Here is a 57,363-nt window from a genome sequence, read left to right on the forward strand (position 1 = left end):
GGCGACAGCCGATGGTCAAACTAATCTATGCAATCAAAAAGTGACCACGTCAGGAAAGAGTAGATTGGTCTTTCTTTTTTGGCTCCTTGCCGTTACCGACAGGTATTCTCCAGCCATAACGCTGGCTTGAAATATACCTGTCCCTGCTGAACCCATATCTATCTCATCCCGTTTCTTTAACTCATACTAAGTCCCAAGCTTTCTCTTCCCACGCTCCCGCGGGGGGACGGGAGATGCTAGCGCAGATCTCCCTTTCCATTCCCTCTGCGCTTTAACGCGTCACCCCATCCGTCCTCTTTCCGTCATTATTCTCGGAATATTCACGGCGGCTCGTAATGAGTCTCACGTATGTTCTCAGGCACGAAAAACAATGCCGAGAATAATGACTTCAATGCGAGGTTGGGGCGGGAAAATGTGAGCTTCTGAATCCACGCTGGGTCAATTAATTGTAAAGCGACACACCTTCAGGCTCTAATCTGTTCTTGCGTAATTTTTCTGATGAACCAATTTTTTCCTTTACTGTGTTGAAAGAAATTGAGTCTTGTGTGTTTTTCTGCTTTTTTACCCGTACAGTGTTTACTTATAGATACTGCTTTACTGTTTGATTGAACAAATTGTATCAACAGGTGTTAACAGTGGGGGGATAATGTGTTGGATAAAAATTTCATAAATCGATTACTATATATTGCTGCTATGCAGTGTTTGTTTTTTTGGGGAACGGTATTGCTGCATTGGATAGGTATTGCATGTGAACCTGACGGTTTTACTGTATCGCCATTTTGGCCATTAACTGGCTGGATTTTTATTTGCTATTGGTTTTTTGGAATTAGACCAACTGTTGCGATTGTAGCAGCCAACCTTGCAGTGTCATATTGGGCGTTGAATGATGTTGCTGGTGCAATCCTTTTTGGAATCATTAACTCCGTATCGCCTATTCTTTCCGTATTTATTTTACAGCGTATCCACTCCACAAAGAAGCTGGTTTTTACACTCAATACCTTGCTGTTGTTTATAACACTCGGAGCAGTGCTAACAGCCGGTGTTCAGGCAACGCTTGGTCTTCTTGCCAATATTTTTTGTGAGATTGTTGCTGTTCCTCATATTGAATTTTTTGAAACCTGGTTTCTTTCGGCATTATCAGGGATGGTCATTTTTGCGCCGATTTTCAAAAGAGTTTTTGATTTTGTGAGTGGTAGGGTTCAATTAACAGTCAGAACTGAGTTTCTGTTGTTATTGGCTGCAGATTTTTTTGCACGTTCTGTTTTGTTCAGCGGGGTAGTGCTTCCCAATAGCAGTTCATATCCGTTGACGTTTTTATTGATGCCTATTGCCTTTTGGGCAGGTTTACGGCTGACTTTTTCTGAACTGACAGTGTATGTTGTCGCGTTTTCTCTTGTTTCAATTTTAGGGACTACCTACTCTTTGGGGCCATTTAGTGGATTTGCTCCCCTTACCTCTCTTTTGCTTGTGCAGGTCTACGCCGTTACTCAGGCCGTTATGATGTACATTATCCATACGATTCTTGATGAACGTAAAAAGGAACATCAAAAATTGGAGCAGGTGCAGGATGCTACTATTATGACTCTTGCTTCACTAACGGAAACCCGTGACTCCGAAACCGGCTCTCATATTTTGCGGACAAAATCGTATGTTCGGGAGCTGACAGAAGAGTTACGAAGGCAGAATCTATTTACAGAAACCATCACCCAGTCTTTCATTGATGATATTACGAAGTCTGCACCACTGCATGATATTGGCAAGGTGGGCATTCCTGATTCAATTTTGTTGAAACCTGGAAGGTTGAGTAAAGAAGAGTTTGAGGTGATCAAAACACACCCTGTGCTTGGTGAACACGTGTTGCGTAGAACCGTTGCCGGACTTGGTAAGGGCTCATATTTAGAACTGGCAGTAGATATTGCAGGCACTCATCATGAAAAATGGGATGGAACGGGGTATCCATATGGCCTTCAAGGGGACAATATCCCCCTTGCAGGGAGAATTATGGCTGTGGCTGACGTCTATGATGCGTTGACCATGGAACGGGTCTATAAAGCTGGCATGTCACACGAGCAGGCTCTTGAGATTATGCTATCTGAACGTGGAAAGCATTTTGATCCGGTCATCTTGGATACCTTTGTGTCCATAGGAGATCGGATCAGTGACTTGTCTGCTAGTGTTGGCGTATTTGAAGAGCTTATGAAAGTGGAGTCTTCCATTAGGAATCAATATTGATTTGACGTAGAAAAGCCGGTGTTCATTAGGACACCGGCTTTGTAATGTATAGATGATGATACGTTAGCTTTTTGCTAACAGTTTGGTGTGAACTCAAGGGTTGCTTCAGCAATTTTATGTCCGTACTCAACGCATGCCTGAAGCTGCTGCTCGTCAGGAACAAATTTAATACGAAGTCCGTCGTCGATTCGTTTGATTTTCAGGTCATCGAGTGCACTGTTAATCTGACGTACACCTTCGCCACCCCACCCATATGAGCCGAATCCTGCGCCAAGTTTATTTTTAGGCTTGAGTCCTTTTATGTAATGGAGAAATGCTGCCATGCTCGGGATGACCCCGTTGTTGATTGTCGGGCTGCCCATAACAATGGTACTTGCGGTAAGGAATTCTTCCATAATGGCACCGCGATGCCATGTTTTAAGGCTGCACAGGGTTACTGGAACATTTTTTTCTTCAATGCCCTGCGCTATGGCTTTTGCCATAATCTCAGTGGACTTCCATTTGGTATCGTAGACCACGAGTACTTCTTTCTTGTGCTTCTGGCAGCTCCATTCAGCATAGGCTTGCAAAATTTTATCAGGGTGTGAACGCCAAATGTAACCATGGTCTGGAGCAATCATTTTGATACCAAGATTCATTGCATCCAAAGAACGAAGCGTTTTTTTGATCAGCGGTGAAAGCAGGTTCAGGTTGTTTGCATAAAAGAATTTTGCCCCTTTGATAGGTTCTGCAATATCCACTTCATCATCAAATCGGTTATCTGAAGCAATGTGTTGTCCAAATGCGTCATTGGAGAACAAAATGCCGTCTTCTTTCAGGTAGGAGAACATGGAGTCAGGCCAGTGGAGCATGCGGGTCATGATAAAATGAACTGTGCGAGCTCCCAAAGAGATTTCATCACCGCTCTTTACCACCTGAAAAGGCCAGCTTTTGTCATGGAAGTGCGCAATTATGGCGTCTTTACCAGCTGCTGAGCAGAAAATTTTCTCCGGTTTAATGGTCGAAATAATCTCTGGCAGGCTGCTTGAATGATCCGGCTCAACATGGTTAACAATCATGTAGTCGATTTTTTCCGGATCAATGATGTTACGTACCCGCTCCCAGAATTGATCTCTATGTGAATGTTTTACCCCGTCCACGAGGGTAATTTTTTCATCAACAATCAAGTAAGCGTTGTAGCTGGTTCCTGCGTACCCACTGGAAGCAGGGATATCGCGATCAACAGCACCAACCCAATAAATACCGTTTGCAAGCGTAATATCATTCATGTCTGACCTCTCCTCAATTTTCACTTGAAATGAAAAACAGATAACTCTAAAAAAGAAATTAATAGATTTGATTACTATTACTATTAATAAATCTATTCTTGTCATCTACCGTGTAGTGATGAACATTGCAAGATTAAACTTATTCTTTTCATATTGTTAGTTGTTTTTTGTGGTTTCATTTTGGCAGGTTACAGTTGCAAAGACATCCTTTGCTCTTCTGCTGAACCATTATGGAATGATTTTGTTATATAAAACGAGATGCATGGGGGTAAAATGGAAAAGGAATATCAGGATCTTACCGTAGATGAAGTACGGGACTTTATGTCTTCTTCACGGGAAGATGCGTATCAGTTAGTAGATGTACGTCAGCTTGAAGAATATGAAGAAGACCACCTTGCAGGCGCAATATTATTGCCTGTTGGAGAAATAGAGCAGCGAGCTTCTGAATTGTCTTCATCAAAAGATACGGTTGTATATTGTCTGTCAGGAAAACGCTCAGTTGCTGCTTCAGTCTTTTTAGCAAATCACCCTGAGTTTTCAGGAAAGATTTACAACATGCTTGGTGGATATCTTGAATGGGACGGTCATTACATTGAAGATATGCCGAATATAAAAGTTTTTGATTTAGAAGGCTCAGATGCTGACTTGCTGTATCAGGCAATGAATCTGGAAAAAGGTGCACATAAGTTTTATGAACTTGTTCTGGAACATTTTCCCGACGCGCCTTTCAGGTCCGTAATGGAGCAGCTCGTTAAGGCTGAAGAAGCCCATGCCCATATGATTTATAAGTTCTGGGAAAAAATGCAGCCGGATGCACCTTCATTCCAGTCAGTATACGAGTCATTGGATGGAGATATTCTGGAAGGGGGACTGGAATTTGATCAGTTGGCTGAACAGCTGCTTAATGAAGGAACTCAATGCCAGAACGTAATTGAAATGGCCATGGCAATTGAATTCTCTGCGTATGATCTCTACCGTAATATGGCGCACCTATATTCTGATTCACCGATAGAAAAACACTTTTTATCGCTGTGTCAGTCAGAGAAAGAACATATGCGTATTGCTGCTGAGGCACTTAATCACTGTAGATAATGTATGAGCCCCCGTTTTGAAAAATCAAAACGGGGGCTCATTTTGTTTACTTGTTCTTCTTCAAAATTACAGGCTGGGGTTGATTGCCTGTAAACTTAATGAGGAGCAATGATGCGGAAAGAACGATTCCGAATGCAGTCGCCATAAGCCCTCCAGTGCTCATTCCAGAGAATACGTTTACTGGTAATGAGATATTGAACCAGTTGGCGGTAATGAAGAGCGAAGTCAGTCCCAACGTAATTGTTGTAAAGTAGAACGGGAGCGCACTTGCTTTGCCGGCCGAAGACGTTTTTTGTTTTTGGGCAATTTTGAATATTGCAAACAGAGAAGATACAAATCCTGTTAAAATTAATCCCATAAGGACGTAGCCTTCTGTCTGTGTAGAGAACAGAGCGTTGGAGGATACAGCAATGTTTCCGTTTGCGATGAGCTCAATTGTTTTGTTCCCCACTGGGTTTTGGAGAACGTATTTTCCGTACCCCAGCTTTGTGTTCAATGTATCCATCATTTTGCTGAGGTGCAGGGTGAATATGAGCGGAATAAGCGCAGGCGAGTAAGCCTTGGCGTAATGCATCACAGAATCGCGTTTTGCTAACAGGAAGGAGGCTGCTGCTGTTCCGAACACGATGAGAGCCGGGAACAGGAATGTTACCCATCCAGCGGTAAGCCATTTATAACCGAAGATAGTTTCAGGCATTCCGATTGAGATGAGGTACTCCGGAATATAGTTAACAAAATGCTCCACTACGACCCATTCTTCACCAAATTCTTCAAACATGATGCCGAGAAGAAGAACTACGATGAAAACATGGGCGACTGTGCCTGCGCTTTTCCATAGTGCACGAAGCGGTTTGTGGAAGGAAAAGGAGATATTGTCGTTAGGGCATTCTTTTACACAATCAAAACACAGCAGACAGTTTTCCATTTCTTTTGGTGCACCCATGCAGATACCGGCAGGGCAAGCACGGAAACAAGCTTTCGTGCGACAGCTTTTGCAAACGTCTTTGTCAGAACAACGTAATCCAGCTGTGCCGAGTTTGGAGTACGCTCCGATAAATCCGCTGAGAGGGCAAAACGAATTACAGAAGGAATCTTTTTCAAAAATTAAGCCGATGAGAAAGGCAATTCCCAGCAGGCTGAGCAGGTAGACAGAAGTAAACCAGCTAAAGTGGTGCACTCCGTAAGAAACAATGACGGTATGCAGAGCAAAGAAACCGATAATGACAAACAATTTGTTTTTACGAATTGAAGCTGGAACCTTAACTTGCCAGCCAAGATGTCCGACTTTTTGTGTTATATATCGGAGAGGGCAGATTGTGCACCAGATACGGGATGAGATGAAGCCGGTAATGACAAGAGCAGGCCACCAGATGCACCAGACCCAGAAAGAGGTGATATTGGTGAACCGGTAGGCTTCAGTTGTTCCCGTAAAACCGAAAAAAGCCAGCGCAAAAAAAGCGATAAGGCCTATAATTTGTATTAATCCGGGAAAGTGCTTGCTTTTAAACAATGAGTTCGACGGCGTCGAAGCATTGCATTGTTTCTTTTGTGAACAATTCTCCATGAATGTAGTCTCCTATTTTCGTATATTTCCTTTGCACGTTATGAGGATAACGTTGGTGAGCAGAGGAACATATCAGTGTCGTTTGTGTTTTGATTATGCTGGAGGAGACTATGGGATGTTTTATGAAGAAATTATGAAGGAAGTTTCTGTGTTGATTTAAAGAATCCCTCTCCATTGAAAGTATGATGTATTCAGTGGAGAGGGATTTTACTTAGTAGGAACGTTAAGAGCGGGTGTGAGGTAAGATAATGTTTACTTTGCACCATTCATCTAATGAACTTTCAATGCTAATGCTGCCCCCGTGAAGTTCAACAATTTGTTTTACAATGGTGAGGCCAAGCCCTGTTCCACCATATTTATGAGAATGGGATTTTTCGACTCTGTAAAATTGCTCAAATACATTCTCTAGCTCACCATCTGGAATACCGGGGCCGGTATTATGAACGGAAAGAAAAATCGCATAGTTTTGTTCAAAAACTGAAATAGTGATCGACCCTGAAGGGATATTGTATTTGATGGCGTTGTCTACGATATTGATTACAACTCGGGTCAGATGATCGTTGTTTCCCATGTACGGCCGGCAGGGGAAGTTATTGAACCTGAGTGTGATATCCTTGTGTGACAGCAATTCCTTAAAGTCATCAATTACCTTTTCGCACAGTGAATTAAAACAAAGTCGTTCACGTTGGAGTTGGCCAAATTCTAGAAAAGAAAGTCCGAGAATATCTTGAGCCAGGCGGCTGGCTCGACGCAAGGTCTGTATCTGATTTTGCATCTGGATAAAATAACCTTCTGGCAGGTCTGTCCGTTGCTGCGATTCTTCAAGAAAAAGCCTTACGATAGTGATAGGTGTCTTCAATTCATGCGCAGCATCGGCAATATATCTTTTTTGTCGGCTGAAAGAATGATGAAGACGGTTGAACATGCTGTTTAAGGTTTGGGACAGCTCGTCTAGTTCATCATTGTTTTTTCGGACTGGCAGGCGTTTATCGAGCGTACCTTCATCAATTTCAGAAGCAAGTCTGTTGATGTTGCCCAGTGGACGGACTACCTGTCCTGCAACCCAGTAGCTTAACAGAATAAAAAGTATTGTAATAATGAAGAATCCCGTCAGGACGATGAAGAATATTTCTTGTTCTTCTTGAGCTATGGCCTCTCCTTTTGCATTGGCAATGGGGTATCCCAGCGTGAGAATATACATTGATCCTTCATAGATAAACTCTTGTGAATGTACCCATAGATGCAGGGTGGAGCCGTCTTTTGGAGTCAGCGCAACCATGTCGCCTCCTGTTTCAGAGGGAGGGAGATGCGTGGTTTTATTCTGTAAGGACTCGTAAAGAATGTTTCCCTCAGGGGTGCGGAGAACAATCCAGAAGGGCTCTGAATGGTTTTCATCCTCAATGGGGGTGAGAGCCGGATGGAGTGGATATTTTTTGAATGCATCTAAGCCATTTTCTGTGATTTGCCGGATCATCTGCTTTCCTGAGCGCAGGAGTAGGGTATCGTACGCAGAAAATGCCATTTCCCGCATTTCGACAAAAATATAGATAGAAAAAAGCAGCCCAACCAATATGCCGGAACAAGAAAACCATAACGAAATTTTATGTTTTATTTTCATGTACTACTCGGCAATGGTAAAACCGACGCCTCTTACCGTTTTAATGATTTGACGGTCAGAGTCGTTAATTTTTTTTCGTAAGTTTTTGATATGCACATCAATGAAGTTGGACATGGCAAACAGGTCATACTCTTCTCCCCAAACATGTTCAGCCAGACTGAAACGGGAAACTGCTCTGTTTTTATTGTAGAGCAGGAACTCGAGGATACTGAACTCCTTGGGAGTAAGTTCAAGGGGGATACCTTGGAAGTGTGCTGTTCTGGTGCGAGTGTCTACCTCCACCTCTTTTACAGAAAAAATGCTGGAGCGGTTGTCCCCTGCCCGTCGCAAAATAGAGCGAACTCTTGCCATGAGTTCATCCATGGAGAATGGCTTTGTCAGATAGTCATCAGCACCGGTATCCAGTCCTCTGACTCTGTCTTCTATGGCTTCACGGGAAGTGAGCATGATCACAGGTGTTGTGATGTCTGCTTTACGCAGCTCAGAGAGCACAGAAAAACCGGAACGTGCCGGAAGCATGATATCAAGCAGAACCAAGTCATATTGGTAGTCGAAAAGTTTGGTAAGACCTTCATCTCCATCATAAGCAACATCAACGTCGTACTTCATGGAAGTAAGAGCCTGTGCAATGGTGGAAACGATTTCCGGCTCGTCCTCAATAATAATAATCCTCATGGAAACTCCGTCAGAAGAGGCTTAATGAGAGCGATATCGGCGGAAATCAGCGTGCTAGAATAGATATTCCAGTAAGTATAAGGTGCCCATTCCAGAAAGAATGGTCAGGAAGATATTTTTTGTTTTATAGGAAATACAAAGCGCAACCAGTGCTGCAATCAGGCGTTCTTTTCCTGCAAGCTCCTGAACGGAGCCTTCATGAAAAAAAATAGCCGGAGCAACAAGGGCTGCTAAAACCGACGCGGGAATGAACCTGAGAATGTCGGCAAATTTGTCGCTCAGTTTAAACCGCTCTGCCGTGAGGATAAATGAGCCACGCATGAGCATGGTTACTATACCGATGGTGGTGATGACAATCCAGAATGTCAGGTTATACATGGTGCGCTCTTTGTTTTTTGCTGAAGAAGTATCCGGCAAAAATTCCGGTAAATGCACCTGCCATCAGACCCATATTATATGGGAGAGAGACCGACAGAATCGCTACAAGCGCTGCAACACCTGCGGCAAGCGCTGTTGCGCGGTCTGTTATGTTTGGCATCAGTAAGGCAAGGAACGTGAGGGGCACGGCAAAGTCAAAAGACCATTCTGGCGGTATAAGTGCGCCGAAAAAAATGCCCCCGATGGTGGCTGCCATCCATGTGACATACAAAGAGACACATGCTCCTAAAAAGAAAGGCGCTCTCTGAAATGGACTGTTTTTTTTAGTGAATTCCACAATGGAGACAGCGTATGCCTGATCGGACAAGGTGTATGCAAGAAACAACCGTTGCCAGATCGAAATTTTGCCGAGGTACGGTGTGATTGAGGCGCTGTACATGATGAATCTGAGGTTGATCATGATGGTAGTTGCGACAATCATGATTGCGGTGCTGTTTTCGGCAAGTAATTGGGCTGCAGTAACTTGCGCTGCACCCGCGAACATGAACAGCGTCATAAAAATAGCATTAACAGGGGAAACTCCTGCAGCTATTGTCACGACTCCTGTGAGCATTCCAAAAGGAACGATTCCCGGCATGACAGGGATAATCGTGCTGGCACCTATAAGGAAGGATTCTTTTGCGGATCGGGTTGTTGGCATCCCCTGAGAATACTATTCTAACGAGTGTCTGTCGATGGCTTTTGATGCCGATCCGCAAGCTTTGCCCCTGTTATCCGGTTTGCCATGCCTGTTGTTCCGGGTGCTGCATTGTATGTACAACAACTGGAAGCTCTACAGGTGCAATAGGGCGCGAAAACAAATAGCCCTGCGAATAATCGCAGCCAGCTTCAAGTAACATTATGCGTTGCTCTTCTTCTTCCACACCTTCTGCAACAACAGTAAGCCCGAGCGCATGTGCCAGCGCAATGACAGCTTTGACGATTTCATAGTTTGCCGGATTTTTTTCCATATCTTTAACAAAGCTTCTGTCAATTTTCAGAGTGCTGATGGGGAATTGTTGCAGATACATCAACGATGAGTACCCAGTCCCAAAATCATCAATGCACAGCTCAACCCCAAGCGATCTCAGGCGACGCAGGGTAATATCTGCATAGTCAGGATTTTCCATAAGCATGGTTTCCGTCACTTCAAGTCGCAGGCATTGCGGCGGTAGCTCGGTTTCTTTCAATATTCTGGATACAGTGTCTGTTAGTTCAAGGTCGGAAAGCTGACGCGCGGAAAGATTGACATTAACTTTCAAATTCTTGAATAGCGGATTTTCGTTACGCCATGCGGCAAGAGTGGCGCATGCCTCTCTTAGTACCCACTCTCCAAGCTCCAGAATGAGACCGGTTTCTTCTGCAAGCGGAATAAATTTGCCCGGCGAAATAATGGCACCCTGACGGTTTTTCCATCGGACAAGCGCTTCAAATCCCGTGATGCTCCTATTGTGGGTGTTAACCACAGGTTGATATTCAAGGAAAAATTCTTCGTTGATAAGAGCACTATGAAGATCCAGCTCCATGCTGATGAGCTTGAGTGCTTTGGAAAAAATGTGTGAGTCGTAGACCGCAACACCGTCTGTTCCGTTAGAACGTCCGTGATTAAGTGCGATATGTGCGTTTTGCAGATAGCGCTCTGCAGTATTCACTTCAGGGTCGGCGTGCATGATACCGAAGCTGGCCGACATATGAATTTGCTTATTGTTCCAGAGGATCGGACGCTTGATGCTGTGTATGAGCGTATCAATGAACCTATGGACGGATTCGTGTCCTGTTGTGTCTTCACACAGGAGAACAAACTCATCCCCGCCGATTCTGAAAACAGTATCAATACCGTATGTAACGGCTTGAAGCCTGTCTGCAAGCTTGCAAAGAATCGCATCCCCCGCAGTGTGTCCAAGAGAGTCATTGATGTTCTTAAAGCGGTCGATATCCATGTACAGAATGGAGAAATTCCATCGTGAACATTTTGTTGCCCGTTCTATGGCCTGCTCAATCCTTTCGAGGCATTTTGATCTGTTAGGAAGTTTCGTAAGGCTGTCATGCCATGTGAAGTGGGTAAGTTGCTGTACAACATTATGGTGGGCGGTAACATCATGGCAAAATGCCCTGATGCCGCAGTGGCACCCTTGGGAATCAACGGCGCGGTTTGCTTCAAATTTCATCCACCGCTTTTTGCTGTCTGGCAGGCGAATTTGAAACTCAGCGCAGGCATAGTGTTCACCGTTATGTAGCTTGCACCACACTCCGTTCCATAGCGAGAGATGCTCTTCAACTATGATTGCTTCCATGAAGCGAGGATTGCGGTAAAAATGTTCCGCTTCGTACCCGCAGCAGGTTTCGCATGCATTGGAAACAACTTTTAGTGCTCCATCTGCAGCGTACCAAAACTCCCATAATGGTGAATGAAGTACCATATCACTGGTGAAATCGTGGAAAGAAGCGCGCTGTGCTGTTTTACTAGTAATTGGCGATGGTACAGCTGTTTTATCTGTCTTTCCTGCCATATCTAACTCCCTGTAGCTTTTAGATTATGCAGGATGAACCCCGTTGTGATGACAAAGAAAACATACAAATTGGTTGTCTCCTGTTTGTAGTGCCGTGGAGAAAACACAAACGTGTGTCGATAGAATTCGCTAAGTTATTACATAAAAAAAGGTGATTAGGGAACTGAATAAAAAATAAAGCACCCTGTACTGAAGTAAAGTTCAGTACAGGGTGCTTTGTAATTTTGTAATGTAATAAGCAGTAATTATGCAGCAATATGTGCTAACACTTCTTTAGCTGCCTCATGTTCAGGGTCGAGGCGTAAAATTTCTTTGAATTCTTCAATAGACTCATCTTTGCGGTCTGTAGAGAAGAGGCAGGTAGCGTAAGAGAAACGTACTGCAGTGTCTGTATTGTCTTCTTCCAGAGCTCTGGAAAATACAGGAAGAAGTTCATCTACACGTTCTGTGCTGTAACCTAGCTGAAGCAGGCCGTTTAACGCAACTTTGTTAATAGGATCAATGGAAAGAGCAATAAGGAACTGTTTGAAGCTCTCGTCATTTTTGCCCTGTTCAGCAAGAACAAGTCCGATACCCGCATGTGCTTTTGCACTTTTTTCTACTGCTGCGGCTTTCATGTATAAAGCTAATGCGGAGTCGTAGTCTCCTTCAAAGACACTTACAGCAGCAAGACCGATGATCGGTTCACAAGATTCGCTGTTAGCTTCAATAGCAGCTTTAAAGCATTCGGTTGCTTCCGCGGTATCGCCTAATGCGAGATTGTATTCGCCAAGTACTTTTAATGTCTGGTAATCGCTCATTCGGGTATCCTTATTTAGTTTAGCTACATCCCCACAATTTCACACGATTAGGCGTGTAGGAAAAATAGTTCAGATTTTGTGTAGTCGCAAAGTATGTAGCAACTAACATGCCAAGAAAAATCATCATTCATTTTCTCTTAGTGACAAATCTCCGTCACTGTTTCTGCTTTTTTCGGTTGAGCATTAAAGGCTCTGCAATAAATCTCATTATAAACAGCATGTTATAAGTGTGGAACACCTTTTGCTTAATCGTGAGTACCGTTGCCTCTTTTTTCATAACTGACGCATCGGCAAGATTTACTGAAAGGGAGGATACCTGCATGAAAGGTCTATTTGAGAGCCATACATTGCTGAGCGCAAAAGTTATGGACATGCAGTTGCAGCGTCAGAATGTCGTCATGAGTAACATGGCGAACATTAAAACCCCCGGGTACCTCGCTCGCAGGGTTAAATTTGAAGAAGATCTTCAAAAAGCGCTGAACCTTGATGCTCGTGGAAAAATGACACGTACATCCGGCAAACATGTTCCTGCAGTGTTCGATGAGAAAAAATTCGGAGCTGAGTGGGAAAAAGATATGCCACTTCGTATCGTTCACGGTGAAGACCGAGTTGATATGGATAAAGAAATGGCAGTGATGGCTAAAAACACCATGCGTTACAACACACTGGCAACAGTGATGAAAAGCAATTTTGAGGGCATGAAAAATGTCATCTCAAGTGGAGCTAAATAATGGATTTCATGACAGCACTCGATATCGGGGCTTCTGCGCTCAGTACTGAGCGTACAAGCATGAACATTATTTCAATGAACCTTGCAAACGCTAAAACTACCCGTACTCCTGAAGGCGGCCCGTACCGACGCAAGACTGTTGTTTTGCAGGCTACCGAGGTTGACCATCCGTTCAGCAAGCAGATGAAGACTGCAATGGACAGGGACTTACGCGGTGTTCGTGTTCAGCAGGTAGCTCAGGATAAGCGTCCTCTTAAACGCGTATATGAGCCGGGACATCCGGATGCGAATGAGGAAGGATATGTGTTTTATCCGGACATTAACGTTGTGGAAGAAATGGCAAGTATGATGACTGCTCAGCGAAGCTATGACGCAAACATCTCTTCAATGGATGCAGTCAAAACCATGTACAACAAAGCACTGGAACTTGGCCGCGGCTAAGTCAGTCTGTTCAGGAGTAAGCAATGTCCATTCAGAATGTAGGAATGAAAGCATATTCCGAAGCCTTAAAAAGCTTCGCTTCCGGTACTCACAAGGTGCAGAAGTCCGCTGCATCCGAAGAGAAAGTAACCAGTTCCTTTATGGAAACTGTTGAAGCATCTGTGAAGAAAGTAAACGAAATGCAGCAGAATAAAGCTGCAATGGTTGAATCTTTCGCTTCAGGTGAACAGCAAAACGTACACGAACTTATGATTTCGTTACAGAAAGCCAGCGTAGCAATGAATCTTACGTCCGCCGTACGTAATAAGGTTCTCAACGCATATAATGAAATCAGCAAAATGCAGTTCTAGTCCCTACTGTTAAATATCGCCTTTTATTAACTGTATTTTTTCGGAGTAAATAATGTCCCCCATGTTAAACGATGCTGTTGATCGCACGAAAAATTTCTGGTCGAGCATTACCCTGTCGCAAAGGGTATTTATCGGCGGTCTTGCTGTTACAGTAGTAGGCATATTCTTTGCCTTGCTGTTCTGGCTTAATAAGCCAGATATGCAGTTGCTGTACTCAAATCTGGCTCTTGAGGATGCGAATAGAATCGTCAAAGTTTTGCAGGCTGAAAAGGTTGCATACAGCTTGGAAAACAGCGGTTCCACCATCCTTGTTCCGGCTGACAAAGTATACGATATGCGTATCAAGATTGCCGGTGACGGTGGTTTAACAGGGCAGGGCATTGGCTTTGAAGTGTTTGACGACGTGAAGGTCGGTCAGACAGAGTTTGTACAGAAAATTAACTACCAGCGTGCTTTGCAGGGCGAACTGAGCCGTACCATTACGGAATTCCCTGCGGTTGAGTCTGCAAGAGTGCATTTGGTAATTCCTCAGAAAAGCTTGTTCATTGAGGAAGAAATGCCGCCGTCCGCTTCTGTTGTTTTGACCCTTGGTGAAGGGAAGAAAATGACAAACAAGGACGTGACAGCGGTAGTAAACCTCTTAACCATGTCTGTTGAAGGTCTGCAGAAAAGCCGTGTTTCAGTGGCAGACACGAAAGGTACTGTGCTCTATCATCCTGAAGATGAAACTTCCATCGAAGGCATGACAGCAACACAGTTTGACCACAAACAGACTATCCAGAGAAATCTGGAAATGCGCATCCAAGATCTTCTGTATCCGATCATCGGTGCAGGTAAGGTGATTGCGAAAGTTAACGCAGACCTTGATTTCAGCCAGAAAACAATTCGTAAGGAACTGTTTGATCCTGAGAGCTCCGTTGTTCGTTCCGAGCAGAAAAGCGCGGAAACAACAAGCGGTCGTGCTAACATGGAGGCTGGCAGTGCAGATGCAAACTTCAGAGGCGACGGTATCAACGGCAGCTTGAGCCAGCAGGACGCAACCCGCGAAACATCCACAACAAACTACGAGATCAATAAAGAAGAGCAGAATATCGTGACCCCTGTGGGTCAGATAGATCGCCTTAGCATCGCGGTTGTTGTTGATGGTATGTACGCAGCGGATCCTGAGACCGGCGCAATGGTATTCACCCCGCGTACTGAAGAAGAGATGGCACGCATTAACGCTCTGGTTTCCAAAGCTGTTGGTTTTGAATCAGCACGCGGTGATGCTATCGAAGTTTCCTGCATCGCTTTCGGCGAGCTGAATGTAGAGCAGGAACGCAGCCTTGCAGAGGTTATTGGCGATTACGCATTACGCATGGGTAAACCGATCCTCAACGCAGTACTCGTCTTCCTCTTCCTTCTCCTTATTGTTCGTCCGGTTATCCTCGCACTTATTCGACCAAAAGTTGAAGCAGGTGAGGTTATGGAAGGGCTTGAAGGTCTTCCAATGGGCGAAGAGCGCATAGCGCTTATTGAAGGTGAAGAAGAATTGGATGCACTGGATGCACTGAAGAAGATCGAAGACATTAAGGCGCATGCATTACAGATTTCAGAACAGAACATGGAACAAGCTGTAGGCATCTTGAAGTCTTGGCTTAAAGATACCGGAGGACATAAAGTTGGCCACTCAGCTTAAAGGCGCGGATAAGACCGCCGTATTACTTCTGGCGATGGGAGATAAGTTCACCGCCGAGACGTTCAAGCGTCTCGACCGTGCAGACATCGCTCATATTTCAAAAGCCATGATGGAGCTGGACACAGTTCCAAAAGAAGATGTTGAAGATATCTTACGTGAGTTCCATCACTCAATGATCTCAGGCAAAGATATGATTACCGGTGGCGAAGATGCTACCCGTCGTATGCTCCTGAAGAACCTTGATAGTGAAACAGCCAAGTACATCATGGATACTCTTGAGCTGGATAACGGTCCTGCACCGTTCCGTGAACTTGAAAACGTAAGTCCTCGAATCCTTGCCCAGATCCTGCGTAACGAACATCCGCAGACACTGGCACTTATTCTCGGTCACCTGCATTCAGATCAGGCAGCAGAGCTTATCCAGATGCTCCCTGCCGGTATCAGACCGGAAGTGCTTATGCGTCTCGCCCGTCTCGAAGCAGTACCGGAAGATATGCTTATGGCAGTAGACAAAGTATTGCAGAGCCAGCTTATCGCAATGGGCGGCAAGGAAGGCAAGAAAGTGGGCGGCATCGCTGCTGTTGCAGAAATTCTCAACGCAGTGGATCGCGCTACCGAAGAAGAAGTACTCGCAGAGATCGAAGAAGAATCTGTACAGATGGCAGAAGACATTCGAAACCTCATGTTCGTATTCGAAGACGTGGCAACACTGGATGGCCGTGCAATCCGCGAAGTGCTGAAAGAAGTATCCAACGACGATATGACTCTGGCACTCAAAGGTGCATCCGAAGACATGCAGGACGTATTCTTCAGCAACATGTCCGAACGTGCATCCAAAATGATCAGGGAAGATTTGGAGATCATGGGACCTACAAAGCTTTCAGATGTAGAGGGTGCACAGCAGGCGATCGTAAAAATTGTTCGTCGTCTGGAAATGGAAGGACGTATAGCCATCGGACGTGGAGGCAACGATGTATTCATTTAACACAAGTTCTGATTCAATTGTATCTGCTCCGGCAATGCCGAAATTCGATGACCGTGGTATCAGCGAACTGCTCAATGACGCTGCAGGAAAAGACATGGCACATGCTTACAGCGCAGCTTTTGATGCGGTTTCCAGCGAAGCTGAATTTTCTTTCCATGAAGAGGACAACGATATTGCTGTTCCTAAGCTTGATGACCGTGGAGTCTGCGAGCTGCTTGAAGAAGATATTTGTACTGCTGAACCGGCACAGGTTGCAGAACCGGTTGTTGAACAGCATCAGGCTGCCTTCTTTAGCACTATGTCTGATCGTGCTTTCAAGACTGTTGATGATCTGGAGAATATTGTTGCGACAAAGCTTTCAGATATCGCTGGCAGTCAGCAGGAACTCATGGAACGTATCAAAATGAACGGACGATTTGCCGCAGGGCACGGAGGATACAATGCCTATGTCTAACAGTACTTCTGAATCCGTATTGTCCTACGCAGTAGAACAGAAATTTGACAGCCGCGGCAGTCGTGAATTGCTGAATGAAGCATCAATTGATGATATGCTGGCACATAACGACGCGTTTTTCAGCAATGTTTCTGACCGTGTTTTCAAAGCGATAAAAGGAAACATGGAAGATATTATTTCTGCAAGTCTTTCCGGTGTGGTCAGCACACCCAAAGCTATGTCTCATCTTGACGTGAAGGGAGGCGTAGGAGGCAGCGATGCCTACCTCTAACGTTATTTCCGCAGAAATGTTAGCTGAGCCGGCTACACCTAAAGGTGTAGCTGCGTGGGGTACCATTTTTACCGGCCCCGGTTCTGCCAATGAACATACCCTTGAAGGGATGGAAGGCTCCCGATCAGGCCAGTGGGATGATGCCACAGAAGCCATGTACATGGAGCGTGTTCGTGAGCGCGCTGCAGAGCGTGCTTCTGGAATTCTTGCCAAAGCACGTGAGGAAGCGGAGTGGCTTAAAGAAAAAGCGCGTCAGGAAGGGTATGAGCAAGGTTGCCAGCGTGCTCAGGATGAACTGACCGCGTTGCAACAGCAGCATGCAGACTCAGTTTCAAGTGTGCTGGGTGCCATTCAAGGGCAATGCTCAAATATTTTTGACAGCTGGCGCGGTGACTTGGTTGCCATCGTCCGCTCTGCCGTCGAGCGTATGTGCGCTGTGGAGATGTCAGAAAACCGTCAGGCATCTTTGGAAAAGCTGTTTTCAGAGGCTGTTCAGATTTTGGATGAGCGCAGGCAGCTTGTTATTACCGTACATCCTGATGATGAAGAGATGGTCACAGGTATTATCCAGAACGCACAGCAGCACTACACCGGTCTTGAAGCCTGGAAGGTCAAAGCTTCTGCAGCGGTTGCTGCAGGCGGCATCCTTGTTGAGAGTCAGGATGGTATGGTCGACAATACTATCACCAGCCGTCGCGTAGCTGTAGATGAAATTTTAGACCAGCTTATGATTCCAGAGGATCAAATATGATCGATCCGCATGGTGCCCTTGAGATGCTGAACAACCTTGAGCCGAGCCAGTCATTTGGCAAGGTGAACAAGGTTGTTGGTCTGATCGTTGAAGGGTGTGGAATTAAAGCTCCACTTGGGGCTGTTTGCCAGCTTATTCCTGAAGATGGTGCTGAACAGATTCCTGCAGAAGTCGTTGGATTTCGTGACGGTAATATTCTGTTCATGCCGTATGGTGACATGCGTGGCATTAAACCGGGCTCACTTATTCGTAACTCAAGTTTGCCGCCGACATTTCCTGTGGGAAATGACATGCTCGGCAAGGCATTTGATGCATTCGGTAACGAGCTTGGCACTGAAACCCCGATGCACACTGCTGAAGGGTATAAGCCGCTGTATGCAACTCCGCCTAACCCGCTTTCCCGTGCTCGAATTGTAGAGCCGCTGGACGTTGGCGTTCGTTCTATCAATAGCTTGATTACCTTGGGTAAAGGGCAGCGTGTCGGTATTATGGCTGGTTCCGGTGTTGGTAAATCTACCCTGATGGGTATGATGGCTCGATACACTGAGGCAGACATCAACGTGATTGCGCTTATCGGGGAACGTGGCCGTGAGGTTCTTGAATTTATTGAAAAGGATCTCGGGCCGGAAGGGATGAAGCGCTCAGTATTGCTTGTGGCAACGTCTGACCAGTCACCGTTGGTGCGTATGCGTGCAGCTTATGCTGCAACAGCAGTGGCGGAGTTTTATCGTGATCAGGGCAAAAACGTTCTGCTCATGATGGACTCAGTAACCCGTTTTGCAATGGCAGCCCGAGAAGTTGGACTTGCAACAGGTGAACCACCAACCACAAAGGGATACACTCCTACGGTATTCACCCAGCTTCCAAAGTTATTGGAACGGGCAGGCAACAGTGACAAAGGCAGCATCACCGGAATCTATACAGTACTTGTAGACGGCGATGACTTTAATGAGCCGATTGCTGATGCTGTGCGTTCAATTCTTGACGGTCATATTGTGCTGACACGTGATCTTGCGGATAACGGACATTATCCTGCAATTGATGTGTTGAAGTCTGTATCCCGTTTGCGTGGCGATATTTGCTCGCGTGAGGTTATTGACGAAGGACAGTCTGTAACCAAGCTGCTGGCCGCCTACCAGAAAGTGGAAGATATGGTAAACATTGGTGCGTACTCTCACGGGTCAAACCCTGTGGTGGATAAGGCTATTTCAATGGTGCCGCTAGTAAATGAATTTTTGCAGCAGCGAGTAGAGGAACCTTGTAATATTGAGGACTCTTATTCCCAGTTGCATACTCTGGTACAACAATAAACCGGAGCAGTTGACGACAACGGGAAGGGACGCCCGTACTCCAGCGCACTGTATCGGCGATATGACAGTACGCCTTGTCTAAAGCTTGCTTTGTTTAATGCAGTACACAATAAAAAATGCCGTGTCTTTTTAAGACACGGCATTTTTTATTGTGTAAAGGTGTAGAGAGCATATCTGATGTTATCTATTGATTTGTAGACATTTTTTATGTTCGATTTAGTGTGCATTTGCAATGTTACGTGTGGCAACACTGTTCTACAGCTCTGTTATCACAATAAATTTGAGTAAACATTGTTTTCTATAGATGACACATTGTAGAGGGTAAATATATAAAGCTGTTGTGCCGATACGTTACTGTATTGAAGGTATGCATAAGCAGAGGGGGGCATTCCTGATTCATCTCTTCGATGTGTATCCTAGTCCTTTGCATTATTCACGATCATTTTTTCTACATCCAGTTGAACTGAGTTAGTACTTGAAACGGGAGCAGGCATGAAAAAACTTATGCTGTTGATGATTCTTTTGGCATTTCCTGTGTCGGCACTTGCGGGCACAACCTATACAGTATCTCCAAAGGCCGTGTATTATTCGTATCACGAGCAGGTGATGGATGAAACTGGCTACCTTGTTGGAGTTAATCTGGATGTGGCACATGTCACACCGGAGAAGTACTTCCTTGGTCTTGAGGCAGAAATATTGAAAGGGCAGTTGCGTTATGATGGCGGGTATTCAAACGGTGACAGTCTGCGATGCGATACAAACGATATTTTGTTCCAAGGAACAGCAGCAGCAGGAAAAGAGTTTGCAGTAGCTTCCTGGCGTCTGACGCCTTACACTGGGATTAAATACCGTTACTGGCAGAACGATATTGTTGCCACTGGCGGATATCTTCGCAGGATCAGCCAGTTTTACTTGCCGGTAGGTTTGAATGCTCAGTACGATCTCACGCCTGACTGGAAATTGACATTCAAAGTAGAAGGCTCACTTCTTCTTTTTGGTGAGGTTCGTTCAGATCTGAGTGACGTGAGCAGCGCTTACTCTGACATTAAGAATAATCAAAAGTTTTCTAATGCAATCGGAGCCAGAGTTTCCACAAAGCTGGAAAAGAATTTAGGAACATATTCTTTGGGAATTGCTCCGTACTTTGAATGGTATGAAGCTGAAACTTCAGAGAAAACAGAAACAACTGTCAATAACCGCCGCATGTGGTTCATTGAGCCGCATAACACAACATGGATGGTCGGACTGGCATGTACGGTGTCTTTTTAAGGCAGACTATCCGGTACGTAGAACGCTGGATTATGTCTACGCTCTAGGCACAGCCGTTGTCTCATAATAGATAGTTATAAAAAAAGGAACCACTTGTAATACAAGTGGTTCCTTTTTGATGCTGTTAATAGCATGGCGGGCTATACAGGAGTCGAACCTGTGGCCTCTGCCTCCGGAGGGCAGCGCTCTATCCAGCTGAGCTAATAGCCCGTGCGCGATTAAGTAGACTTGAGAGTCTGTGATGTCAAGTTATATAACGTGTTGTCATGCCCTGTCAGTAGAAAATGGTGTAAACTGAAAAGGCACGGTGGCTCGGGATTCTCAAGAGTGTATGCTCACCTAACGGTGAATTTCAGGGCGTTTCATCGTGTCTCGATATGTCTCGAAATGCATAATGAAAATGGGCAAAATTACATTATTGTTATTTTGAGAAGTTCGAGGTACAAATAACTTGAACGTAGCGCAACAAATTACAAAATACGAAACAGAAAATAACATTTTTGTGTAAAAAAGCAAAAAAAGTTTCACTGAAGATTATTTAACTGGCACTCGTATAATTAGTTTGTTAAAGCCGCTTGCAAGACAAAATCATAAACCGGCATTCGTGTACGGTGCTTTGTCTTGTCTGCGTTTTTTAATGTTATACCGGAATAGCTATGTTCCGATAGCAAGTGAGAGTCATGAAAAAGATTGTTGTGGCAGTGACAGGCGCCAGCGGTATGCCGCTTGCTGTTACGCTGCTCAAAGAACTCGCCGCCTCTTATCAGGCTGAGGTACATCTTATTGTATCTGATGCAGCCAAGACAGTCCTTGGGCTTGAGTCTGGGCTGGATCTCGATCACCTCACCTCCTATGCACACTCTGTTTATACACAGCATGAATTCGGAGCAGCACCGGCAAGTGGATCATGGCTTCATGACGGCATGATTATCTGTCCGTGTTCCATGGCTTCTCTTGGCGCCATTGCAAACGGTATGGGTTCTAACCTTATTCATAGAGCTGCTGACGTAACATTAAAAGAACGTAGAACATTGATTCTTGTTCCCCGTGAGACACCGCTCAATCGTATACACTTGCAGAATATGCTCGCCGCTGATGAGGCTGGTGCGCTTATTATGCCGCCTACTCCGGGCTTTTACTCCAAGCCTGAGACTATAGAAGATATTTGTAATCATCTGGTAGGCAGAATGCTTGATCACTTAGCAATTGAGCATTCTTTAGTTAAACGCTGGGACGGCATGTAGCCGTAACGCTTTGACCGGAGGACTGTACATGCAGGAATTACAATGGAACGGGCATGCAAATTTTCAGCTGAAAACCCCGAAAGCAACTATATTGATTGATCCTTTTTTTGAGGGAAATCCTTCTGCTGCAACAACGTGGCAGAACTCCTCAAAGCCGGATGCTGTATTTATTACACATGACCATAGCGATCATACTGGTTCAGCTGTAGAAATTTGCAAGGCCACGGGAGCAAAGCTTGGTGCCATTGTCGGCACGGCTGAAAAGTTAGTAAAAGCTGGCGTACCGCAAGAACAAGTTCTTAACGGTATCGGGTTTAACATTGGTGGAACCATTGTGGTGGATGGTGTGAGTGTTACAATGACACAGGCATACCACTCTACAGAATCCGGTTCACCGGTCGGATATATCTTCCGGCTGAATGATGGATACACAGTGTACCATGCCGGCGACACAGGAATTTTTTCCGAAATGGAATTATGGGGGCGTTTGTATGACATCGATCTCGCCCTGCTGCCGATAGGTGGCGTGTTCACTATGGACGCAAAGCAGGCCGCACTTGCATGCAGCTTGCTTAAGTGCAAAAGCGTACTTCCTATGCACTGGGGCACCTTCCCCGTCCTTGAACAGAATACAAAAGATTTTGCATACCAGTTACAAAACTACGCTCCGGAATGTCGGTTGTATGACCTGAAGCCGGGCGATACGTTGAAGCTTGAGAAAACAACAGCTGATGCCTGCAAATGCTAGCAGATGTCAGATTGCATGGACTGGTATCGTGCAAGACGAAACGATGTCGAAAGAAAAACCTTGGGTAGTCTATCTTGTACAGTGTGCAGACGGTTCGCTCTATTGCGGCATAACCACCGATATGGACAGACGCCTTGGTGAGCACAACTCGGGAAAGGGGGCGAAATATACCCGCTCCAGACGTCCCGTGTCCCTGATCGCCAGCGCCTTTGTTCCAAACAGGAGCATCGCGTCAAAGATAGAATGTAACATTAAAAGACAGCCCTCCGGTAAGAAGGTAGAGACTCTGAACAGGTGCGTAAGAGAACTCACTTCTTCTGCAGCGCAGTCATAAGATGCCAGTTAGTGCATAAGGAATTTAATTATGGAACGGTGTATTTTTTCTGAACTCCCGCTCTCTCCGGAGTTACTTAAGTCTATTGAAGACATGGGATTTGAAGAAGCATCTCCAATTCAGGCCATGGCCATCCCACACCTTCTTGAAGGTAAGGATGTAATTGGTCAGGCTCAGACAGGTACGGGTAAAACAGCAGCGTTCGGTATTCCAGTATTGGAAAAAATCGACGTGCGTCATAAATCTCCTCAGGCAATCATTTTGTGCCCGACCCGTGAACTTGCCATTCAGGTAGCAACAGAAATGAGCCAGCTTGCAAAACGTAAGCGTGGTTTGTTTGTACTGCCTATTTACGGTGGCCAGCCTATTGAACGCCAGATCAAGGCACTTCGCCGTGGCGTGCAGGTTATTGTTGGTACCCCTGGTCGTATCATGGACCACATGAAGCGCGGTACCATTTCTCTTCAGGACATCAACATGGCTGTTCTTGATGAAGCGGATGAAATGCTCGATATGGGCTTCCGTGATGATATCGAGTTCATCCTTGAGCAGGTTCCTGAAGAAAGCCAGACTGTATTCTTCTCCGCTACCATGCGTGACGAAATTCTGCAGCTTGCAAAGCGCTTCCTCAAGACTCCTGAGTTTTTGAAAGTTACTCAGAAAGTACTGACCGTTCCTAACATTGAGCAGATCTACTACGAAGTTCGTCCGTTCCAGAAAATGGACGCACTCTGCCGTGTACTCGATGTATACAACCCTAAGCTCACTATCGTTTTCTGCTCCACTAAGCGTGGTGTAGATGAGCTTACTGCAAACCTTCAGGGGCGCGGATATCAGGCTGACGGTCTGCATGGTAACCTGAACCAGACTCAGCGTGACCGTGTAATGAACCGCTTCCGTAAAGGTAATATCGAAGTACTCGTTGCAACTGACGTAGCAGCACGCGGTATTGACGTTGACGATGTTGAAGCAGTTGTAAACTACGATATCCCGAACGACGTTGAATACTACGTTCACCGTATCGGCCGTACTGGTCGTGCAGGTCGTATGGGGCGTGCATTTACATTTGTTTCCGGTAAAGAATTCTGGAAGCTTCGCGATATCAAACGCTTTACTAAAGCTCGTATCGTACAGCATCAGGTTCCGACCATCGCTGACGTTGAAAACGCTAAGTCTAGTAAATTGCTTGATGAAATCCGTGATAACATCCACAAGCATGAGCTTGACCGTTACCTCACCATCGTTGATGACTTCATCCAGAATGAATTTGATGGCGACCTTACAACTGCAGAGATGGCAGCTGCGCTGCTGAAAATCCTCATGCATCGTGAACTCGGTGACGCAATGCCGGAACAGAAGAAGTCTTTCGGTGATACCGGAGCGCAGGCTGGCATGGTTCGTCTGTTCATCAACGTAGGTCGCAAGAGCCGTATCGGTGCTCGTGACATCGTAGGTGCTATCGCAGGTGAATCCGGTCTTCCTGGTAAAATGATCGGTGCAATCGATATTTATGACCGCTTCAGCTTTGTTGAAGTTCCAGAAGATTACGCACAGGAAGTTCTTAACGTAATGAACGGTAACCAGATTCGCGGCAACAAGTTGTTTGTTGAACCTGCTTCCCGTCGATAAGACACTCTGCTTTGAATAAAAATGAAAGGCTGCCCATTCGGGCAGCCTTTTTTTGTTGGAAACAAAAGGTCACACCGTCATTCCCCTGTTCTGTAAAAATTCCCGAGCGGGCTTTTCTAGAGTGAGATTGGGAGGGGCAGCGTGATGTTGCACTAAAAACAGCACGTGAATTTTTTCAGAACAGGGGAATGACGGTATAATTCGCTGTAGTTATGGAGGCAGTTGATTGCCTCAGGTCGGCGGCTCTTGAGTAATGACAATGCTATTGCTTAGCTTTAAACAGCCTTTGTTAAGCCGTAATTGGAGGGCAAAATACTATTTTTATCGTCTAACAGGGGGGCAGGGGGAATTATTTCCCCTGCCCGTCGGAGACAAAAAAAGAAAATAACTTTGTCGGTAATCCGCGATGTTCTAAGTATTGAATCGGATTGAGTTATGCCGTTACCTTTGCCTTCTTGGCTGGAGCAATCTGTGTAAGGATTACTCCTCCGAGAACTAAGCCGGAAGCAATAAACTGGGTTATGGAAAGGCGGTCTCCAAGGAACGCAAATCCCATGAGCATAGTAAATACCGGAATAAGGTTGGTGAAGCCGGACGCCTGTCCCGCAGGTACCTTGCTTAGCCCGTAATTATACATGCCGTATGCCCCCATTGTAACAACGCTGGCAAGGTAGAGAATCGCTATACTCGCATCAGTTGGAAATTCAGTTGGAAAAGCACCCGGAGTAAATGCCAGTAACGGTAAGAAGAAAATTGCCCCAACCCATGCTTGCAGTGCAGTGATGAACAGCGGTGAGTAACGGTTGGATAAATTCTTAGCCGTAATCATATAACCTGTGGCAGAAACCATGGCGAGGGTTTCAAGAGTGTTACCAAGAAGGGGGTCGGGAGCGTTTTCAGTTGCTGTTGCTCCCCATGAGAGCATGGCTACACCAAATGCCGCCACAAAAAAGCCTGTCCATACGCGCAACGCGAGCTTTTCTTTAAGAACAAAGAATGCTGCAATTGCTACAAATACAGGCAACGTAGCCACAATCATGCCTGCTTGTGTCGCAGATGTGTATTTGAGAGCGTATGCTTCGAAAACGAAGTACAGGCAGGGCTCACACAGTGCCATAAAGATAAGCTGCTTCCAGTCCTGTCGTCGGACAGAAAGACCTCGAAAATTTTTCCAGAGAACAAGAAAGAGGAGTGATGCGATAATCATTCGACCGAAGACTACTGCAATCGGAGAGAAGCCGGATACGGCTATTTTCATGGCAATAAAGGAGCTTGCCCAGAGGATCATAGCACCCAGCAGGGATAAGGTCGGAAGTAGGTGATGTTTAGTACCCATTGTTGTTACGTCCTGAAAAAAGTCTCAAAGAAAAAAGCTGCTTCAGCAAAAGGACGAAGCAGCGGAGCAGCAAAAACGTACATTCACGTAGCATTACGCAGGTACAATACAAGGCTGAGTTGTATTGAAAAGTACTACTATGTCGGAAGTACGTGTTATGTGAGTAGCTACTTTCTTCAATATTGTAAATCGGAGAGTATCGATTGTTACTGATTCTCCGTTACCGGTTCAGGCACTGCTTCTGGTTCGGGAGTTGAGGAATGCTCAGCGGTTTTTTGCTGGCTCATCCATACTCCTGCCAGCACAAGAATGCATGCTGCGTATTGAAGGAGAGTAAGTGATTCGGAAAGCACAACATGGCCAAGCCCAAGAGCAATAACCGGAATAAGGTTGCCATACGCAGATGTCTGAGCAGCCGGAGTATGCCGAAGTCCGTAATTGTAGAGCAGATATGCTCCGAAGCTGACTGCGGTTCCAAGATAGATAATGGCAATAACAGCATCCGGCTGAATGTTGGCAGGTATTGTTTCGCCGGAGAGCAGGAGAAGCGGGAAAAAGAACAACGTTCCTATCCATGCTTGTAATGCCGTGAGTGTGAAGGCGGAATAAGAGCTACAGAGGCGTTTTGCGGTCAAAATATAGCCAGTGGCAGAGAGCATGGCCAGCATCTCAAAAAAGTTCCCTAAAAGTGGGTTGGGTGCAGTTTCTGTGGCAATGCTTTTAAATGAAAGCAATGCCACGCCGCAGATGGCGGTGATGAATCCAGTCCAGACAATTCTGGGCTGCTTTTCTTTATAGAGTAGGTAGGAGCCTGCTGCCACAAAGATTGGAACAATGGAGCAGACCATGCCAGCCTGAGATGCAGATGTATATTTAAGCGCATGTGCTTCAAAAACAAACAGCAGGCATGGCTCGCACAATACGAGAAATGCAAAGGTCTTCCAGTGAGTGCGCGGTATTTTGGTTATCTGGATTCTGTGTCGCTGCGTAAGCAGAACAAGTGACGCAATTGCCATTCTGCAGAAAACCACAAGCATGGGAGAGAAAGCTACAATGGCAAATTTCATGGCAACAAATGAGCTTGCCCATAGCGTCATGGCAGCACAAAGCGAAAGTTGAGGGAGTATAGACGATGTTCGTATGTTCATAACAGGAAATGACGGGCAACAGAGTGGAAGGGATTAATACAGTCCGGTGCGTTTGTAGAAGCGGCGTACAGAAAGTTCCACAAGAACAAACAGCACAATAGGGACAACAAGGAAAATCAGAGTCAGTGCGCTTGCCATGGCTCTGTCTGCACCTGTGATGAACGGAAAGAGGTAGCCGGTGAATGATGGCACCACCCCGCCGCCGATAAGGAAGACTAAGTAGTAGTCAGAAAATGCAACCAGAAAGACAACGGAGCCGCCAGCAATAATACTTGGAAGCAGCAGCGGGAATGTCACATATCGCAAGCGCATCCATAGTGATGCACCAAGGTTCTTTGCACATAGTTCGTATTGGTCACTGTATGCTTCAAAACCGGAGATAAGTGCACGCAACATGAACGGGTAACTAAAAATGGTCAGTATGAGCACGACGCCGAAAAAAGTATCTGCAAGAGATAGTCTAATAAATACGTGATGGATGCCCATGGAAAATGTCATTGCGGGAATTAGTGCCGGAGTCAGCAGTATACCTTGTATAATGTTCTGTCCTGTAAAGCGTGCACGGGCAAAATAGTAGGCCGGAAGAAGACAGAGTATGAGCGTGCAAAATGTGGTTGTGAGCGAGTATAGGACAGAGACTCCGAGATGAAGCAAAATGGAGTTGCTGTGCTGCAGAACGGACATCAACGCTTTTGTGGATAGTTGCCGCGGGAGAATGTTCGGCCATGTCCAGCCCGGTGCAAAAAGGGAAATGACAAGTATAGCGGTAGGTCCCGCAAAAAAGAGTACGAAAAAGAGAAAGAGTGCGTGATGGCGCAGCCGGATATTAGTCATGCATTTCCTCCGGTCGTTTCGGAGTTACTGCGCGAAGGTAGAGTGTAAGGAAGGTAACGGAAAAAACAAAGATCCCGATGAGAATCGCCATAGCTTGTGGGCGATGATACAGCTCTTTTCTGAAATATAGGTTGTATGCCTCGATGCTGAGCATGGCAGGGCTTGAACCACCCAGTAGAAATGGAATTTCAAATGCGCCGAACCCAAAAAGGAAAAGAATGCAGAAGGTGGAATGCACAACACTGCGTATATGTGGATAGGTAACGGCACAGAAGGCTTTCCATCGGGTAGCCCCAAGCATATATGCTGTCTCTAGAAGACACATATCCAGACGTTTCAAGGAAGCGTAGCTCATAAGCAGTGCAAACGGAATTTGCTTGTATGTGTAGGCGATAATCATTCCCCATCCGTCACTTCCAAAAAGGATGGAAGGAAAGTCTTGTGGGGAGCCTGTGATTCCTGCATGGAACATGGCTGATGATATAAGGCCTGATTTTGCCCAGAAGAAGAAAACAATAAAGCCGACAGCAAGGTGGGGCAAGATAAGCGGGATTTTATAGATTACCCCTGCCTGTTGGAGCAAGGCGGGCATTCTCCACAGCCCAATTGCCAGAATTGTACCTAAGGCAACGGAAAAAAGCGCGGCAAATGCCCCTACTTTAATGGACAGAAGAAATGAACGCAGCATATACGGCGTAAGCAGTTCTTTATAGCTGTCCAGTACACCGCCCTCATACGGAAAAGGAAGACCAATTCCTATTGATTGGAGGACTGCCAGTAATATTCCTCCAGCAAAAAAGAAGAAAAAAGGAATGAGTAATGGCGATAAATAGCGTAAATGCTGAAAAATAGAGTGGTTATGCATGGCGTTGTTTGTCGGTCAAAAGTATGACTCGTTGGGGTAATACAATGTAGCTGACAAGGTACAGCTTCAGTGTACAGTCAGCAATTACTATATGATGTCCGGCTTTTTGGGAAAATCATGAGGAACGATATGAACGTAAAAACAGGGTCAGTACAGACAATATGGTCATCTGCCGCAGTGGTTTCTGCGGGCAGCTTTTGTTCCCGCCTTATGGGCTTGCTGCGTGACGTTCTTATCGCTTCTCTACTGGGTGCAGGGCCGATGGCAGATGCACTCATTGTTGCTTTTCGTATTCCTAACCTGTTTCGAAAGCTGTTTGCGGAAGGTTCGTTATCTTCCGCTGTAACTGCCTCCATAACCCGTTTACAAAAGGTAGAAGGCGAGGCACGGGCAGCTTCCTTTATCCGCACTTGCCTGTTGTGGACAACAGGGGTTTTCTCTGTACTGTTTGTGCTTGCCGAAATGGGGAGCAGCATTCTTACAACAATACTCGTGCCGGGACTGTCTTTTTCGTCTGACTTTTTTGCACAAGCTGACTCGTTGCTGCAATTGACTCTGCCGTATCTTGTATGCATCGGGCTTGTGGCATTTTTGTCCGGCGTTCTGCATAGCCGTAATCATTTTTTAGGCCCTGCGCTTGCCCCACTTGTTCTCAATTGCACGTTGGTAGCAGGTGCAGGAGTCGCATGGCTGTTTTCATTGCCTGTGGCGCAAACGCTATGCATCTTTTTAGTGCTTGGCGGGGGTCTCCAGGTGTTGTTGCAGGTGCTGTGTTTGCGTGATGCAGCGTTATGGCGTGGGGGCTGGCAGCTCCGTGATTCTCAAGCATACGCATTAGGAAAAATTTTACTTCCTACAGTCTTGAGTGGAGCAGTTTTTCAGATAAGTGTTGTACTGGTGACAATTCTTGCTTCGTTTCAGTCAAAGGGCACGATTGCAAAGCTCTATTTTGCCGACAGGCTGGTTCAATTTCCTTTGGGGCTTATCGGTGTTGCGATTGGCATCGCTGTGCTTCCGGCGCTATCTTCTCTTGCGATTTCTAAGAATACACAAAAATTTGGCGAAGTACTTTCTTCAGCTCTTCAGTTTACGCTTTTCCTATCGTTACCTGCTGCTGCGGGGTTGTTTGTGTTGGCGCATCCTATTGTGCAGCTGTTTTTCGAACGCGGTGCGTTTTCATCGGCTGATGCAGCTGCGGCCGCAGGTATGCTTCAAGCATTTACTGTCGGTTTGCCAGCCTTTGCTGTTACCCGCCCGTTGTTAAGTGCCTATTACGCCAAACAGGAAAGCCGTGTGCCGTTGCTGGCCGGAGGAGCAAATCTTCTGAGCACAGTTGCAGCTGGTGCGTTGTTCATGCAGGTGTGGGGTGGTGCAGGCCTTGCGGCAGCAGTATCACTTGGTGGCTGGATTAATAGTGGATTGCTGTATGCTCTGCTGCGAAGACAGGGCTTAAAGGCAATACGGCTCAGTCGGTGGGTTGCTTGCTATCTGGTTATGAGTTTTTTTGTGGGGATGGCCTGCCTGTGGGTTTTGCCGTACGGCATAGCTGGATTACTGAGTATCCCTGTCGTTGCCGTGTTGTATATTCTCGTCATGTATATAGCCAAAAGCCCTGATGCACGTCTTCTGTTCTCCCTGTCACATTAAAAGAGTGAAACATAGTGATGTGATTTATTAATAGATTGAAAAGAAGTTTTTGCTGAGTTATTCCTAGATGATACCTTTCTAATACTATCGGTGCGGTACGAAAGTTATATCTTCAGGTGGTGTTGCGATGCAGAGGCGGCTTCTGAAACTGCGGCTGTTCCCGGATAGCTATATTAAAAATTTCATTGCGGTAAGCATTCTGCTTACCGTTGCTTTTCTCCTGATTTTTAACTCGTTGTTCTATTCTTTTGCTGTTGAAAAACGCAAAGAAAACTTTCTCCATAAGCATACAGTACATGCGCAGGTTCTGGCTTCGCATCTCTCGGCAGCCCTTGGCGCTGATGAATTTGAGCGGGCAGACAGACTGATTCATGAAGAGTTATCGTATGAGAGCACCTTGGGCATGTACCTGTATAATGCCTCAGGTGTGCTGCTCTGCGGTTTTTATGACGGGCAGGAGGCAAGCCTTCTTCCGCATCTTGGGGAGTATGAACACCGCATAGAAATGCCAATTTATTTCCAAGATAATAAAGCTGGCACACTGGTCTCCATTGTTACGTTCCTACCAGATCATCACCATTTTTTGAGCTTATTCCTTCCGTTTCTTATGGCCAATGTGACTGCTACATGTTTGCTTGTGATCATGGTCATCGTCTTTATCGTCCGAACATTATTACGGCCTTTGCGGGAATTGAGTAAAACCGCACGCAGGGTGCGTGAAGAACAGACGTATACTGTCCGCGCTAAGCGTAAAGGTATGGGCGAATTGGCAGAGCTCACGGATTCGTTCAACAGTATGCTTGATCATATTGAAGCACACGACATGTTCAGGCTTTCGGAAAGTCGTAATCTGGAAAAGCAGGTTCTTGAGAGGACAAAAGAACTGGAAAAAGCAACACAGGCTGCAAAGGCTGCAACTACAGCAAAGAGTGAATTTATTGCCAGTGTGAGTCATGAACTGCGAACCCCCATGAACGCAATACTTGGCATGACAAATATGTTGCAGACAACAGAACTGACCGGAAAACAGCGGGAGTATGCCGAGATCATAGCGGCAGCTTCCCAGAATTTATTGCATCTGGTGAACGGCGTGCTCGATCTTTCCAAGCTTGAGGCTCAAAAGCTGGAGATAGAAGAAACCACGTTTGTTTTGCGGGATGTTCTGGACGAATTGTCTGTAATATTTACAGAAAAAGTTGCTGTAAAAGAAATGGATCTGGTTGTTGTGGTAGACGAAAGTGTGCCGCCGGTTATGCGAGGAGATTCGTTCAGGTTAAAGCAAATACTGCTTAACCTTGTGGGGAATGCCTTTAAGTTTGCAGACAGGGGGGCAGTGGAGCTACGGGTGTCTGTGGATGGAACAGCAGGGCAGCCTATTCAGATGCCGCATGTAAAGGACAGTGATGAGATTGTTCGATTGGCATTTTCAGTCAAAGATAAAGGGATAGGCATTGCGGAGGACGCGCAGCAAAAATTATTCGATACCTTTGTTCAGGCAGACGGCTCCACGTCGCGTCAATATGGTGGTACGGGGCTTGGGCTTTCTATTGTTGCGGAACTTGTTTCGTTGATGGGGGGATCAATCTCTGTGGATAGTGCTGTGGGTAAGGGTAGTACATTTCTTGCTGTGCTGCCGTTCGTAGTGGCGGACGATTGCCGTAAGACAATGCTACCCGTTTTTTCCGGTCGCAGAGTCCTTGTGCTTGAACCGTCTATTACAGCTCGAACCATGTGGCGGAATCTGTTTACTGAGCTTGGTATGCTTGTCGTGGTGCTGGGAACAGAAAGTCAGGTGTTGAGGCAACTGGAAGATGCTTCGGTGGATTCCAGTTTTGATCTGGTGGTGCTCGGCAGCAAAGAGCTTTTGGATATGACAGGGGAACTGATTAATTATTTGTGCAGGCACCCTGCCCACAAGGTTGTTCTAGTATCGCGGCTTGGAGATGAAACTTTGCCAGACCGCTCCTGTCCATTGGAAGTGACAGCTTTTTTGCGACGCCCTGTGACCCTCTCTCAGGTGAAGCTTATCGTGCTTCGTGCATTATCTCCAGATAAGCTGGGACAGCTAGAACGCAGCATGGAGTCACTGGCTCTGGAGGGATTGTCTGTACTGGTTGTAGAAGATAACCCGATAAATCAACAAGTGATGCGCGAAATACTGGAATATCTCGGTGTAGATGTAACAATAGCAAAAGATGGTATTTCCGCATTAGAACTGCTTTCTGTGTATACGTACGATATGGTTCTGATGGATATCCAGTTACCGGGGATGGATGGATTTGAAACCACAAACCGGTTGCGTGAGGAGCTTGAACTGACCAGCCTGCCTGTCATTGCCATGACAGCTCACACAATGCAGGAGGATAGGGACAAGGCCGCAGACGCAGGCATGAATGGGTATCTGACCAAACCTGTTGAGTTGGATGAGCTGATACGTACGCTCAGGCGATATGGCTCAGGAAGAATGCAGAGCCAAGGGGCTTTATTACAGCATGGCAGTGTTCAGGGAACTGATTCATTAGAAGAAGGTGCAGGAGCAATACGTTCTGGTAATTCTCAAGAAATGATCAAGAATGAAGAACAGCCTGTGACTGCGATGAATACGGATGATGAACCGCAATTGCCAGAAGAGCTTCCGGGGCTTGATGTTGCAGAGGGTGTTAAGCGTTTGAATGGAAAGCGTGGAATATATCTCAAGGTACTAAAAACGTTTGTTCACAGGTATGCAGGAGCAGCAGAAGAACTCAGGGCGTTGTATCTTGTGGAAGATTGGGCAGGGCTTGCCGCAAAGGCGCATACGTTGGCTGGTGCAAGCGGGAATGTTTCTGCAAAAGAAGTACATGCACGTTGTGAAAAGCTGGAGCAGGAAGCAAAGCGCCGTAATGTGGACGCCTTAACTCTTAAAGAGCTTGAAGCAGCGCTTGAAACGGCTTGCCGTTCCATGAAAAGTCTTTTGGAATAGCATGTGCATTTGCATGACAAAGGGTACAAAAAAAGCCCCGTACAAAGTACGGGGCATTCTTACTTGGATGGGGCGAATGAAGAGGATTGAACTCTCGACAACACGGGCCACAACCGTGTGCTCTACCAACTGAGCTACATCCGCCACAAGCAGGAATGTGTACTATAGATTTCAGCGTTTGCGGTCAAGCATAAAATTCATTTTTTTGAAAATTTATTGCGTCCGAGGATAACTCGGCTTATACGACCATACATGAGAGGGACTGATATTCGTTGTATAACTTACGATGTTAGAGACCCGTTTAAGGGAGACATATGGAAAAACTAGTTATTCAAGGTGGCGTTCCGTTAAAAGGAACAATTCGTGTCAGTGGCGCTAAAAACGCTGCATTACCGATTCTGATGGGTTCAATCTTACTTGCTGAGCCTGCACGTTTTACAAATGTGCCTAACCTTCGTGACATCCGCACTACAATCAGTCTGCTTGATATCTTAGGATGTCCGGGTCGGTTTGCTGACGGAGTTGTTGAAACAGACGGGTGTGACCCTAAACCGGAAGCGCCGTACGATCTCGTAAAGACCATGCGCGCATCTGTGTTGTGTTTAGGCCCTCTGCTTGCCCGCCTTGGTGAAGCTAAAGTTGCATATCCCGGTGGCTGCGCAATTGGCGCACGCCCTGTTGATCTGCACCTCTCTGCACTTGAAAAAATGGGCGCAGTTTTTGACGTGGACTCAGGCTACATCATGGGGAGATGTGAAGGCCGTTTAAAGGGTGCGCACATTGTATTTGAGAAAGTAACTGTGGGCGGTACAGAAAACCTGCTCATGGCTGCAAGCCTTGCAGAAGGCGAAACAATCCTTGAAAACGCAGCTCGTGAGCCGGAGATTGTAGATCTTGCAAACTTCCTCATCGCCTGTGGTGCTAAGATTGAGGGTCATGGCTCAAGCGTGATTCGTATTCAAGGCGTAGAGCGTCTTGTTGGGTGCGAATACTCCATTATGCCTGACCGCATTGAAGCTGGTACGTTTATGATTGCAGCAGCAATTACAAAAGGTGACCTGCTTCTTGAAGATTGTCCGAATTATGCTCTTGATGCTGTTATTACCAAGCTTGAAGAGATGGGCATGAAAGTAACAAAAGAGGAAAAAGGAACTCGCGTAACCTACGTTGAGCCACTTTCTCCTGTGGAAATTACTACACAGCCGTATCCGGGGTTCCCGACAGACATGCAGGCGCAGTTTATGGCGCTTATGTGCTACGTGGACGGAACATCAATGGTGGAAGAAACTATCTTTGAAAATCGCTTCATGCATGCTCCTGAACTTGCACGTATGGGAGCAGATATTCGCCCTGCAGGACGAACAGCCCGAATCAAAGGCAGAGATTCCCTGCGTGGTGCTCCTGTGATGGCATCTGACCTGCGCGCAAGTGCTTCACTTGTTCTTGCTGGTCTTGCCGCAGAAGGGGAGACTCATGTGCAGCGTATCTACCACCTCGATCGCGGATATGAAAAGATTGAAGAAAAGCTTATTCCGGTTGGTGCGCGTATTCAGCGCATGAATGAAGAATAACTACTTCTGGTTTATCGATGTCTGTAAACTGCGGCCTTTGGTCGCAGTTTTTTTTTGCGGAATGATCGCAATGCAGGAGATGTCTAATTGTGTTGTTGTAACGGTTAGATAAAAAAAATGGACATACTTTGCTGGTAAGCCTTGGCACAGGCTACTGTGAGTGGTATGCCTTGCGGCGTTGTTTCCCGAAACTCTGCTGTACGGGACAAGCCGCAGTTCATCCGTATGGATGGCTGCAGAAAAAGAAGCAGAGATGAATTTCCGGAAACAGTAAGGGTATAAGCCATATACCTTAGTGTTTCTGTTCCTCTTGTCAGCTTTGCAATGAGGGACTGAATGGAAAAGGGGGAACCTGGCCGGCTCCCCCTTCTACTCAGAGTAAGGCAAATCCGTACAGTGTGCTCACTGCACGAATGTGCCTTACTCTGAGCGCCACATTTTTGAAATGCAAACCGCCGCCTGCTTCATATGAAATAGGCGGCGGTTTTTTGCGTCTAATGATATCTATGCAGACAACAAAGTGCAGAAGCTACCAGAGGCGGTTATACAGTGCCATGTAGGCCTCTGCCATTTTCATGTCGGTGAATTCTTGAACCCGCTTGTTGCCGCCCTCTACGAGGCGCTCACGGAGTTTTTCATCGAGCATAAGCTTGTGCAGGTGCGCTGCCAGTCGACGGTAGTCGTGATTCGGAAAAACGAGGCCGCTTTTTTGATCTTCAACAAGCTCAAGGTTCGATGGAAGATTAGAGGCGACGACTGGAAGTTGTCCAACCCAGCCTTCCTTGATGACGCCGGAGGAACCTTCCCCGTTAACAGAAGGAACTGCCAGCAAATCAAAAAACGGCAACTGGTCTCGCGCATCCTGACGTCCCAGCAGGGCAAGATGGCTGCTTACTTTTAATTCTTCAGCAAGCTCTTTGATTTCAGTAAAGAGCGGGCCGTCTCCAACAAAGCGTGCTTCCCATGTCGGGGTATCTTTGTATTTGGCAAGCTCAGCAAGTGCCTTCACAAGAACAACATGTCCTTTTTGCTCGGTGAGTGCGCCAATCATACCGATGATTATGCGATCGTCATCACGCTTTCGTTTAGCCTGATAGCGGGCAGCATCAATACCGGAATGAATTGTGGACACTTTGCTTTTATCCAGCATCGGTGCGGATTCAAGCACGGTATCAGAAATTTCCTGACTGACACCGACAATAGCGTCTGCAAGTAAATATTTCTTCCCACTCCATCCTTTTTTAAGGGGATAGGAAACTCTTCGGGTGTGGACAAGGCTGAACGCATTGCCGCATATTTTTTTGACTATTGCGCCAAGGGACGCGCTTTTGGCGCAGTTTGTATGAATAACTTGCGCACCATATTTTGTAATGGCGCGACGCAGCTTGTACAGGTTGCGTATATCCCAGTCTCTTGTACTGGAAAGCGGCAGCAGGGTAATGCCTTCTACCTTGGCCGCATGGTCGAGTAATGGTGCATTGGCCGGTGCTGCCAACGTTACTGTGAACTTCTGGGAACGGGCTAATGCTCGTGCCAGGTAGAACACTTGCCATTGTCCACCACGCATTTCATTCCCCAGATCAAGCAACAGAATGTGCATAGGTATTTCCTGAATGTTAAGCACGACCCCCCCGTTTCCCCCCGTGAGTTTCGTACTGCAAATGTTATGTTTCTTGTCGGTACATGCAGTGGCTGCAAAAAGCCGGTGCTGCCGAAACAGCACCGGCTCTATAGTACCTTATTTGCAAGCAGAGCCAGAGTCGATAAAAAAAGCGGGTGTACCCGCGTGGTCGGGTTATCGGCTTATAATCAAGTCTCTTTGATTAAATCGGCAGTCCGTTTGCTTCAAGATCTTGTTTGAGAACCTGTCGTATTTCTTTAGCTACAGGGCCGGGGCGAACATCGTTGATTGGCTGTCCTTCAAAGCGGACAATAGAAATACAGTCAGATGTTGTACCGAAGATGAGGACTTCTTTAGCTCTGTAAAGATCATCTTCACGCACTGCCCCGAATTCGATTTTTATTTTGTCTTTCATCAGTTCTACAGCACGCATGATGGTTGTTCCCACAAGCGCGTTGGAGAATTCAGGAACAATAAGTGTCCCCTCCTGATTAACAAGCGCAACGTTTTCTGTTGCACCTTCAGCAATGAAATCATCTGCATCAAAGCTGAACGGGAAATCAAAACCACGCTCATCCGCTTCGCGCTTCATAAGCACGTTTGGGATGTAGTTGGCGCTTTTTACGCGCGCCATATGCGCTGGCTTTGCCGGAATAGAGGAACGGAAAGCAGTAGCGCCTTTTTCGTACCATTCTTCCGGTTTCGGCTTGAACTTGTAGGCGACAATATACAAGCTGCTGACAGGGCATTCTTTAGGGTCAATGCCGAATCCACCCGGGCCTCGCCCAATGAGAACCCGTATAAGGCCGTTTTCGGTTTCCGCAGCCTTAGCTACTTCAACCACAAGCTCAGAAAGCTTTTCCCATGTGCATGGCGGCGACAGGTGTAGTCCTTTTACAGAACGTTTCATGCGCTCAATATGCGCATCAAGCTGATACAGTTTGCCGTTTACCCATTTCATGTTCTCAAAGACGCCGTCTCCCCTGTGGGCGAGGTGGTCATCCATAGGAAGCAACATCAGTCTCGGGTTTTTACAGATACACCCGATGCGGTGTTCGTAAAAGGCAAGTACATCGCGCTCACCAGCGCGACGGCTGTTCAGAATTTTAGAAACGTATTCTTCTGTATCACATACTGTCGCCACGGCTGCTTTCTCCTAGTCGAATACTGTTGTGTCTTTTACACCAAGAAGGTCACGTTTGATAAGCTCTTCTGCAATCTGAACGGTGTTGAGTGCAGCACCCTTACGGATGTTGTCTGCGACAATCCACATATTCAGACCGTTTTCGATGGTTTCATCTTCACGGATTCGGCCAACGTAGGTGTCGTCCTGTCCTGCAGCATCGATAGGCATCGGGTAGATTTTTTCGCCAGGGTTATCAAGCACTGTAACGCCCGGTGCCTGTGTCAGAATCGCACGTGCTTCCGCAGGAGTGATTTTCTGTGTTGTCTCAATATTCACAGATTCACTGTGACCGTAAAATACAGGAATACGTACACATGTTGCGGTCACTTTTACGGAAGGGTCATTGAAGATCTTAATGGTTTCGTTAACCATCTTCATTTCTTCTTTGGTGTAGTCGTTGTCCATGAAGACATCAATTTGTGGAAGTGCGTTAAACGCAATCTGGTGCGGGTACACTTCTGCTTCCGGTGTCTGCATGTTGAACAGCTGACGGATCTGGGTTTCAAGCTCTGTAATCGCTTTTTGACCGGAACCGGATACTGCCTGATAGGTGGAAACAACGATACGTTTAATCTTGGCGGTGTCGTGCAGTGGCTTAAGCGCAACCATCATCTGAATGGTAGAGCAGTTCGGGTTTGCAATAATCCCGTTATGCGAATCAAGCGCTTCGGAGTTCACTTCCGGTACTACCAGCGGGCAGCGGTCGTCCATACGCCAAGCGCTGGAGTTGTCTACAACAACACAGCCTGCTTTGGCAGCAACTGGTGCATACTTTTCAGACGTGGAACCACCGGCGGAAAAGAGCGCAATATCAACGCCGTCAAAAGAGTCTTCAGTCAGTTCTTTGACTGTAAGTTCACCACCCGCAAACGGTACTGTGGTGCCTGCGGATCGTGCAGATGCAAGGGCAATAACTTCGGTTGCCGGAAAATCACGGCCTTCCAGTACGGAAAGCATTTCCCGCCCTACAGCACCTGTGGCACCGACAACGGCAACCACTAAACGATCTTTACTCATGTAAACTCTCCTTGAGCACATAGAAATTAGGTAACAGTCGGTACATAGATAGTAACGGAAACCGCCATTCCCGTGTTATGCTGCACCTTTTTGTATTAAAAACTCGGCCATTTTCCGATCTATTCCATTGATATGATTGAACCACCAGTCTGTGAGGTAGTCCAGAAGCTCCGGAGTAATGTCTGCTTTATCATTCAGGTAATCAAGCAGGAATCCGATTGCGTTAGAGAAGAATTCTCTATGCTGTTCCAGATGTTCCTGAAAGTCTGGCAGCTCGTCACGGTACGAACTCATTAAGTCGGCTTCCGTCGCAAAATGCATGTGCGCATAATCGTTCACTTTATGTATGAGCGAACAAAGCACGGAGTTTTCTTCTCCGTCCATGTATGCATAGTACAAAGTGTTGATAATCTGCGTTAGTTCGGCATGTTGTGTATCAATAACATCAATACCGGTATTCATTGAGGAGTTCCATTCGAACGTCGCCATGCATATCTCCTGAATAGCATCCCTTTCGGAAAGGGCTAGGTGTTCCTTATTAATCTTCTTTCACCGCGAGACAATAGGACAACAATGCTACTAATTCAATCAGTAATATATGGTGAATGTTTTAATAGCGATTTATGAGGTATACGCCGCAGATGAGCAATACTACACCAATTATGCGCATAACTGTAACCGGACGGAGCGGGTAACCTACAAGCCCGTAGTGATCAAAAATAATGGATGCAAGAAGCTGGCCGCAAATGAGCAGAGACATCATGGCAAGGGCACCGATGCGCGGTGCAAGGTAGGTTAGTGTTGTGACTATAACAGCACCCAGTAGTCCACCAATCCAGGCATACCAAGGTGCTGTAGAAGAGGTCAGAGAAGGAAGCGGGGTACGGGATACAAGAATAAGAATCCCTAATGCTACTGTGCCGAGAAAAAAGGAAAATAGTGATGAAAGAGGTGCACTTTTGCTCCAGTGCAGAGTGAGCAGCGCATTCATTCCCATTTGCAGTGGGATAAATGTACCGGCGCAGAGTGCCAGAAACATAAGCAAAGCATGCATGGAAGCCCCTTTGAGACAGCGTATCCTTCCAGTATGATTTTGCGCAGAGACTTGCCCCGAAAAATGGAACTACATACTTTGCACTGCTTGCTGACAAAGAGGTGATGACGGTACTGGCTGGAATACTATGCGAACGTTGTTAATGCCTGCACAATAGGAATGTCTGCTTCAAGGAATGTAAGTTTGCATGCCTCTTCCGGTGAAACCCACTGTACAGTGTGACCTTCTTGAGGGGCAATTGTACCTGTAAACGAGGTTATGTGAAAGAAAAGAAGCGTAACAATAAGCTCCTCATACTCGTGGGTGACGGTCTGCCAGTACTCCCATTTGGTGGGGGTGATATCGAGCTCTTCCTGAAATTCGCGCACCAGTGCAGCGTCCGGCGTTTCTTCCGGCTCAATTTTTCCACCGGGGAATTCCCAGAATCCCCCGAAAGGCGCAGTATCCGGTCTGCGTGCGGCAAGATAGCGATCATTATCCCACACAATTCCGGCAACAACGGTGATGGCTTTTTTCATCGTTATACCGCCAATGTTTCCCGTTGTTTCTCCAGTTCGTTGATTTCCATTTCCAGCTCACCCATCTTTTCCATAAGGGTTTCGCTGTCGTTCTGGAGTTGTCCGAAGCGCTTGAGTGCGTCCTGCATGGCTGCTGAATTAGCAAAGAATTCAGGATCAGCCATTTGCGTCTCAAGCTCTCCTTGTTCTTCCAGCATGAACATAAGCTCTTCTTCCATTTTTTCGTACTTCTGCTGTTTCGGTTTAAGTTCTTTATAAATACGGTTGCGCAGTTCCGCCTGTTCGCGCTTGAGGCGTTTTTGTTCTTCTCTGCTTAGCCCGCCGCCAGCAGTTGCCTCTTTTGACTTTCCAGCAGCAAGGGCATTTTGATTTTTACGGTATGCGTCGTACTCATCAAAGCCGCGTTCATGCACAGTAAGGCCGTTGGGAGAAAGGCTCCACAACTGATCAGCCACTTCTTTTAGCAGGTAGCGGTCGTGGGCAACCATCAGGATTGTGCCCTCAAAGGAGGCGAGAGCTTCAATAAGAGCCTCACGGGATTCAAGGTCAAGATGGTTTGTCGGTTCGTCGAGAACAAGAAAGTTGCAACGGGAAAGAAATAGGATCGCCATCATGAGGCGGCTTTTTTCACCACCGGAAAGCTCTCCCACAACTCGTTCAAAGTAACTTTGTCCAAGCATAAACAGACCGAGAACAGACATAAGCTCTTCTTCGGTTGTTTTAGGGTCAGACAGTCTGCGGATTTCGTTAAGCACAGTATTCTGTGCATTCAGCGTATCAAGCTGATGCTGGGAGAAGTAGCCCATCTTTGCTTTGGAAGCCATCATGATGGAACCGCTGTTCTTTTCTAGACGTCCGGCGATAAGCTTGAGCAGAGTGGATTTACCGCAGCCGTTTGCTCCTACAAGGGCAATCTTTTGACCACGGTACAGTTGAAATTCTAAATTTGACCAGAGAGTTACCCCGTCCGGGTATGTAAAGCCGAGGTTGTCTACGCTGAGGATGAGCTTTTCAGCAGGGGCAGGCTCTGGCCATGAAAAAGCAAGCTGTTTACGTTTGGACTCAAACTTGATTCCATCAAGCTCTTTTTGCAGGCGTTGCGCCATTTTTTGTTTGGAACTTGCCTGTCGAGCCTTGGTAGCTTTGGCTTTGAAACGGCGGACAAAGTCCATGTTGTGTGCAATGCTTTCTTGTAACTTGGCTGCCTCACGTTCTTTTTGAGCTTCAATCTCTTCTTGAATCACGAGAAACTGCGTGAAGTTGCCTTTACGGAATGCTGGCTTGTTACCGCCAAGGTACAGAATGTGGTTCCCCACTTTATCCATGAAAAATCTGTCGTGAGCTACGAATATGAGCACACCCTGATAATCCAGCAGGAAGTTTTCCAGCCATTCTACAGCATCGAGGTCAAGGTGGTTTGTCGGTTCGTCAAGAAGCAGTACATCGGCTCCTGCAGTAAGAACGCGGGCAAGCTTGGCACGTTCGCGCCAGCCACCGGAAAGTTCACGCATGGACTTGAGCCACTTGTCTTCGCTGAAACCGAGACCAGTGAGCACCGTTTTTGCTCTATGCTCCGGATTGTGGCCGTAAATTTGTTCTAATTCAGCCTGACGTATTCCAAGACGTTTGAGCGCGGTTTCATCTTGAGCCTGACTTGCGGCCTCCCATTCTTCCCAGAAATCATTCCAGTCCGGTAATACTTCAAGTACCCAGCTGAGCAGTGGGAGATCCAGCAGTGATTCGTCCATTTCCTGTTGGACAAATCCTAACCGGCATCCTTTGGGCAGCAGCACACGTCCGGAATCAACCGAAGTAATTCCAGCAACCATTTTAAGAAGTGTTGACTTACCGCACCCGTTAGGGCCGCAAACACATAGGCGTGTACCATCCGCAATGTCTAATGAAAACTGAGGGATGATCTCTTCGCCGCCGTAAAATTTGGATATATTATCTAATGTAATGCTCATAATGTTCTCGCGAGAAGCCTCGAATACCAGATGATGTATTGAAAGACCAGTATGGCTTCAGATGGGTGAGAAATTAGTACGTTGCTCCGTTATTTCTCAAAGTCGATCCTGCTTCGCTTTTGCGTTTTCTTGCGCCTTGCACTGTACTAGTTTCTCACCTATCTGAAGGTAGGGGCGAGTAAACTCATTTTATGAAAACACAATAACTTTTTAGCGACAGTGAAGGAGCAGTACAGTGATTTTAGGAGTAGAAGGTAGCCCGAGGCGGGGAGGAAATTCGTATTCCATGCTTACCATGTTTTCTGAACACTGTACTCGGGAGGGAATGTCGTTTTTTGATGTTCACCTGCGTGATTACAGGTATGAGCCATGCGTAGGATGTGAACGGTGCAGGAAAGATAAAATCTGTACAAAGTTCACTGACGGAATGACATTATTGTATCCGAAGATTCAAGAATCTAAGGGGCTGGTACTGATTTCCCCTGTGCATAATTATAACGTAACAGCTTGGGTAAAAGGGTTTATCGACAGATTCTACTGTTATTACGATTTTACTAAAGATCGTCCTCGAGGTTGGTCCAGCAGGCTTGCAGGGCAAGGGCGAAAAGCTGTGATCGGAGCCATTGCAGAGCAGGAAACAGAAGCGGATATGGGCATTGCTATGGATGCCATGCGTATGCCGCTGGAGGCCTTGGGCTTTGAGGTCGTGGCAGAACTTCCAGTGCTTAATATTTTCGATGCAGGGCATATTAAGAAAAATGATGTTGCTGTTAACCAAATTGCTGAGGCGGCACAAAAATTGGTAACCTCATTACGCAGTTCATAGCTACACTATAATTCTGACAGATGCCGCTCTGGTATCTGTGTTTTGAACTAAAAAAGAGGCGTACAGAGTATTTTTGAGAATTTCTCAAAATGGCTCTGTACGCCTCTTTTCCTTTGTTTATCCACCTGTTGCGCACGCTGCTTCCGCGCCTTTGGCGCATGTTTTGCAATTCCCCTTCTGACAGAAATTCCACTTGGGAGGAAACGTCATGCAAAGCAGTGTGTATAGCGCCCTATTCGGTGCTCTTACAAATGAACACCGTCTCAATAATATCAGTAACAATTTAGCTAACATAAATACAACAGGCTACAAGCGTGACACCCTTGCCTTTAAGGACACCTTTGTCATGTTTGCCCATGATCAGATTATGGAACCTGTGGCAAATGTTCGCTCAGAAAAGTTGTTCCCGGAGCCTAAGCTCATGGCAAAGCCGCGTATTGCAGTGGCTCAGACCGATTTTTCGCCGGGAGCAGTAAAACTTACTGGAGGCCCTTTGGATATGGCAATCCACGGGGAAGGTTTCTTTAAAATCCAAACTCCTGACGGTGAGTATCTGACCCGTAACGGCAAGTTCCGTCAAAGCACTGACGGCACCTTGGTTACTGACAGAGGCTACCCTGTACTCGGTGATGGCGGGCCTATTGAATTGCCACGTAACGCAAAAGTTATTGTTGGTGAAAGAGGTGAGGTCTACGCAAACAATGTGCAGGTGGGGCAGCTTCAGCTGGTTACCTATGATGATTTGAAAAGTTTGGAAAAGCTCGGACAGAACTTGTTCAGAGTTCGTGATGGCTCCAATGCAGCAGAGCAGCCAGCAGCAACCGCTTCTATTCAGCAGGGTGCTCTTGAGTCAGCAAACGTGGAGGTCGTTTCAGAAATGGTAAACATGATTGAAGCGCACCGCCAGTTCGAAGCCTATACCAAAGTTATGAAAGCCAGCAGCGAACTGGATAAAAACTCAACGCAACGCCTTGGTAAATCCAGCGCGTAGTTTATCGGAGGATACTAGTTATGATGCGTTCCCTTTGGACCTCTGCGTCCGGTATGTACGCCCAGCAGTTGAACATTGATACTATTTCTAACAACCTTGCAAACGTAAATACCATCAGCTTTAAGAAGAGCCGCGCAGAATTTGAAGATCTTATGTATCAGTCCATGAAGATCGCCGGTTCTCCTACAGGTGACAACGGGCAGGTTCCAACTCCTGTTCAGGTTGGTATGGGTGTTCGTCCGGCAAGTGCACATAAGTTCTTCACTCAGGGTGATTTCCAGAATACCACAAACCCGCTTGATTTTGCCATCGAAGGCGAAGGCTTTTTCCAGGTAGAGGTGAACGGTGAGCTTCGTTACACCCGTGCCGGTGCATTCAAGCTGGATAAAGACGGAACTGTTGTGACTTCCAACGGCTACAAACTCCAGCCGGAATTTGTTGTGCCGCAAAATACTAAAAGCATCACCCTTGGTGAGAAAGGCCGTCTCGTAGCTCTTGATTCCCAGGGCAATGAATTAGCTGCTGCGGATATTCCGCTGTACTCTTTCATCAACCCTGCCGGTCTCGATCCACTCGGTCGTAATATTTATGCACAGACACAAGCTTCTGGTGATGCAGTAGAGAACGTGGCCGGTGAAAACGGTACGGGCACTCTTGCTCAGGGCTTCCTTGAGATGTCCAACGTAAAGATCGTTGACGAAATGGTAAATATGATCGTTGGTCAGCGTGCATACGAGATGAACTCAAAATCAATCCAGACATCTGACTCAATGTTGAAGCTTGCATCACAGCTCAAAAGTTAGCGTAGCCCATTCGGAGTATGCGTATGCGTAATATAATTGTCATTTCCATGCAGCGGATAACGCTCTGCTGCATGGCTGTATGGATGCTGGCAATGGCGACTACTGCTGTTGCTGCAGAGGCTGACTGGCACTTTACAGTATTTCCTGCTGCAATCGTGAAGGGAGACACTGTACTGCTTGGCGAGATCGCACAACCTTCCGGTGATATTTCGGAGGAGTCCTGGCAGAATCTTGCAAAAAAGAAGCTGTGGCCTGCACCGAACAGAGTTGGACGGCCTATGGCTATTACACGTCCGAAATTGCGCAATGCGTTACAGCGCTACCTTGGTAAGATGGCTTCAAAAGCTGTGTTGCCCGGTTCCATTGCTCTTCAGCGTGGTGGAAAGGTTGTGCAGAAGAATACGCTCTCGCAAATGGTTTCACGATCTATCACTAATGCTACGCAGCAGTTGGATGGTGAAGCAGTCTTGCGTGATATGACTATTCCGAATTTTATATTTCTTCGTGATGCAAAAAACCGTCTTGATATTGAACCGCTCAGAACTGTTGATGCCGGACGTATAGCAATCAGGTTCATGGAGCTTGATCCGAACGGAAAGGTAGTACGTCGCGTCAATGGCGGTGCGTTTTTAGACTTATGGGTAACTGTGCCTTGCGCAGCTGCACCGTTAAATAGAAACGATATTTTGACACCGGAGCAGATTACATACCAGCGCAAGAACTTGGCGTACCTGCGTGGTGATGCGTGGGACGGACGAGGCGGGCCATACAGGGTTACCCGTACTCTTGGTGCTGGAACACCGATCTTTGAGCAGGATTTAGAGATTGTACCGGTTGTTACCAAAGGTTCTCGAGTTGCCCTTATCTACAAGGGTAAGGCTATCCGTTTGTCAGTTGTAGCACTGGCAATGGAAGACGGGCGTACAGGAGAGGTTATTCCGGTTCGCAATTTGCAAAGTAAGAGAACAGTTTACGCAACAGTGTTGAATGACAGCACGTTGGTTATTGAAAGAAAACGCTAAACGTATTGAATTTAGCGGAGATAACAAAGTTTTTGAGTATGAGGTATTCCATGAATATTCGTTTTTACACTGTCATCATTCTGGCAGCACTCCTGTTAACGGGGTGTCAGGCTGCCAAGGAAAAGCCGGTTCCATCAATGCCGCTGGCAGAACCGCCGCAATTGCTTACTCCAGAGATGCAGCAGGCAAATCCGGGCTCTCTTTTCCAGCCAACTAACGCAGATTTCCTGTTTGCAGATAACCGCGCCCGAAGAGTTGGTGACATCGTTATGGTGAATATTGTGGAAAATGCCACTGCCAATAACAAGGCAAATACCAAAAGCGACAAAGACTCTTCAATTGATCTCGGCATTGATGCTTTCTTCGGTAAGTCTTCTGTTCCGGTATTCGGAAAGATTGGTAACCCGATGTTGAAAGCTTCCAGCGGAGTTAAATTTAAGGGTGACGCTGAAACAAAGCGTGAAAATAAATTTACCGCAACGGTTGCGTGTCGTGTGTTGAAAGTGGGCACAGGGGGAATGCTTCAGATTGAAGGTGTTCGTGAAACTCAGGTGAACGATGAAACACAGTACCTCATGCTTACAGGTCTTATCCGTGCTCGCGATATCAGAGATGACAACAGCATCCTTTCAACACAGGTTGCTAATGCCCGCATCAAGTACTTTGGTGAAGGTGTTGTGTCTGACAAGCAGAAGCCGGGTTGGGGTACACGCCTCATGGATACTATTTGGCCGTTCTAAGACAGGGTGAAATTACTATGAAACGTATTCAACACATAGCAGCGCTTTTGATTTTCGCATTCGTTATGGCTGCAGCGCTTCCGCAGGCTGCCAGTGCTGTGCGTATCAAGGATATTGCTGACTTTGGCGGCGTCCGAGATAACCAACTTGTAGGATATGGCCTTATCACCGGTCTTAGTGGCACAGGTGACAGTTCCTCTTCTACATTCACTACCCGTGCTGTTGTGAACATGCTGGAAAAAATGGGCGTGAGCGTAAGTACACGCGACATTAAATCCAAAAACATTGCAGCGGTTATGGTTACTGCAAAACTTCCAGTTTCTGCAAAACCGGGTTCCCGAATTGACGTAACTGTTTCCAGCCTTGGCGATGCAAAAAGCTTGCTTGGTGGCGTTCTGCTTATGACTCCGCTGAAAGGTATTGACGGGCAGGTGTATGGTATCGCGCAGGGTGCTGTTGCCATTGGCGGTTTTTCTGCAGAAGGCAAAGCCGCAAAGGTGACAAAGAACATTACCACAGTGGGGCGTATTCCTAACGGTATGAACGTTGAACGCGCAGTGCCGTTTAAGTTTAATAGCCAGAATACCCTGACCTTGAATATGCACAATCCTGATTTTTCCACAACAAATCAGGTTGTAGAAAGTTTGAATATGGCAATTGGCGGTAACTTCGCTTTTGCTAAAGATATTTCCACTATTTCTTTGGATGTGCCTCCGCAGTACATAAACAATATCGTACCGCTCATGGCAGCTATTGAAAATATCGAAGTGAGACCTGACCAGAGAGCTCGTGTTGTTGTTGACGAGAACACAGGCACAGTTGTTGTGGGTAGCAATGTTACCATTTCACCTGTGGCGATTGCTCACGGTTCCTTGCAGATTGTTGTTCAGGAAGACCAGAAAGTATCGCAGCCTAATCCGTTCTCACAGGGTAAAACTGTGACAACTCCGCAGACTAACGTACAGGTCAAAGAAAAGAACAAACGTCTGGTTCTGGTAGAAGGTGCAACCTTGAAGGAACTGACCGAAGGTTTGAATGCTATCGGCGCTACGCCGCGCGACCTTATCTCTATCCTCAATGCTCTGAAAGCAGCCGGTGCGCTGCATGCGGAACTGGAGGTGATCTAAGATGGTATCTCCTGTTGATTCTGATCTGCTTAATGCCTCTATGGGGGCACAGCAGTTAAAAGCAAAATCTAAGCAGCTTGCCGCCCTGAAAAAGGGCGGCGCTGAAGAAAAAGCAAAACTGCGTAAAGCGGTTGAGGGCTTTGAAGCCATCTTTATTCAAAAGATGTGGCAGCAAATGCGAACCTCAATACCGAAAAGCGGTATGTTTAACAGCCGTGAAGAAAAGATGTGGCAGGGGATGTACGATCAGGAACTGGCGGTTAAAATGTCGCAGTCCGGTGGTGTCGGGCTTGCAGATCTTCTGTATTCCCAGCTTTCAGATAAGCTTGGTGATGCGAGCCGCAGTACCCATAGCAGCGGTGCAGATGTTCCTCCGGTCAGAGACCTGTCTTCTAATGACGTCTTTACCAAAATTAAGGCGCTCTCCGAACGTGATGGCCCAAAAACAAAGAGTGTTCAGCCATTGGATGATTTGTATTCTCCGATGGAAGAACAGGAAAGTCAGGCTCAGTCAGTCGCAATGAAGGTTGTTAAGACTGATCTGGACTCCATGTCCGACAAGGATGTGGTTGAGAATGTTGACGAGCTTGAACGTCAGCTTGAGATGGAACTTGCTTCTGACCCTGCGCAGGTTTTCCAGCAACAGGGACAGGTGGCTCCAGATAACCGTGCGTCAGCAGAGCCAGTTCGGAACAATTACAAGCCAGCAGTTGAGACGGATGTTACTCCGGTTGGTGGACTGGAAGCCTCCGGTGCCACATCTCAGGTGCTCGGCATGGGTGGGCCGGTTCCTCCTTCTCCAGATATGGCAACGATTAACTGGCCGCTTCCCGGGCCGATTTCTTCCCAATTCGGTTGGAGGAAAGATCCGTTCACAGGGAAGCGTGCCTGGCACAGCGGAGTGGATATTGCCGGTAAGGTCGGTGATCCCGTAGCTGCTGCATGGGATGGTAAGGTCATTTATTCCGGTGAAAAGGATGGGTACGGAAAACTGGTTGTTCTGGAGCATCCTAACGGATGGCGCAGTTACTACGGCCATAACAGCAAATTGGATGTCAAAGTCGGTGAGAGTATCGCGGCTGGCAAGAAAATTGCTGAAGTAGGAAGTACAGGACGTTCCACAGGGCCGCATCTGCACTTTGAAGTGCGTCAGGGTGAACTTGCATGGAACCCCCAACAGATTAGATCCCGCCTGATGGCAGGACTTCCCATAGGTCGGGTAACGTAACGGAGAAACCATGTACACAGAAACTCACCAGAATTTACATCGTCAGGAAAAAGCGCTTGAGGTGCTTGAAACGCTACTTGGGGAAGAGTTTGCCGAGTTACGTGAGCGTAAACCGGAATCTATTACCGCGATTGAGTTTTCTGTTCATGAGCTCATGCGACAAATTGCTAACGAGCGTACAGAGCTGAAAAATACTCTGGGTGGACAGCGGCTTGCGGATGTTATTCAGATTCTTTCAGAGGAAGAACAAACAGAACTTAACGGGATGCTTGCCCGCATTGATGTGCTGGAAAAACGTTGTTCTCGTCAGGCTTCCATGAACGCTGAACTTGCTCTTGCTCTGCATGATCAAAGTCAGGCACTGCTCAACCATCTCCAAAGTCAAATTCAACCACGCAAACACGCTACCTACGGAAAAACCGGATCATATACGCAAAGTCGTCCGGAGGCCGTACTTATACACGGGAGACTCTAAATGGCTATAACCTCGTTACTCAATTTGGGCGGCAATTCCGTCTACACTCCTCCTAAGGAAATAAAGCCTACTGATAGCAACATCCCTGCACGTAAAACGAGCGATGTTGCGTCTGCAGAGCAGTCTGTTCGAAACACCGGTATTTTTTATCTACCGGGGCTTATGAACGTCAGTAAGACTGGTAACGAGGTGATCTCTCAATTCATGGAACAGGTTGAGTTGCAGAAGGTCGGGCGTACCTCGGACTTTGCTCGTTGGGACAGCCAGCGTGAAATGCTGCTTAATGTTGATTCCATGTTTGCCACAGAAGATGCCCGAGGCTCTCAGGATACGATCAGTCGTTTTTTTGATAACTGGAAAACACTGAGTACAAATCCGCAGGATGAGTCTACAAGACAGGCTGTTCTTTCCAGTTCAGAAGCTGTTGTTGAGATGTTGCGCGGCCAGCGCGATATGTTGAAGGCAACATCAAATGCGTTGGGTGAAGCCGTTCAGGAGTCATTAACCAGCCTTAATGACAAATTGCAGGCTCTCGTGGACGTAAATGAACGTTTGGCATCGCCTGACAATTCCGGAATGCGTAGTGAACTGATTCGCGAGCGAAATGAAATTGTTCATGCCATTTCAGAGAAGTTGGATATTGATACCAATTTGAATACCCGCGAGCAGATGAAAGTTTCTACCCGTTCCGGATTCACACTGGTGGATGCAACATCTGCATACACATTGCAGTTGAGTGAGCCATCTATTTCATCCCGCCTAACTCCTGCTTCCACCTTTGACGGTAACGTATCTTTTTCAGGTACCTCCTCCCGTGAAGTGACGCTTGAAATCACACAAGGCGGTGCAGTAGGCACAGGTGAAGTACGTTTCAGAGCTTCATTGGACGGTAAGCGTTCATGGCTTTCTGATGCAGAAGGCAATGATCTTCAATTCACAGTTGAAGCAAACGGAACAGCACCGTCAGTACAGAATTTAGACGTAACCTTTAATGCCAACGCAGGAATGCTTGCAGCTGGCGATACATTCTCCATTGTGCCAAAGCAGCACGTTACCGGATTTACACCGCAGGGACGTGTGAACCTGACACCCCAGTCCTTTTTTGACGGCAGCGACAATGAATTGCGTATTACAGGCGGACAGATTGCAGGGTTCATGCAGCTGCGTGATAACAAACTCGGTACTTATTCTGAAAAGTTGGATGCACTTGCATCTACAATAATTACAGCAGTAAACAAGTTTCATGCGCAAGGCGCATCCACGGTTTCCCAGTCTGAGGTGACAGCTTCAAATACTGTTGTGAACCCGGACGTGCCGCTTGCAGGCAACGGCTCTGGCCTGGCAACGAATAACAATATTTCTGCCGGTAAAATGACCCTTATTGTTTCAAATACAGAAACCGGCAAGCCTGCGCCTACCACAGCGTACGGTATTATCGATTTTTCCAGTGTTGCTCCGTACTCACGGGATTTTGATCCTTCTGTGCACTCCTTAAACAACGTGCGTGATGCTCTGAACAGTTCCCTTGGACAGTTCGGCTCTGCAACTGTTGAAGGAAACGCGTTGAAAATTACTGCAACAGAGAATCATTCATTCTCCTTTGGAGAAGACACATCAGGGCTGTTCGCAGCTTTGGGAATGAATACATTTTTTGCGGGCACAACTGCCAGTAATATGGAAGTCCATGCTGGGTTACGTGAAAATCCTGCTGCTATTAATGCTGGTGTTGTAAACAATGCAGGTGCCGTTGTGGCAGAAAATGGTGATATTGCTAAGTCCATTGGTGCTCTCAAGGATAAGCCTTTCACGTTTGCGACTCCGGGGGAAGCAACAAAGAAAGAAAGTGCGCGCGACTATTACTCCGCCTTGAGTGTACAGGCAAAAGATGATGCAGCAAAAGCGTTATACAAAACGCAATTTAATGAGGCCCTGCTACTTGACCTTTCTCGTCAGAATGCCACAATACACGGCAGCAATTTAGATGCTGAAATTTCAGAAATGACCCGATTCCAGCATTCGTACAAGGCAGCAGCAAAACTCATTATGTCTGCAGAAGATATGATGCAGGCCATCGCTGGAATGCCTAATTAACAGAAGACCACTGTGAATGGCGGATACCGCATGTCGCAGTTGTTCCTGCGACAGCAGGTTTTTGTCATAAAACTTTAGCAAGAGTAGTGACGCCTATGCTTATACTGACCCGACGTGCGGGGGAGAGCTTGTGCATAGGGGACAACATAAAGGTCACAGTCCTCAGTGTACAAGGAAAGCAGGTAAAGATTGGATTGGATATACCAGACGGGATGCCGGTATACCGTGAAGAAGTTTATTTGCGAATTAAAGAACAGAACCGTCAGGCAAGTGAAACGCTCGACACAGACTTTTTAATGGCAACAGAATTATGGAAAAGCAAAAAGAAATAGTAATCGAAACCCGTATAGGTACACAAAGTGTCTCTATGGATAAAGTCATTGAGTTTCCTCGGGGGCTGCTGGGTTTTGAGAACCATCACAACTTTACGTTGCTTCAGCTTCGGGATGCCTCTCCATTTCTTGTTCTGCAAAGTACTGAAGAGCCGAAACTGGGGTTTCTTGTAGCAGACCCTTACAGCTTTATTGACGACTATCCAGTTATTATTAACTCTGTTGATGAAGAAACGTTGCAGGTTAAAGATCCATCCGATGTTGCCGTGCTGGTAACCGTGACTATTCCACATGGGCGACCGGAGAATACTGCTTTGAACCTGACAGGTCCGATTCTGGTGAACAGAAAAAGTCGTCGCGGAGTGCAGACTCCGTTGAATGACCGTAAGATTCCGACCCAACTGTATTTGAATATAGAGAGTAGCTAATTTTTGCTGGTTGAAATGCGTAAGCAAGCAAAAAGGGTGAGTTGATTGGTTCAACTCACCCTTTTTTTATTCTACTAACTGACAGTCACGAAGAGGTATTTGCGGGCTGTCAGGATATTGTATTATAGTTAGATTACCTTGTTCAGTGCGTATTCAATAATACCTTCTGCACCTTCCGCTTTCAGACGCGGAATGAGGTCACGAACAAGTCCCTGATCTACAACAATCTCTACAGAGTGCCATGCTGTATCTGTAAGTTCAGCAATGGTTGGAGAGTTCAGAGAAGGAATTTCATTAAGAATTTCCGGAAGCTTATCACTCGGTACGTTCATTTTGAGACCGACGAGGGACTCTGCACGTAAAGCGCCCTGCAAAAGCAGATCAATCTGTTCTATTTTACGGCGCTTTTCAGGATCAGCCCAGGCTGCTTCGCTTGTGACGAGCTGTGTGTTGGTGACGAGCACTTCAGCAATAATGCGCAGGCCGTGAGCGCGAATAGTTGTACCGGTTTCGGTTACTTCAACAATCGCATCGGCAAGTCCTTCAACAACCTTCGCTTCTGTCGCACCCCATGAGTACTGTACATCCACATCAATACCGGCATCTTCAAAATATTTTTTGGTAACGCCAAGCAATTCCGTAGCAACACGTTTGCCTGCGAGGTCTTCCGGACGCTTGTACGGAGAATCGCCCGCAACAGCCAGAACCCAGCGAGCAGGGCGGTTGGATACTTTGGAGTACACGAGGTCAGAAACAACCTTTACGTCTGCGCCAGTCTCAAGCAACCAGTCTTTACCAGTAAGACCTACGTCAAGAATACCGTCTTCAATGTATGAAGGGATTTCCTGAACACGACAAAGGCGTGCGGTGATTTCCGGATCGTTGATCTCAGGAAAGTAGTTTCTGTGGTGCTGGTGAATTTTCCAGCCGGAGCGTTCAAAAAGGCTTAAGGTAGGTTTTTCTAAAGAACCTTTAGGCAGACCGAGTTTGATAATTGGATTGGTAGAAGACATTATGAGTAGACCTCCTTAGGGTCGAAAACTAACGGCGAACAGATTGAAACGTCGCCCTCTTTGTTACGTTCACGATAAAAACAGCTTTTATACCCTTTATGGCAGGCCGCGCCGCCTTTTTGCTCTACGATCAGCAGAATTGTATCGCTGTCGCAGTCAAGGCGCACGGCCTTGATATGCTGGGTATGTCCTGACGTTTTGCCTTTATGCCACAGTGCATTACGGCTGCGGCTAAAGTAATGGGCTTCGCCCGTTTCAAGAGTCCTGTTCCAAGCTTCTTCATTCATATAGGCCATCATGAGCACATCGCCAGTTGCTGCATCTTGAGCAATAGCGGGAACAAGACCACCTGTTTTCGCAAAGTCAGGGGTAAAGTCTGTCATTTAAGTCCCTTTGGTAGTCTTTGTTATAATGTTTCGGGAAGGATTTCCAAATTTGTAAATTGTATGCCTAACTAATAATCCTGAGAGTTGCAACTCTCATTATGGCAAATGCCCCCCTGTTTACGGGGAATGTTGCTGCCTCCGGCGGGTCTCCGACGGGCAGGCGGGCGTTGCCTCCTGCACCCCCACAAGGGGACACGTCCCCTTGACCCCGAATATACGCGAGTCTGACGTTGGAAGCCGTGTAAGAGCTACTTCTTAAAAGAAATTTGTTTAGCGTACGACATCAACATGGATGGAAGCAAGGTGCTCCAGTTCTTCGCTGAGGGAAAGTGCATGGCTGAGTGTGTCTGCCCAGCAAACGAGCCCATGCTTTTCCATGTAGACAGCATCATGCGTGATGGCAGCCTTACCTGTTGCTTTTGCAAGTTCCACTGTCCCAGGCTCAAAAGCAGGTGCCGTGGTCATACGGGAGCCGATTAAATCCGTTTCATAAATAGGGAGTTTGAGCATTTTTTCAGGAGCTACAAGCACACCCAGAGCAAGAATTTTTGGCGGGTGTGTATGTAAGATAGCACGAGCCTTTGGTTGATTGCGATAAATATCTAAATGCATTTCGCCTTCGGAAGACGGTTTACTGCCGGAAAGAACCTTGCCGCTTGCAATGTCCACCAGAACAAAATCCTTCGGCTCAAGGCATCCCTTGGCAGAGCCAGTTGCTGTCATAAGACAGGCATCACCAAGCCGTATGGATGCATTACCATTGAAGCCGGAGAACAGTCTGCGGCTCCACGCGCTGCGACAGACACTAGTGATTTCCTCAATGTCTTCACGGCGGATGTCTTTAGGCGTTATCAGATTAGCGGGGGTTGGTGTCTTTTTGATGTCGATAAGCGGTGTTTTGTCTAACGCTTCAAGCGGCTCCACACGCATTTTGTTGGTATCGATTTCAAGAATGGTGACAGTATGAACGCCCACAGGGTTAGGACGTGCAGGGGAACGTGTGGAAAAAATACCGCGTTTCGGGCGGGAGTGATCGCCGCGCGGATGTACTGCCATAACGTCCCTGTCAGCCTTATGGAGCCACGTCAGCAGATCAATGGATTGACCGACTTGTAACCCTTCAAGTCCTGCTGCGAATTGGGGCTCAAGTTCTACCCAGCCTTCTTTGCCTCCCTCATCGCCCTGCTTCGGGCATGTCTCCAGATCATCAAACTGTGTGCGAACTCTGCCTATGAATTGAATTTCTGCGGTCATGGTGTGTTCCTGTGAGCTGAAAATGAGTAGCTGCAAAGTGGTGTAGAAAATACGTTGCTGGAAAAAACTTTGTAACGAGGCCTTACCCTACGCGAAGTGATCGAAACCGCCTTCAGTGACGGATTGTCCGTTGAGCATCACTTTGCCGTTATTGGTGACGGTTCCCAGCTTTTGCATCTGTGGAAGTTTCATATGCAGTTCTGTAAAGATGGATGCAGGGCAGGTGCCGAGCAATGCGTAATCTTCACCGCCTTTGAACGCTTCCAGCACTGGATCACAGTCATTTTCCAGTGCAAATGAAAGCTGCTCTGCGTGGAGCATGTCTGTTGTGATGTTGATGCTCGCCCCTTTGCTGGACGGTTTGTCAGCTGAGGCAGTAGTTTTGTCTCCAAGCAGTCGAGGAATATCACGTGCAAGCCCGTCAGATAAATCCATCAGTGTGACTCCGCTGTACGCAGAGAGGATTTGTCCAGCTTCAAGCTGCGGTACTGGACGCAGGTGCGCGTTTGTTGCTGCAGGGTATTCGTCTACTGCATTGCGACCTATGGATTCCAGCGCATACAGTCCTGTTCGGGCAAGGCCGAGCGTACCGATGAGGAAGATCACATCGCCTTCTGAGCATCCAGTGCGGTTTAAGAATACAGGCGTTCCGCCGGCGGTGCGTGTTGGTGCGCCCCAGATGGTAACAGATGTTCCTAAAATAGGTGATTTGGAAAGATCACCGCCTGCCAGCGGTACATTGTGCTTTTTAGCAAGGCTTGCCATGCCTCCGAAGAAATCATCCCAATATGCATGATTACGGCCTTCAGGAATCATAAGGTCAAGCGAGAAGCCCAGCGGTGTAGCACCGGATGCAGCAATATCGCTCAGGCTGACAGCAAGCGCCTTGTAGCCGATATCTTCAGGCGAAAAGTACTGCTCACGAAAATGCACATCTTCAAGAAACAAGTCGGAAGACAAACAAACACGTTCAGGGCAGGAGAGTACTGCGCAGTCATCGCCACGCCCGACAATCAGATGCGGGTGGCTGTTGGGAAAATGGCGGTCAATGCAGTCTAAAAAAGCAACTTCGGACGATAATTTTTTCTGTGTCATGGATGACTCCTGAATAATGGCTTCCGGCAAACTGGGTGCAGATCGTAAGGATAGCGCGTTTGCCGGAATTGGTCATGGATATTGGGTTAGTCTTCCATAACTAAATATGCTTCCATAATGACTTTCAGCCCGAAGCCGGGGAAGTTCACACGGTATTTGTCTGGTGGCAGATGTTGAATAATCTTGCCGCGTCCGAAAATTTTGTGTGTGCAGTGTCCAAGTTTTCCACCGCTCACGCTGCTGCCGCTGCTTCCAGATGCTGCACTCGGTTTTGGCTTCGTAGTAGAACCGCTTTTCTGCGGTGCGCGGTGAGGCGGCGTGCTGGTAGGACGTGCTGTCTGGGTGACGGTGCCTGCGTAGTTCTCGCGCCATTCTTCATAGAGGGAACCCGGAATATCCCGCACAAACGGGCTAGGGATAGCAGGCTCGTTGCCGCCAGTGCCGCGTGCATACAAAGAAGACGGCACAAACAGGCCAAGGTATTTACGCGCACGGGTGCACGCAACGTACATGAGGCGGCGTTCTTCCTCGAACTCATCTGCTTTCTGTACGGCATGGCGTGAAGGGAAGCGATCTTCAACCAGATCGATGATAAGCACAGCGTCCCACTCAAGGCCTTTAGCAGAGTGGATTGTGGATAGCGTAATGAGTTCCGGATTCTCTTCTTCCTGTTTCTGTGTCGGGTCTTCCAGTGAAAGATCAGACAGGAACATGTCGATATCTGAGTAGCCGGACGCAATCTGCACAAGCTGCTCAAGCCCGTGTTCACGACGCGGGTAATCATCCGGATAGATGGTCTTAAGCTTTGGCTTGTAGTGCGCAAGCACCTCTTCAAGCAGCTCTACAGGCTCCAGACGCTGACGGCGCAAGGAGTCGATCAGATCAAGGTCTTCGCGCAGGTCAGGGTAGCGAACCAGTGCTTTTTGCAACTTGGTCGGGTCTTCAGCCTGTGTTGCTTCATAAATACGGATAGATGTCTTAGGGCCAACGCCCTTGATATTGGCGGTTAGTCTGTGGAATGCCGGTAAATCAAGCGGGTTCATCAGCAAGCGCACATAGCTCATTACGTCTTTGACGTGCGCAGCATCAGAGTATTTTAGTCCGCCGAATTTGCGGAATTTCAAACCAAGCTTATTCAGCTGCATCTCAAGATGGTAGGACTGGTAGCCCGCGCGGAACAGTACAGCAATCTCGTTGTTCTTGTATTTTTTGCGCAGCTTGCCGATCTTATCCACCACCATTTTTGCCTGTGTCAGGTCAGACAGCGGAAGAAGCACTTCCGGCTTTCTTCCGTCTTTCTTGTTGGAGAACAGGTTCTTCTGAAACGCCTGCGGTGCTTCGGCAAGAATGGAGTTGGTCAGATCAAGAATAGGCTGAATAGAGCGGTAGTTCTCTTCCAGCTTAACCATTTTGCAGCCCGGGAACAGTTTTGGGAAATCAAGAATGTTCTGCACGT

At 46.8% G+C, this 57,363-nt stretch carries 54 protein-coding genes and 2 tRNA genes (1 of these 56 only partly in view); 30 read left to right on the forward strand and 26 right to left on the reverse strand.

Features of this window, described 5'->3' with window-relative positions:
* Window positions 1–723: 723 nt before the first annotated feature.
* The gene (locus SP90_RS08275) at window positions 724–2,232 is read left to right on the forward strand and encodes an HD domain-containing phosphohydrolase (protein ID WP_066854480.1); all 1,509 of its coding nucleotides are present in this window, start codon (window positions 724–726) and stop codon (window positions 2,230–2,232) included.
* Between the two features lie 74 nt (window positions 2,233–2,306).
* On the opposite strand, the gene SP90_RS08280 is transcribed toward SP90_RS08275, so the two are convergent.
* Window positions 2,307–3,500 carry an FprA family A-type flavoprotein gene (locus SP90_RS08280; RefSeq protein ID WP_066854482.1) on the reverse strand — a complete coding sequence of 398 codons (1,194 nt, stop codon included), beginning with the start codon at window positions 3,498–3,500 and terminating at the stop codon, window positions 2,307–2,309.
* A gap of 273 nt (window positions 3,501–3,773) precedes the next feature.
* Between SP90_RS08280 and SP90_RS08285 the strand changes: the two genes are divergently transcribed.
* Window positions 3,774–4,592, forward strand: a complete 819-nt coding sequence (locus tag SP90_RS08285) for a rhodanese-like domain-containing protein (RefSeq protein WP_066854484.1) — start codon at window positions 3,774–3,776, stop codon at window positions 4,590–4,592.
* 46 nt (window positions 4,593–4,638) lie between these two features.
* On the opposite strand, the gene SP90_RS08290 is transcribed toward SP90_RS08285, so the two are convergent.
* From SP90_RS08290 to SP90_RS08320, 7 genes are all read right to left on the reverse strand, one after another.
* Window positions 4,639–6,156: a 4Fe-4S binding protein gene (locus tag SP90_RS08290; RefSeq protein ID WP_066854486.1), complete on the reverse strand. Its 1,518-nt coding sequence runs from the start codon at window positions 6,154–6,156 to the stop codon at window positions 4,639–4,641.
* 223 nt (window positions 6,157–6,379) lie between these two features.
* Complete coding sequence (locus tag SP90_RS08295) at window positions 6,380–7,774, reverse strand: sensor histidine kinase (protein ID WP_066854488.1); 1,395 nt, start codon at window positions 7,772–7,774, stop codon at window positions 6,380–6,382.
* A gap of 3 nt (window positions 7,775–7,777) precedes the next feature.
* Complete coding sequence (locus SP90_RS08300; RefSeq protein ID WP_066854490.1) at window positions 7,778–8,449, reverse strand: response regulator transcription factor; 672 nt, start codon at window positions 8,447–8,449, stop codon at window positions 7,778–7,780.
* A gap of 54 nt (window positions 8,450–8,503) precedes the next feature.
* Entirely contained in the window at window positions 8,504–8,827 is a 324-nt protein-coding gene (locus SP90_RS08305) for an AzlD domain-containing protein (RefSeq protein WP_066854493.1), read from the reverse strand.
* Window positions 8,820–9,527, reverse strand: a complete 708-nt coding sequence (locus SP90_RS08310; protein WP_066854495.1) for an AzlC family ABC transporter permease — start codon at window positions 9,525–9,527, stop codon at window positions 8,820–8,822. Before SP90_RS08310 ends, SP90_RS08305 begins: the two co-directional genes overlap by 8 nt.
* 70 nt (window positions 9,528–9,597) lie before the next feature.
* Window positions 9,598–11,376 (reverse strand): sensor domain-containing protein, encoded by a 1,779-nt coding sequence (locus SP90_RS08315; RefSeq protein ID WP_066854497.1) that lies wholly within the window; start codon window positions 11,374–11,376, stop codon window positions 9,598–9,600.
* A 245-nt stretch (window positions 11,377–11,621) separates the two neighbouring features.
* Window positions 11,622–12,176: a tetratricopeptide repeat protein gene (locus SP90_RS08320; protein ID WP_066854499.1), complete on the reverse strand. Its 555-nt coding sequence runs from the start codon at window positions 12,174–12,176 to the stop codon at window positions 11,622–11,624.
* A 320-nt stretch (window positions 12,177–12,496) separates the two neighbouring features.
* On the opposite strand from SP90_RS08320, the gene flgB reads away from it, so the two are divergent.
* The 10 genes from flgB (at window position 12,497) to SP90_RS08370 (ending at window position 20,415) form a co-directional block, all read left to right on the forward strand.
* Window positions 12,497–12,907, forward strand: coding sequence for a flagellar basal body rod protein FlgB (gene flgB, locus SP90_RS08325; protein WP_066854501.1), 411 nt, complete (start codon window positions 12,497–12,499; stop codon window positions 12,905–12,907).
* Window positions 12,907–13,347: a flagellar basal body rod protein FlgC gene (flgC, locus tag SP90_RS08330; protein WP_066854503.1), complete on the forward strand. Its 441-nt coding sequence runs from the start codon at window positions 12,907–12,909 to the stop codon at window positions 13,345–13,347. The genes flgB and flgC overlap by 1 nt, the downstream gene beginning before the upstream one ends.
* 23 nt (window positions 13,348–13,370) lie before the next feature.
* The gene (fliE, locus tag SP90_RS08335; RefSeq protein WP_066854505.1) at window positions 13,371–13,697 is read left to right on the forward strand and encodes a flagellar hook-basal body complex protein FliE; all 327 of its coding nucleotides are present in this window, start codon (window positions 13,371–13,373) and stop codon (window positions 13,695–13,697) included.
* Between the two features lie 52 nt (window positions 13,698–13,749).
* Window positions 13,750–15,375: a flagellar basal-body MS-ring/collar protein FliF gene (gene fliF, locus SP90_RS08340; RefSeq protein WP_066854507.1), complete on the forward strand. Its 1,626-nt coding sequence runs from the start codon at window positions 13,750–13,752 to the stop codon at window positions 15,373–15,375.
* Window positions 15,376–15,409: 34 nt separating this feature from the next.
* Window positions 15,410–16,360 (forward strand): flagellar motor switch protein FliG, encoded by a 951-nt coding sequence (gene fliG, locus SP90_RS08345; RefSeq protein ID WP_231895549.1) that lies wholly within the window; start codon window positions 15,410–15,412, stop codon window positions 16,358–16,360.
* Complete coding sequence (locus SP90_RS08350; protein WP_066854514.1) at window positions 16,347–16,814, forward strand: hypothetical protein; 468 nt, start codon at window positions 16,347–16,349, stop codon at window positions 16,812–16,814. Before fliG ends, SP90_RS08350 begins: the two co-directional genes overlap by 14 nt.
* Window positions 16,807–17,085: a hypothetical protein gene (locus SP90_RS08355; RefSeq protein ID WP_157471231.1), complete on the forward strand. Its 279-nt coding sequence runs from the start codon at window positions 16,807–16,809 to the stop codon at window positions 17,083–17,085. Before SP90_RS08350 ends, SP90_RS08355 begins: the two co-directional genes overlap by 8 nt.
* Entirely contained in the window at window positions 17,072–17,836 is a 765-nt protein-coding gene (locus SP90_RS08360; protein WP_082936362.1) for a FliH/SctL family protein, read from the forward strand. Before SP90_RS08355 ends, SP90_RS08360 begins: the two co-directional genes overlap by 14 nt.
* On the forward strand, window positions 17,833–19,146 hold the full coding sequence (locus SP90_RS08365; protein WP_066854518.1) for a FliI/YscN family ATPase: 1,314 nt from the start codon (window positions 17,833–17,835) through the stop codon (window positions 19,144–19,146). Before SP90_RS08360 ends, SP90_RS08365 begins: the two co-directional genes overlap by 4 nt.
* Before the next feature lie 492 nt (window positions 19,147–19,638).
* Entirely contained in the window at window positions 19,639–20,415 is a 777-nt protein-coding gene (locus tag SP90_RS08370; RefSeq protein ID WP_066854520.1) for an autotransporter domain-containing protein, read from the forward strand.
* A gap of 133 nt (window positions 20,416–20,548) precedes the next feature.
* Here SP90_RS08370 and SP90_RS08375 read toward each other — a convergent pair.
* Window positions 20,549–20,625: transfer RNA gene (locus tag SP90_RS08375), tRNA-Arg, on the reverse strand.
* 470 nt (window positions 20,626–21,095) lie between these two features.
* Here SP90_RS08375 and SP90_RS08380 point away from each other — a divergent pair.
* Genes SP90_RS08380 through SP90_RS08390 form a run of 4 tightly spaced genes read left to right on the forward strand, consistent with a single transcriptional unit; the run spans window position 21,096 to window position 24,370 of the window.
* A complete protein-coding gene (locus tag SP90_RS08380; protein ID WP_066854522.1) occupies window positions 21,096–21,659 on the forward strand; it encodes a UbiX family flavin prenyltransferase in 564 nt (187 codons plus the stop codon).
* Between the two features lie 28 nt (window positions 21,660–21,687).
* Window positions 21,688–22,407: a metal-dependent hydrolase gene (locus tag SP90_RS08385; RefSeq protein WP_066854524.1), complete on the forward strand. Its 720-nt coding sequence runs from the start codon at window positions 21,688–21,690 to the stop codon at window positions 22,405–22,407.
* Between the two features lie 43 nt (window positions 22,408–22,450).
* Complete coding sequence (locus SP90_RS16495; protein ID WP_082936366.1) at window positions 22,451–22,741, forward strand: GIY-YIG nuclease family protein; 291 nt, start codon at window positions 22,451–22,453, stop codon at window positions 22,739–22,741.
* A 30-nt stretch (window positions 22,742–22,771) separates the two neighbouring features.
* The gene (locus SP90_RS08390; protein WP_066854526.1) at window positions 22,772–24,370 is read left to right on the forward strand and encodes a DEAD/DEAH box helicase; all 1,599 of its coding nucleotides are present in this window, start codon (window positions 22,772–22,774) and stop codon (window positions 24,368–24,370) included.
* 433 nt (window positions 24,371–24,803) lie between these two features.
* On the opposite strand, the gene SP90_RS08395 is transcribed toward SP90_RS08390, so the two are convergent.
* The 4 genes from SP90_RS08395 to SP90_RS08410 all read right to left on the reverse strand — a co-directional run bounded on the left by SP90_RS08395 (window position 24,804) and on the right by SP90_RS08410 (window position 28,553).
* A complete protein-coding gene (locus SP90_RS08395) occupies window positions 24,804–25,706 on the reverse strand; it encodes a DMT family transporter (protein WP_066854528.1) in 903 nt (300 codons plus the stop codon).
* A 206-nt stretch (window positions 25,707–25,912) separates the two neighbouring features.
* On the reverse strand, window positions 25,913–26,854 hold the full coding sequence (locus SP90_RS08400) for a DMT family transporter (protein WP_066854530.1): 942 nt from the start codon (window positions 26,852–26,854) through the stop codon (window positions 25,913–25,915).
* A gap of 33 nt (window positions 26,855–26,887) precedes the next feature.
* Entirely contained in the window at window positions 26,888–27,688 is an 801-nt protein-coding gene (locus SP90_RS08405) for an ABC transporter permease (RefSeq protein WP_066854532.1), read from the reverse strand.
* Window positions 27,681–28,553 carry an ABC transporter permease gene (locus SP90_RS08410; RefSeq protein ID WP_066854534.1) on the reverse strand — a complete coding sequence of 291 codons (873 nt, stop codon included), beginning with the start codon at window positions 28,551–28,553 and terminating at the stop codon, window positions 27,681–27,683. The genes SP90_RS08405 and SP90_RS08410 overlap by 8 nt, the downstream gene beginning before the upstream one ends.
* Before the next feature lie 129 nt (window positions 28,554–28,682).
* On the opposite strand from SP90_RS08410, the gene murJ reads away from it, so the two are divergent.
* Together murJ and SP90_RS08420 are read left to right on the forward strand one after the other, a co-directional pair.
* Complete coding sequence (gene murJ, locus SP90_RS08415; RefSeq protein ID WP_066854536.1) at window positions 28,683–30,200, forward strand: murein biosynthesis integral membrane protein MurJ; 1,518 nt, start codon at window positions 28,683–28,685, stop codon at window positions 30,198–30,200.
* 127 nt (window positions 30,201–30,327) lie between these two features.
* Window positions 30,328–33,162 carry a response regulator gene (locus SP90_RS08420; protein ID WP_066854538.1) on the forward strand — a complete coding sequence of 945 codons (2,835 nt, stop codon included), beginning with the start codon at window positions 30,328–30,330 and terminating at the stop codon, window positions 33,160–33,162.
* A gap of 68 nt (window positions 33,163–33,230) precedes the next feature.
* Here the strand turns inward: SP90_RS08420 and SP90_RS08425 are convergent.
* Window positions 33,231–33,306 (reverse strand) — tRNA-His (locus SP90_RS08425).
* A 170-nt stretch (window positions 33,307–33,476) separates the two neighbouring features.
* Here SP90_RS08425 and murA point away from each other — a divergent pair.
* Entirely contained in the window at window positions 33,477–34,733 is a 1,257-nt protein-coding gene (gene murA, locus SP90_RS08430) for a UDP-N-acetylglucosamine 1-carboxyvinyltransferase (RefSeq protein ID WP_066854540.1), read from the forward strand.
* A gap of 529 nt (window positions 34,734–35,262) precedes the next feature.
* Here murA and SP90_RS08440 read toward each other — a convergent pair.
* The 7 genes from SP90_RS08440 to SP90_RS08470 all read right to left on the reverse strand — a co-directional run bounded on the left by SP90_RS08440 (window position 35,263) and on the right by SP90_RS08470 (window position 42,096).
* On the reverse strand, window positions 35,263–36,333 hold the full coding sequence (locus tag SP90_RS08440) for a glycosyltransferase family 4 protein (protein WP_066854544.1): 1,071 nt from the start codon (window positions 36,331–36,333) through the stop codon (window positions 35,263–35,265).
* A gap of 223 nt (window positions 36,334–36,556) precedes the next feature.
* The gene (locus SP90_RS08445) at window positions 36,557–37,498 is read right to left on the reverse strand and encodes an aminotransferase class IV (RefSeq protein ID WP_066854546.1); all 942 of its coding nucleotides are present in this window, start codon (window positions 37,496–37,498) and stop codon (window positions 36,557–36,559) included.
* Between the two features lie 12 nt (window positions 37,499–37,510).
* Window positions 37,511–38,557 (reverse strand): aspartate-semialdehyde dehydrogenase, encoded by a 1,047-nt coding sequence (locus SP90_RS08450; protein ID WP_066854548.1) that lies wholly within the window; start codon window positions 38,555–38,557, stop codon window positions 37,511–37,513.
* A 75-nt stretch (window positions 38,558–38,632) separates the two neighbouring features.
* Window positions 38,633–39,046: a bacteriohemerythrin gene (locus SP90_RS08455; RefSeq protein ID WP_066854550.1), complete on the reverse strand. Its 414-nt coding sequence runs from the start codon at window positions 39,044–39,046 to the stop codon at window positions 38,633–38,635.
* A 121-nt stretch (window positions 39,047–39,167) separates the two neighbouring features.
* A complete protein-coding gene (locus tag SP90_RS08460; RefSeq protein ID WP_066854552.1) occupies window positions 39,168–39,611 on the reverse strand; it encodes a DMT family transporter in 444 nt (147 codons plus the stop codon).
* A 125-nt stretch (window positions 39,612–39,736) separates the two neighbouring features.
* Entirely contained in the window at window positions 39,737–40,129 is a 393-nt protein-coding gene (locus SP90_RS08465; RefSeq protein WP_066854554.1) for a (deoxy)nucleoside triphosphate pyrophosphohydrolase, read from the reverse strand.
* Between the two features lie 2 nt (window positions 40,130–40,131).
* Complete coding sequence (locus SP90_RS08470; protein WP_066854556.1) at window positions 40,132–42,096, reverse strand: ABC-F family ATP-binding cassette domain-containing protein; 1,965 nt, start codon at window positions 42,094–42,096, stop codon at window positions 40,132–40,134.
* A 235-nt stretch (window positions 42,097–42,331) separates the two neighbouring features.
* On the opposite strand from SP90_RS08470, the gene SP90_RS08475 reads away from it, so the two are divergent.
* The 11 genes from SP90_RS08475 (at window position 42,332) to fliW (ending at window position 52,159) form a co-directional block, all read left to right on the forward strand.
* Entirely contained in the window at window positions 42,332–42,922 is a 591-nt protein-coding gene (locus SP90_RS08475; protein WP_066854558.1) for a flavodoxin family protein, read from the forward strand.
* A 208-nt stretch (window positions 42,923–43,130) separates the two neighbouring features.
* Window positions 43,131–43,913, forward strand: a complete 783-nt coding sequence (gene flgF / locus SP90_RS08480; protein WP_066854560.1) for a flagellar basal-body rod protein FlgF — start codon at window positions 43,131–43,133, stop codon at window positions 43,911–43,913.
* A 20-nt stretch (window positions 43,914–43,933) separates the two neighbouring features.
* Window positions 43,934–44,716 (forward strand): flagellar basal-body rod protein FlgG, encoded by a 783-nt coding sequence (gene flgG, locus SP90_RS08485; protein WP_066854562.1) that lies wholly within the window; start codon window positions 43,934–43,936, stop codon window positions 44,714–44,716.
* A 23-nt stretch (window positions 44,717–44,739) separates the two neighbouring features.
* The gene (gene flgA / locus SP90_RS08490) at window positions 44,740–45,738 is read left to right on the forward strand and encodes a flagellar basal body P-ring formation chaperone FlgA (RefSeq protein ID WP_197498780.1); all 999 of its coding nucleotides are present in this window, start codon (window positions 44,740–44,742) and stop codon (window positions 45,736–45,738) included.
* 50 nt (window positions 45,739–45,788) lie between these two features.
* Window positions 45,789–46,478 (forward strand): flagellar basal body L-ring protein FlgH, encoded by a 690-nt coding sequence (locus SP90_RS08495; RefSeq protein ID WP_066854565.1) that lies wholly within the window; start codon window positions 45,789–45,791, stop codon window positions 46,476–46,478.
* A 17-nt stretch (window positions 46,479–46,495) separates the two neighbouring features.
* Window positions 46,496–47,605 (forward strand): flagellar basal body P-ring protein FlgI, encoded by a 1,110-nt coding sequence (locus SP90_RS08500; protein WP_066854566.1) that lies wholly within the window; start codon window positions 46,496–46,498, stop codon window positions 47,603–47,605.
* A 1-nt stretch (window position 47,606) separates the two neighbouring features.
* On the forward strand, window positions 47,607–48,833 hold the full coding sequence (locus tag SP90_RS08505) for a peptidoglycan DD-metalloendopeptidase family protein (protein ID WP_066854567.1): 1,227 nt from the start codon (window positions 47,607–47,609) through the stop codon (window positions 48,831–48,833).
* Between the two features lie 10 nt (window positions 48,834–48,843).
* Entirely contained in the window at window positions 48,844–49,308 is a 465-nt protein-coding gene (locus tag SP90_RS08510) for a flagellar protein FlgN (protein WP_066854568.1), read from the forward strand.
* Entirely contained in the window at window positions 49,309–51,399 is a 2,091-nt protein-coding gene (locus SP90_RS08515; protein ID WP_066854569.1) for a FlgK family flagellar hook-associated protein, read from the forward strand.
* A gap of 95 nt (window positions 51,400–51,494) precedes the next feature.
* Window positions 51,495–51,731, forward strand: a complete 237-nt coding sequence (csrA, locus tag SP90_RS08520; protein WP_066854570.1) for a carbon storage regulator CsrA — start codon at window positions 51,495–51,497, stop codon at window positions 51,729–51,731.
* Window positions 51,710–52,159 carry a flagellar assembly protein FliW gene (gene fliW, locus SP90_RS08525; RefSeq protein WP_066854572.1) on the forward strand — a complete coding sequence of 150 codons (450 nt, stop codon included), beginning with the start codon at window positions 51,710–51,712 and terminating at the stop codon, window positions 52,157–52,159. The genes csrA and fliW overlap by 22 nt, the downstream gene beginning before the upstream one ends.
* Window positions 52,160–52,287: 128 nt before the next feature.
* On the opposite strand, the gene hisG is transcribed toward fliW, so the two are convergent.
* The 5 genes from hisG to SP90_RS08550 form a co-directional block, all read right to left on the reverse strand.
* The gene (gene hisG / locus SP90_RS08530) at window positions 52,288–53,172 is read right to left on the reverse strand and encodes an ATP phosphoribosyltransferase (protein WP_066854574.1); all 885 of its coding nucleotides are present in this window, start codon (window positions 53,170–53,172) and stop codon (window positions 52,288–52,290) included.
* Window positions 53,172–53,555 carry a phosphoribosyl-AMP cyclohydrolase gene (gene hisI / locus SP90_RS08535; protein WP_066854576.1) on the reverse strand — a complete coding sequence of 128 codons (384 nt, stop codon included), beginning with the start codon at window positions 53,553–53,555 and terminating at the stop codon, window positions 53,172–53,174. The genes hisG and hisI overlap by 1 nt, the downstream gene beginning before the upstream one ends.
* A 273-nt stretch (window positions 53,556–53,828) precedes the next feature.
* Window positions 53,829–54,812: a tRNA (N6-threonylcarbamoyladenosine(37)-N6)-methyltransferase TrmO gene (tsaA, locus tag SP90_RS08540; protein ID WP_066854577.1), complete on the reverse strand. Its 984-nt coding sequence runs from the start codon at window positions 54,810–54,812 to the stop codon at window positions 53,829–53,831.
* 87 nt (window positions 54,813–54,899) lie between these two features.
* Window positions 54,900–55,907 (reverse strand): thiamine-phosphate kinase, encoded by a 1,008-nt coding sequence (thiL, locus tag SP90_RS08545; protein WP_066854578.1) that lies wholly within the window; start codon window positions 55,905–55,907, stop codon window positions 54,900–54,902.
* 86 nt (window positions 55,908–55,993) lie between these two features.
* On the reverse strand, window positions 55,994–57,363 hold the 3' portion of the coding sequence (locus tag SP90_RS08550; protein WP_066854580.1) for an ATP-dependent helicase. 787 nt of this gene lie beyond the right edge of the window; 1,370 of the gene's 2,157 nt are visible here — the last part of the coding sequence; the start codon falls outside the window, past its right edge; the stop codon is at window positions 55,994–55,996.

This window comes from Halodesulfovibrio spirochaetisodalis (genome assembly GCF_001672295.1).
Lineage (GTDB): Bacteria > Desulfobacterota > Desulfovibrionia > Desulfovibrionales > Desulfovibrionaceae > Halodesulfovibrio > Halodesulfovibrio spirochaetisodalis.

What these genes read in the sequence shown, in the direction of transcription:
- SP90_RS08305 (WP_066854493.1), bottom strand. Translation starts at nt 8,827, where the DNA reads ATGTATAACCTGACATTCTGGATTGTCATCACCACCATCGGTATAGTA.
- SP90_RS08380 (WP_066854522.1), top strand. Translation starts at nt 21,096, where the DNA reads ATGAAAAAGATTGTTGTGGCAGTGACAGGCGCCAGCGGTATGCCGCTT.
- SP90_RS08280 (WP_066854482.1), bottom strand. Translation starts at nt 3,500, where the DNA reads ATGAATGATATTACGCTTGCAAACGGTATTTATTGGGTTGGTGCTGTT.
- murA (WP_066854540.1), top strand. Translation starts at nt 33,477, where the DNA reads ATGGAAAAACTAGTTATTCAAGGTGGCGTTCCGTTAAAAGGAACAATT.
- SP90_RS08350 (WP_066854514.1), top strand. Translation starts at nt 16,347, where the DNA reads ATGTATTCATTTAACACAAGTTCTGATTCAATTGTATCTGCTCCGGCA.
- hisI (WP_066854576.1), bottom strand. Translation starts at nt 53,555, where the DNA reads ATGACAGACTTTACCCCTGACTTTGCGAAAACAGGTGGTCTTGTTCCC.
- SP90_RS08405 (WP_066854532.1), bottom strand. Translation starts at nt 27,688, where the DNA reads ATGACTAATATCCGGCTGCGCCATCACGCACTCTTTCTCTTTTTCGTA.
- SP90_RS08360 (WP_082936362.1), top strand. Translation starts at nt 17,072, where the DNA reads ATGCCTACCTCTAACGTTATTTCCGCAGAAATGTTAGCTGAGCCGGCT.
- SP90_RS08505 (WP_066854567.1), top strand. Translation starts at nt 47,607, where the DNA reads ATGGTATCTCCTGTTGATTCTGATCTGCTTAATGCCTCTATGGGGGCA.
- SP90_RS08465 (WP_066854554.1), bottom strand. Translation starts at nt 40,129, where the DNA reads ATGAAAAAAGCCATCACCGTTGTTGCCGGAATTGTGTGGGATAATGAT.
- SP90_RS08460 (WP_066854552.1), bottom strand. Translation starts at nt 39,611, where the DNA reads ATGCATGCTTTGCTTATGTTTCTGGCACTCTGCGCCGGTACATTTATC.
- SP90_RS08455 (WP_066854550.1), bottom strand. Translation starts at nt 39,046, where the DNA reads ATGGCGACGTTCGAATGGAACTCCTCAATGAATACCGGTATTGATGTT.
- thiL (WP_066854578.1), bottom strand. Translation starts at nt 55,907, where the DNA reads ATGACACAGAAAAAATTATCGTCCGAAGTTGCTTTTTTAGACTGCATT.
- SP90_RS08320 (WP_066854499.1), bottom strand. Translation starts at nt 12,176, where the DNA reads ATGAGCGATTACCAGACATTAAAAGTACTTGGCGAATACAATCTCGCA.
- SP90_RS08395 (WP_066854528.1), bottom strand. Translation starts at nt 25,706, where the DNA reads ATGGGTACTAAACATCACCTACTTCCGACCTTATCCCTGCTGGGTGCT.
- SP90_RS08495 (WP_066854565.1), top strand. Translation starts at nt 45,789, where the DNA reads ATGAATATTCGTTTTTACACTGTCATCATTCTGGCAGCACTCCTGTTA.
- hisG (WP_066854574.1), bottom strand. Translation starts at nt 53,172, where the DNA reads ATGTCTTCTACCAATCCAATTATCAAACTCGGTCTGCCTAAAGGTTCT.
- fliE (WP_066854505.1), top strand. Translation starts at nt 13,371, where the DNA reads ATGTCCATTCAGAATGTAGGAATGAAAGCATATTCCGAAGCCTTAAAA.
- SP90_RS08295 (WP_066854488.1), bottom strand. Translation starts at nt 7,774, where the DNA reads ATGAAAATAAAACATAAAATTTCGTTATGGTTTTCTTGTTCCGGCATA.
- SP90_RS08355 (WP_157471231.1), top strand. Translation starts at nt 16,807, where the DNA reads ATGTCTAACAGTACTTCTGAATCCGTATTGTCCTACGCAGTAGAACAG.
- SP90_RS08420 (WP_066854538.1), top strand. Translation starts at nt 30,328, where the DNA reads ATGCAGAGGCGGCTTCTGAAACTGCGGCTGTTCCCGGATAGCTATATT.
- tsaA (WP_066854577.1), bottom strand. Translation starts at nt 54,812, where the DNA reads ATGACCGCAGAAATTCAATTCATAGGCAGAGTTCGCACACAGTTTGAT.
- flgB (WP_066854501.1), top strand. Translation starts at nt 12,497, where the DNA reads ATGAAAGGTCTATTTGAGAGCCATACATTGCTGAGCGCAAAAGTTATG.
- SP90_RS08365 (WP_066854518.1), top strand. Translation starts at nt 17,833, where the DNA reads ATGATCGATCCGCATGGTGCCCTTGAGATGCTGAACAACCTTGAGCCG.
- SP90_RS08300 (WP_066854490.1), bottom strand. Translation starts at nt 8,449, where the DNA reads ATGAGGATTATTATTATTGAGGACGAGCCGGAAATCGTTTCCACCATT.
- SP90_RS08390 (WP_066854526.1), top strand. Translation starts at nt 22,772, where the DNA reads ATGGAACGGTGTATTTTTTCTGAACTCCCGCTCTCTCCGGAGTTACTT.
- SP90_RS08310 (WP_066854495.1), bottom strand. Translation starts at nt 9,527, where the DNA reads ATGCCAACAACCCGATCCGCAAAAGAATCCTTCCTTATAGGTGCCAGC.
- SP90_RS08515 (WP_066854569.1), top strand. Translation starts at nt 49,309, where the DNA reads ATGGCTATAACCTCGTTACTCAATTTGGGCGGCAATTCCGTCTACACT.
- flgG (WP_066854562.1), top strand. Translation starts at nt 43,934, where the DNA reads ATGATGCGTTCCCTTTGGACCTCTGCGTCCGGTATGTACGCCCAGCAG.
- SP90_RS08410 (WP_066854534.1), bottom strand. Translation starts at nt 28,553, where the DNA reads ATGCATAACCACTCTATTTTTCAGCATTTACGCTATTTATCGCCATTA.
- SP90_RS08290 (WP_066854486.1), bottom strand. Translation starts at nt 6,156, where the DNA reads ATGGAGAATTGTTCACAAAAGAAACAATGCAATGCTTCGACGCCGTCG.
- SP90_RS08470 (WP_066854556.1), bottom strand. Translation starts at nt 42,096, where the DNA reads ATGAGCATTACATTAGATAATATATCCAAATTTTACGGCGGCGAAGAG.
- SP90_RS16495 (WP_082936366.1), top strand. Translation starts at nt 22,451, where the DNA reads ATGTCGAAAGAAAAACCTTGGGTAGTCTATCTTGTACAGTGTGCAGAC.
- SP90_RS08400 (WP_066854530.1), bottom strand. Translation starts at nt 26,854, where the DNA reads ATGAACATACGAACATCGTCTATACTCCCTCAACTTTCGCTTTGTGCT.
- fliF (WP_066854507.1), top strand. Translation starts at nt 13,750, where the DNA reads ATGTCCCCCATGTTAAACGATGCTGTTGATCGCACGAAAAATTTCTGG.
- csrA (WP_066854570.1), top strand. Translation starts at nt 51,495, where the DNA reads ATGCTTATACTGACCCGACGTGCGGGGGAGAGCTTGTGCATAGGGGAC.
- SP90_RS08370 (WP_066854520.1), top strand. Translation starts at nt 19,639, where the DNA reads ATGAAAAAACTTATGCTGTTGATGATTCTTTTGGCATTTCCTGTGTCG.
- SP90_RS08315 (WP_066854497.1), bottom strand. Translation starts at nt 11,376, where the DNA reads ATGGCAGGAAAGACAGATAAAACAGCTGTACCATCGCCAATTACTAGT.
- SP90_RS08385 (WP_066854524.1), top strand. Translation starts at nt 21,688, where the DNA reads ATGCAGGAATTACAATGGAACGGGCATGCAAATTTTCAGCTGAAAACC.
- fliG (WP_231895549.1), top strand. Translation starts at nt 15,410, where the DNA reads ATGGGAGATAAGTTCACCGCCGAGACGTTCAAGCGTCTCGACCGTGCA.
- flgF (WP_066854560.1), top strand. Translation starts at nt 43,131, where the DNA reads ATGCAAAGCAGTGTGTATAGCGCCCTATTCGGTGCTCTTACAAATGAA.
- SP90_RS08510 (WP_066854568.1), top strand. Translation starts at nt 48,844, where the DNA reads ATGTACACAGAAACTCACCAGAATTTACATCGTCAGGAAAAAGCGCTT.
- flgC (WP_066854503.1), top strand. Translation starts at nt 12,907, where the DNA reads ATGGATTTCATGACAGCACTCGATATCGGGGCTTCTGCGCTCAGTACT.
- fliW (WP_066854572.1), top strand. Translation starts at nt 51,710, where the DNA reads ATGGAAAAGCAAAAAGAAATAGTAATCGAAACCCGTATAGGTACACAA.
- SP90_RS08285 (WP_066854484.1), top strand. Translation starts at nt 3,774, where the DNA reads ATGGAAAAGGAATATCAGGATCTTACCGTAGATGAAGTACGGGACTTT.
- SP90_RS08450 (WP_066854548.1), bottom strand. Translation starts at nt 38,557, where the DNA reads ATGAGTAAAGATCGTTTAGTGGTTGCCGTTGTCGGTGCCACAGGTGCT.
- flgA (WP_197498780.1), top strand. Translation starts at nt 44,740, where the DNA reads ATGCGTAATATAATTGTCATTTCCATGCAGCGGATAACGCTCTGCTGC.
- SP90_RS08500 (WP_066854566.1), top strand. Translation starts at nt 46,496, where the DNA reads ATGAAACGTATTCAACACATAGCAGCGCTTTTGATTTTCGCATTCGTT.
- SP90_RS08440 (WP_066854544.1), bottom strand. Translation starts at nt 36,333, where the DNA reads ATGCACATTCTGTTGCTTGATCTGGGGAATGAAATGCGTGGTGGACAA.
- murJ (WP_066854536.1), top strand. Translation starts at nt 28,683, where the DNA reads ATGAACGTAAAAACAGGGTCAGTACAGACAATATGGTCATCTGCCGCA.